Source organism: Paraburkholderia sp. 32 (assembly GCF_050435345.1).
GTDB classification, from domain to species: domain Bacteria; phylum Pseudomonadota; class Gammaproteobacteria; order Burkholderiales; family Burkholderiaceae; genus Paraburkholderia; species Paraburkholderia tuberum.
On sequence record NZ_JBNDKD010000003.1, the window covers coordinates 3,373,024 to 3,429,952 of the forward strand.

Sequence of the window (56,929 nt, forward strand, 5' to 3'; positions counted from 1 at the left end):
TCGACAAGGGCGTGTCGCGCTTCACGGTGGTCGAAGCGTACGAACGGCTCGTCGCGCAGGGTTTTCTGGAGTCGCGGCGCGGCTCCGGCTTCTATGTGCGCGAGCGCCAGGGCGGCGCGGCGACGGTCTCCGAGCTGCACCCGCGCGCCGAGACGCTGCCCGCGCCGGCCAATATCGACGTCGTCTGGCTGCTGCGCAACATGCTGCACACCGGCGCGCGGCCCGAGCGCAGCCCGGGCCTCGGCTATCTGCCGGCCCGCTGGCTCGACGGCGACCTGATCACCAACGCGCTGCGCACGCTCGGCCGGCAAAGCGGCATGCAGATGCTCGGCATCGGCACCGCGCAAGGTTTCCTGCCGCTGCGTCAGCAGTTGCAGACGCGGCTCGAGGAGTTGGAGATCGGCGCGTCGCCCGAGCAGATCGTGATGGTGTCGGGCGTCACCCAGGCGATCGACCTCATTTCGCGCATCTACGTGAAGCCGGGTGATGCGGTGATCGTCGGCGATCCGGCGTGGTTCCAGATGTTCGGCTGCTTCGCGTCGCAGGGCGCGCGGCTCGTCGGCATGCCGTACACGCCGGACGGCCCCGATCTCGACGCGCTCGAAGCGCTGGTCCAGGAATGGCGCCCCAAAATGCTGGTGATCAACTCGGTGCTGCAGAACCCGACCGGCACCTCGCTGAGCGCCGCGCAGGCGTTCCGCATCCTGCGGCTTGCCGAGGCGTATGACTTCATCGTCGTCGAGGACGACATCTACGGCGACCTGTGCCCGCCCAGCTACGCGGGTACGCGGCTCGCGAGCCTCGATCAGCTAAAGCGCGTGATCTACCTCGGCAGTTTCTCGAAGACGCTTGCGCCGAATCTGCGCGTCGGTTTCATCGCATGCGCGGCAGAGGTCGCGATGGTGGTCGCCAATCAGAAGATGCTGGTCGGCATGACGAGCCCGGAGTTGAACGAGCGCGTGATCTACAAGATCCTGACCGAGGGCCACTACCGGCGGCACGTCGAGCGCATTCGCGCACGGCTCGACGGCGTGCGCGAGAAGGCCGTGCGGATGATCGAGAAGACCGGCATGAAGCTGTTTCTGACGCCGACGGCCGGGATGTTCCTGTGGGCCGACACCGGCGTCGACGCAGGCGCGCTTGCCGCGGCCGGGCACGAAGCCGGCTATCTGCTGACGCCGGGCGGGCTGTTTTCGCCGCAGCAGTCGCCGAGCACGTGGATGCGCTTCAACATCGCCAATTGCGGCGATCCTGAATTACCGGCGTTCCTAAGCCGTTATCTCGACGGCGTCGCGCGCCGGGCCTCTTGAAACCGCGCCGGAGCGTCCCCATTTGCGCGGACGATCCGGCGGTCCGGCGCTCCGGCACGGCGAGCCCGAACCGCGGTTGGAATCCGCTTCGGCCGCCGCTCATCCCCCAATTCGCAACAGAGAGGAAGTCCGACCATGGCACAAGAAACCATGAGCTTTCAGGCAGAAGTGAAGCAACTTCTGCAACTGATGATCCATTCGCTGTACAGCAACAAGGAAATCTTTCTGCGCGAGCTGATTTCGAACGCGTCCGACGCGGCCGACAAGCTGCGCTTCGAGGCGATCGAAAACAGCGCGCTGTACGAGAACGATCCGAACCTGCGGATTCGGGTGTCGTTCGACAAGGCCGCGCGCACCATCACGATCGACGACAACGGCATCGGCATGAGCCGCGACGAGACGATCGCGCACCTCGGCACGATCGCGCGTTCGGGCACCAGGGAATTCTTCGGCAAGCTGTCGGGCGACCAGCAGAAGGACGCGGCGCTGATCGGCCAGTTTGGCGTGGGCTTCTACTCGGGCTTCATCGTCGCGGACAAGATCACCGTCGAGACGCGCCGCGCCGGTTTGCCGGCCTCGGAAGGCGTGCGCTGGGAAAGCGCGGGCGAAGGCGATTTCGCGGTCGAGACGATCGAGCGCGCCGCGCGCGGCACGACCATCACGCTGCATCTGCGTGCTGATGAGGACGAACTGCTGTCGTCGTATCGGCTGAAGTCGATCATCCAGAAGTACTCGGACCACGTCGCGCTGCCGATCCTGATGAAGAAAGAAGAGTGGGACGCGGAAAAGAGCGAGATGGTCACGAAGGACGAGGACGAGACCGTCAACCAGGCGAGCGCGCTGTGGACCCGTTCGAAGAACGACATCACCGACGAGCAATACAAGCAGTTCTACCAGCACATCTCGCACGATCATCAAGATCCGCTGACGTGGACGCATAACCGCGTCGAAGGCCGCAGCGAGTACACGCAACTGCTGTACGTGCCGGCGCACGCGCCGTTCGATCTGTGGAACCGCGAGCAGCGCGGCGGCCTGAAGCTGTACGTGAAGCGCGTGTTCATCATGGACGACGCCGAGCAACTGCTGCCCACGTACCTGCGCTTCGTGAAGGGTGTGGTCGATTCGGCCGATCTGCCGCTCAACGTGTCGCGCGAAATCCTGCAGGAAAGCCGCGACGTGAAGGCGATCCGCGAAGGCGTGACCAAGCGCGCGCTGTCGATGCTGGAAGAACTGGCCAACGCGGACAACGACGCCGAGAAGGAAAAGTACGCGGGCTTCTGGAAGGAATTCGGCCAGGTGCTGAAGGAAGGCATCGGCGAGGACTTCGCCAATCGCGAGCGCGTCGCGAAGCTCGTGCGCTTTGCGACGACGCATACGGGCACGGCCGAGCAGACCGTGTCGCTGGCCGACTACGTCGCTCGCATGAAGCCCGAGCAGACGAAGATCTACTACGTGACCGCCGACACGTGGCAGGCCGCGTCGAACAGCCCGCATCTCGAAGTGTTCCGCAAGAAGGGCGTCGAAGTGCTGTTGCTGACCGATCGCGTCGATGAATGGATGCTGTCGTTCCTCAACGAATTCGACGGCAAGCCGCTGCAAAGCGTCGCGCGCGGCGACCTCGATCTCGGCGCGCTGAACGACGAGGAAAAAGAGGCGCAGGAGAAGATCGGCGAAGCGTTCAAGCCGCTCGTCGAGAAGATGAAGGAAGCGTTGAAGGACAAGGCGAAGGACGTGCGTCTGACGTTCCGCCTGACCGACTCGCCGTCGTGCCTCGTTGCCGACGACGGCGAAATGAGCGGCTACCTGCAGCGCATGCTGAAGGCCGCGGGCCAGCAGGCGCCTGAGTTCCATCCAATTCTCGAAGTGAATCCGGAGCACGCCCTCGTGAAGGGTCTGCATGCCGATAGCGCGAATTTCGACGACTGGTGCCATCTGCTGTTCGATCAGGCACTGCTCGCCGAAGGCGGCGCGCTGGAAGATCCGGCGAGCTTCGTGAAGCGGACCAATGCGTTGCTGCTGTCGCGCGCGGGTTGAGCGTGAGCCGAAAGCGTTGATGTCGTTGCTGGATTGACGCCCGGTAGTTGAGAAATGCGCTGCTTCGGCAGCGCATTTTTTTTGCCTTCTGGTTTGCGTCGGCTCCCCTGGCTGAAGGAGCGCGCACGATCGCCGCGGTCGTTGCCGCGAAAAATTACCGTCGGAGCACGTCGCTATAATCCGACACCATGCCTATCCGTTTCGATCCTGCCGACGCCCACTGGCGCGTCGCGCCTTTGGCCACTTTCAGCGCCGCCCAGAAAGACTGGCTGACCCGCGGCGGTTCACTGACCGCGCACCTGCGCGCGCTCGGCGCGGTCGCGGTGCGCGTGAGTCGCGAAGACGTCGCGCTGCCGTGGCCCGACGAAGCCGCCGCGCTCGGACTCGCGCCGCGCGCGCCGGTGTGGGTGCGCGAAGTGGTGCTGTCGGTCGATGGCGTGCCGTTCGTCGCCGCGCATAGCGTGACGCCGCGTGCCGCGAGCGTCGGCGTCTGGCAGGCGACGCGTCGCCTGCGCACCCGGCCGCTCGCGGAGTTGCTGTATAGCGATAGCAGTGTCGCGCGTTCGTCGCTGGTGAGCCGCAGGGTGGGGCAGCGGCATCCGTTGTATCGGTTGGCCGCGCATGAAATCGACGGCGGCGATCGGCATGCGCCGCATGCGCTGGTGGCGCGACGCTCGGTGTTCGAGCGGCATGGCGCGCCTTTGATGGTGACCGAATGCATGTTGCCGGCACTGTGGGAGCATTTGCGTGCGTTGGACGCGGCCGCTCGCGCGCACGCTGCCGCGTCAGGCACCGGCGCGGCGCATATCGCGCACGCGCGGGTGCGCGAGCACGGTCGTCCGCTCGATCACACCGCGTCGCGCGCGCACAGCGTGCCGCGTAGCGCCGACGAGCGGAGCCGCTGATGTCGTTCAAGCGTTGCTTTGCGCCTGTCGTCGACGCCGATACGCGGGTCTTGATCCTCGGTAGCTTGCCGGGCGAGGTGTCGTTGGCTCACGGCCAATACTACGCACATCCGCAGAACAAATTCTGGTTACTGGTCGGTGAAGCGATAGAACGGGATCTGGTTGGTATGGACTATTCGACGCGTCTCGAGACGTTGCTCGAACACCATATCGGACTATGGGATGTCGTTGCCGAGGCTCGCCGAGCAGGAAGCCTGGATAGCCGGATTCGCGACCATGCCAGCAACGATCTGATCGGTCTGATCGATACGCTGCCGAAACTGGCTACCATCGCCTTCAACGGGGGGACGGCGGCCAAAATCGGGATGAAAGCGTTGGGCGAGCGGGGAGTGCAATATCGGCTTGTCCGTTTGCCATCGAGCAGTCCCGCCCATGCCTCGGTTTCATACGCTCAAAAGCTGGACATATGGCGACGGCTAACCTGGGTCTGATCGACCGACAGGATGCCATTCGCGCTCATAGATCGAGCGCAAGAAACCGTGTGCCTTCGACTGGATTCTCGTAGTAGGGCGCGGTTTCGACGAACCCTAACCGCTCGTAGATGCGCTGTGCAAAACCGGTTTGCGGAACCGTGTCGAGAACCAGCGTCGAGAATCCCAATGTCTTCGCTTTCCCGATCACCGATGTGACCAGCGTTTCGCCAAGCGACAACCCTCTGAATGCTTCACGAACATAGAGCCGTTTGATTTCCGCAGTCTCCGCCGTATGGCGCAGCAGCCCCGCGCAACCGGCGAGCTCGCCGCCGGCGTCGGCGACGAAGAACATGCCGGATGGCAGCGTATAAACGTGTTCGAACGCGTCCATTTCTGCATCGAATCCGCGGTACGACAGATCCATATCCAGCCAGTGGACATACTCGCGGATCACGGCGACGAGGTTGTGGGTGTCGGCGGGGAAAACGGCTTCGCGAACGATCGGCCGCGGCGTTTGCATGGCGGCTCTCAGATCCATACGTCGTTTTCGGCCGTTCTTTCGGTGGTCGTATCGCCGGTATTGACGACGCCGCGCGGTTCGATGAGCAGCAGCTTCACCTCGGACTCGGCATACGGCTTGTGCTCGACTCCCTTTGGTACCACCGCCATTTCTCCGGGAAACAGTTCGATCGAGCGGTCGCGGAAGTCGATGCGCAACCGGCCTGCGAGGACGATGAACGTCTCGTCGGTATCGGCATGCCGATGCCAGACGAAATCGCCGGCTATCTTTACGACCTTGAACTGATAGTCATTCATTTCAGCCACGACGCGCGGCTGCCAGTGGTCGTCGATCTGACTGATCTTGTCGAGCAGGTTGATGGTCTTGTATTGGCCGCGTTGCTCGGGTGTCGGCTGGGAATCGCTGTGCATGGTGGCTCCATTCGGGTGATACCTGGAACAGAGCATAGTCCCGCCGCCGGCGAGCGTCTTGAACGATCGTGCAAGCTTGCGTTAGCCGGCGCGCCGATCGCTCGTCATCGCGAGCCAACGTGCGGGCGGGATCCCGTATGCGTGGCGAAAATGTCGGGTCATGTGGCTCTGGTCGGCGAAGCCGGCCGCCGCCGCCGCGTCCACGAGGGAAACGCCGCGCAGCATCATCGCGCGCGCGGCTTCGAGCCGGCGCATGACCAGGTAGTGATAGGGGCTGGTGCCGTAAAAAGTTCGGAAATCGCGCGACAGGCTCCAGCGGTCCTGCCCGCTGACGACGGCAAGTTCATCGAGCGTGACGGTGTGCGAGCACGATGCGTGCAGATATTCGCGTGCTCGCTGCGCTGCCGCGAAATCCGCGGACTTGCGCGTCTGCCGCGCGCCCGAGGCGTTATCCAGCGCGAGCGCGAGACCGGCGAGCGCGTCGTCACGTTCGAGCGGCTCCGCGTCGCCACGCATCTGGCGCAGCGCTGTCTGCGTGGCTTCGAACAGGCGCGGATCGGTCGTGACGCCGCCTTCGACGAACGGCAGGGGGCGGCCGCCGAGGACTTCCTGGATTGCAGCGGGCTGCACGTAAATCATCTGATAACGAAATCCCTCGTTCGTGCCGGCCTGACCGTCGTGCACTTCGTCGGGATGCAGGACCATGGTCTGTCCGGGTAGGCTGGTGCGCAAACCGCGCCTGTAGTGGAAGCATTGGACGCCGGCGAGGGTCAGGCCGATCGCGTAGGTGTCATGCCGATGCATGGAGTACGCGTTGCCGTGGAAAAACGCTTCGATGCGTTCGACTCCGTGGGTGGATTCCGAACGGGAAATCCAGTCGGATTGGGCTTTGCTGGTATCGCCGTCCATCACACGCTCCGGCTTGGTTTGGCAGATCTGCGGGAACAACGATATCGGAGGATTGTACCGGTGCGAATGTTCGCACGCTTGGCATGCGTGATAGTGCGACTGACGTCAGTGTCTCGTCGCGGGTCCGGTCCTGAGCAGTTGCCTACTCACTCAGTAACCGTTTTACTTCATCAAGGAGGGAAGCCGTTGTGTAGCCCCACAAAACAGGATCGAACTGGCGGCCAAACCGCTCCTTGAACGCAGAGTCCAACGTCTCTGGATAGTCGGCTTTGAATGAATCTATCTCAGATATGAGCGCGTCAATGTCAGTCGTTGACATTTTGTCGGTATAGGAAGAAACGAGTTCTTCTACTCAGTTTCCGAAAAGGTCAAAATCTTCGTGGAAACGAGAGCGAATCAACCCCGTCAGATTGCCATATTCCTCACCGTCAACCATACGATAAGCCTTCACTCCCTGTCTGCGTGTTGAGGGGCGTGTGCGTGAAAATGCCCGCGACAATGGCGGGCCTTCTTTATAGTCTGTCCCGAGCAATTGCCTACTCATTCAGTAGCCGCTTCAATTCGTCAAGGAAGGAAGCAGTGGTGTAACCCCACAACTCCGGGCCGAACTGGGAGCCATACGCCTCTTCGAATGCATCGTCCAGATTGCTAAAGTTCTCTCTCTCGAAGTTTTCAATTTCAACAAGTATGTTCCTTAAACTCTCTTGTGAACTATCTCTTCTGTAGCAACCTATGATCACTTTGATGGTGTTACCCCAGTACGAAAAATCCTCGTTAAGGTACACACCAAAGAGCTGGTTTAGTTCGGGGTACAGCGGATTTTCATTCATAACTGCGTCTCATAAGTCGATGAACGCCGTCAGGACGTAATAGGGCATTCCATTGTATATCTCCCGCTTAAGTACCACCAAAACCTTGTTTCCTTTCGCAAATTGTCCTGTCTTCCTGACAACCCCGTAACCCACGTCCCCAGATATGTGCCTTGTTAAACGCAACGGAGCACTCGTCGTAGACTGAGACCAGGATCTGATGCGGGTAGTTTCGCCCATCATCACTTCCGAAATGGCTTTCTCGGCAGTCTTCTGGTCTTTAAATGATGTCGCCGCTTTTATCCGCGGCTCATCTTTCAGTCTTTGACGCAACCAGGCCTCATCCTTTCCCACATGCTTCAAAAGTGTATGCCCGCCAACCCCGCGAAGCGTCTTCGCTTCATGCATGTTCAGGTTGATCTCGCCCATCGTGATACGCGCAGCCCGCACCGCCTTGATTGACCCGGCAAAGCTGAACGGCACGACCATGTCAAGTGACAGGCCGATATTGTTGGCTATGTCAGGACTTGCCTTCATTGCCTCGGCCAGCTTCGTCGTGCCCTGCTGGGTCAATGTGGCCGTATCCTGGCCCGTCCAGACCTGACGCAAACCAGCCGCCGCCGTACCAGAACCATGTACGCCGAACACGACACACCCTGCCTTGGTGAGCATGGTCGGTTCCGGGATCACACACAACGCACTTGCGCCGACCATTTCCAGCACGCCACCGACGATTTGCAACCCGCCCCATAGCCGGTTGGAAAGCATTTCGGTCTGGGTGATTGACTGCCTTGCCAGTACCGCCGCCATTTGCGGCGCGCTGAGCACCACGCGCACGCCGTCCGCATCCTGTTGATACGACATTCCGAACTTCTCCGTAGCTGTCGGGACTGCCACGCTAGCAGGCGACAACAGGGAGAGGAATGGGCGACGGATGAAAATTCGGGTTCTGATTTATTCAGGCGTACTGCAGGACTGTCCGCATTGCAGGAAATGGATCGATCCGTGGCATTCGAACAGGCGATCGTCGGCGAAGCCGGCCTTCTGGAACTGGCCATCGACATTGCTGGTGAATACGAACCCGCCGCTTCTTTTCGCCGATGCCCAGCGGCGCAAGCTCTCGAAACCCGCGTGCGGGACGGCGCGCCGGTCCAGGTTGAGCCGATGGCCGTAGAAACCCCATGCGCGGACCGGATCACGCAGGAAGGCTGTTCCATTGGCAATATCATGGAAATTGATTCCGCCGGTCTTCAACGCCGGATAAGCCGCCCAGAATCCGTGATCGCCTCGAAAGTCGGGTAGTCCGGAATCGACGCCCATGCCTGCGCCTGCCGTGATCAGAATGCCGTCGGCTTCGCGTATCCAGTCAGCCGCGATCGTCATTTGCTCTGCCGTGTCCATGCGTGCTCCCGTTGTTCACATTCCGAATTCTCCTGGCAGCCCAAAAATGAGGCAGAATCCAACCGTGCGACCCGCTGCGCGACGCAGTCCGCCGTGTTCGCTTAATCGTTCCGCTTTGGCGTTCCAGGGCCCCGCGTCGCCATCCGCCACGCACAGCGTTTGTGTCCTAGCGTTGTCGTTTTCCTGATCGACGTTTGCGCATCCTGCCCGTATCACGTGCGAGATGCCTCTCAACCGCCCGCCCAGAGCCTAGCAATGACGACCCAGCAACCGACCATCATCTACACCCTCACCGACGAGGCGCCGCTGCTTGCGACGGCCGCGTTCCTGCCGATCATCCGGACCTTCACCAGGCCGGCCGGCATCGAGGTCGAGACCAGCGACATCTCGGTCGCGGGCCGCATCCTCGGTGAGTTTCCCGAGTTTCTGACCGAAGCGCAGCGGGTGCCCGACAACCTCGCGGAACTCGGTCGCCTGACCTCGTTACCCGACACCAACATCATCAAGCTGCCCAACATCAGCGCATCGGTGCCGCAACTGACGAGCGTGATCAGGGAACTGCAGGCGAAGGGCTACAAGGTGCCCGACTATCCGGAAGATCCGAAGACCGACGAACAGAAGGCGATCCGTCAGCGCTACTCGAAGTGTCTCGGCAGCGCGGTGAACCCGGTGCTGCGCGAGGGCAACTCGGACCGTCGCGCGCCGGCAGCGGTGAAGAACTACGCCCGCAAGCACCCGCACAGCATGGCCGAATGGAGCATGGCGTCGCGCACGCACGTCGCGCACATGCGGCACGGCGACTTCTATCACGGCGAAAAATCGATGACGCTCGATCGCGCGCGCGACGTGAAGATGGAACTCGTCACGAAGAACGGCAAGACGATCGTGCTGAAGCCGAAGGTCGCGCTGCAGGACGGCGAGATCATCGACAGCATGTTCATGAGCAGGAAGGCGCTGCTAGCGTTCTATGAAGACCAGATGGAAGATGCGCGCAAGACCGGCATGATGCTGTCGCTGCACGTGAAGGCGACGATGATGAAGATCTCGCACCCGATCGTCTTCGGCCACGCGGTGAAGGTGTTCTACAAGGACGCGTTCGCGAAGCACGGCAAGCTGTTCGAGGAACTTGGCGTGAACGTCAACAACGGCCTCGTCAATCTGTACGAGAAGCTCGAGACGCTGCCGGAATCGCAGCGCGAGGAGGTGATCCGCGACCTGCACGCATGCCACGAGCATCGTCCGGAACTGGCGATGGTCGATTCGGCGAAGGGCATCTCGAACCTGCACGCGCCGAACGACGTGATCGTCGATGCGTCGATGCCGGCGATGATTCGCCTCGGCGGCAAGATGTGGGGCGCCGACGGTCGTCCGAAAGACACCAAGGCGGTGATCCCGGAGAGCACGTTCGCGCGCATCTACCAGGAGATCATCAACTTCTGCAAGACCAACGGCGCGTTCGATCCGGTCACGATGGGCACCGTGCCCAACGTCGGCCTGATGGCGCAGAAGGCGGAAGAATACGGCTCGCACGACAAGACCTTCGAAGTGCCGGAAGACGGCGAGGCGCGCATCGTCGATCTGGCTAGCGGCGAGGTGCTGCTCACGCAGAACGTCGAGCAGGGCGACATCTGGCGCATGTGCGAGGTGAAGGACGCGGCGATCCGCGATTGGGTCAAGCTCGCGGTCACGCGCGTGCGCAATTCCGGCATGCCCGCGGTGTTCTGGCTCGACCCGTATCGCCCGCACGAAGCGGAGCTGATCAGGAAGGTCGAGGCCTACCTGAAGGATTACGACACCACGGGCCTCGACATCCAGATCATGTCGCAGGTGCGCGCGATGCGTTACACGCTCGAGCGCGTCGTGCGCGGGCTCGATACGATCTCGGTCACCGGCAACATCCTGCGCGATTATCTGACCGACCTGTTCCCGATCATGGAGCTGGGCACGAGCGCGAAGATGCTGTCGATCGTGCCGTTGATGGCGGGCGGCGGCATGTACGAGACCGGCGCGGGTGGTTCGGCGCCGAAGCATGTGAAGCAGCTCGTCGAAGAGAACCATCTGCGTTGGGACTCGCTCGGCGAGTTCCTCGCGCTCGCGGCGTCGCTCGAAGAACTGGGCATCAAGACCGGCAACAACCGGGCGAAGATCCTCGCGAAGACGCTCGACACCGCAACCGGCAAGCTGCTCGACAACAATCGCAGCCCGAGCCCGAAGACGGGCGAGCTCGACAATCGCGGCAGCCAGTTCTATCTGGCGATGTACTGGGCCCAGGAGCTGGCCGCGCAAACGGACGACGCCGCGCTCGCCGCGCAGTTCGCGCCGCTCGCGACGCAGCTGACCGCCAACGAGCAGGTGATCGTGGCGGAGCTCGCGTCGGTGCAGGGCGCGCCGGCGGACATCGGCGGCTATTACAAGCCGGACTTCAACAAGCTCGAAGAGGTGATGCGGCCGAGCCGCACGCTGAACGAGGCGCTTGGGGCGGTACGCGTCGAATGACGTGATGCGTGAAGTGAGGTGATGTGAAGACGAGCCGCCGGCGGGCGGCTCGTAGCAGGGAAGGGCGGCCGATGCTACCGGCGAACGCGTTCAATACTGCACGACGATCGCGACCCGCCGGTTGGCCGCTCTTGCCGCCGCGTCATTGCCGGCAACCAGCGGAAAATTGTCCGCCCGTCCGATCGCGGCCAGCCGATGCGGCTCGATCCCGCGCTCGACCAGATACCTGACCACTGCGCCCGCGCGAGCCGACGACAGCTCCCAGTTGGACACATACTTCGCGGTCGAAATCGGCGCACTGTCGGTATGCCCTTCGACGAGCACATTCCCCGTCGCATCCTTTTGCAGTCCCTGCGCGATCGGGTTGAGTACATCGAACGAATCGACGACCTTCATGTCGTCGCAGCGAGTGGAAAGTTCGACCTTGCCTTCCGTGATCAGAAAGACCACGGGCTCACCCGAGTAGCCCTCGGAATAGATGATCTCGCCGGGCGCTGCACCAGGAGGAAATGCGCTGCAAGCTGCGGCTGGTGACGGAAAACGGCGATAAAGCGCCACGTGAATCGTTTGCGCGTGGCGTAATGGCGCAGGTTGGTCGCGACCCAGCGGCCGCAAAAGTGAGTTCGTTGAAAGCAGTTTGTGAGCGGTTGATTTGAATGAGCGAACCGCAGCGAATGCTATGCTCTCGTTCGACCAAAAATATTGCGCCTGTCGCGCGACATCCCTACATGACGAATCTGATCAAGCGCGCTTCGGCCGAGGCGCGCGCTTTCCGTAACCGCGACGCCCAAGCCATCGGCGGTAAACAGAAAATGGCCCACAAAAAGGCGCCCAAATCCACGCGCAACGCGAGCGGCACCGTCGAGCACGACGCACACGACGCGCCGCAAATCGAAGCGCCGCGCAAGCCGCGCTTCGCACCGGTGACGTTCTCCGAAGAGGGCGGCGTGCGCTACCTGCATTTCGGCACGGAATGGGTGCAAGGCGCGATGCGTCTGCGCAAGCCCGATCACATCGAACTCGAATACGCGCAGCAGATGATGGCCTGGCTGCTATTCCTCGAAACGCCGAAGCGCATCGTGCAGCTCGGGCTCGGCGCCGCGTCGCTGACCAAGTTCGCGCACCGCTTCCTGAAGAGCGCGAAGGTCGAGGCCGTCGAACTGAATCCGGCGGTCGTCGTGGCCGCGCGCACGATGTTCGAACTGCCGCCCGACGACGCGCGTCTGAGCGTGCATGAAAGCGACGCGTGGGACTTCGTCAACGAGAGCGCGAACCACGGCACCATCGGCGCGCTGCAGATCGACGTCTACGACGCGACCGCGCGCGGCCCAGTACTCGACAGCGTCGGCTTTTACCGTGCGGCACGCGCGTGTCTGACCGACGCGGGCATCGTCACGGTGAATCTGTTCGGCGATCATCCGAGCTTCGTGCGCAACATGAAGCGTCTGAACGAAGCCTTCGACGGTCGCGTCGTCGCGCTGCCCGAAGTGCACGACGGCAACCGTATCGCGATCGCCTTCTCGGGCCCCGCGCTCGACGTGCCGTTCACCGCGCTAGAGGCGCGCGCGAAGCTGATCGAAGCCGAGCTCGGCTTGCCGGCGCGCAAATGGATCAAGGGCCTGCGCGAATCGACCGGGCAGACGGGCGCATCGTTTGCGATCTGATCAGCGCACGGAGAATGAAGCGGCCGTACCGGCGTATCGGTCGGCACGGCCGCTTTGCTTCCGGTATTTTTTTCACGTCTACGCCGCAACGTCATCCAGACTGCATCGTTGGCGCTTCGTCGCGTTGTTGGACGCCGACGCGCCTCGGGTCGTCCCTGCTTGACCGGGAGTTCGCCACTCCTATACTCTTTCGAAGCTTTCGGGGAGCCCGTGGCTGACTGCGGGACGACCGCCCGCTGAGTTCCACCTCCCGTCGACCGCGGGCAGATAAATTCTAAATAGGAAACAGGAGACGTCATGGCTCACGACGCCGACGTGAAGAAAGCCAGCAAGCACTGGCTCTGGCTATTGCTGCTACCGTGGATCGCGATGATCTGGGTGCCGTCCTACAACCGGATCGAGCCGCAGCTGTTCGATTTCCCGTTCTTCTACTGGTATCAGCTGCTGTGGGTGCTGATCAGCGCGGTCATCACCGCGTTCGTCTATTCGAAGACCAGGTCCCGCTATACGGGTCGCACGAACGGGGGCGCGCAACGATGAACCCCATTGCAACTTTCGTCTTCGTTCTGTTTTTCATCGGCGTCACGATTCTCGGCTTCGTCGCGGCCCACTGGCGGCGCGGCGATCTCGCGCATATCGAAGAGTGGGGTCTCGGCGGCCGGCGCTTCGGCACGATCGTCACGTGGTTCCTGCTCGGCGGCGACCTGTACACCGCCTACACGTTCATCGCGGTGCCGGCGCTCGTGTTCGGTGCGGGCGCAACGGGCTTCTTCGCGCTGCCGTACACGATCCTGATCTATCCGTTCGCGTTCGTCGTGTTCCCGAAGCTGTGGAGCGTCGCGAAGCGGCACGGCTACGTGACCTCGGCGGACTTCGTGTCGGCCCGCTACGGCAGCCGCATGCTCGCGCTCGCCGTCGCGGTGACCGGCATCGTCGCGACGATGCCGTACATCGCGCTGCAACTGGTCGGTATCGAAGTGGTGATCGGCGCGCTCGGTTTCGACACGACCGGCTTCGTCGGCGATCTGCCGCTGATCATCGCATTCGCGATCCTCGCGGCCTACACGTACACGTCGGGCCTGCGCGCGCCGGCCATGATCGCGGTCGTCAAGGACATCCTGATCTACGTGACGATCTTCGCCGCGATCATCGTGATTCCGCCGCAGCTGGGCGGCTTCGGCCATATCTTCGGCGCGGTCCCGCCGGCCAAGCTGCTGCTGAAGTCGCCGGACGTGTCGAGCCTGAACGGCTATAGCGCGTACGCGACGCTCGCGGTGGGTTCGGCGCTGGCGCTGTTCCTGTATCCGCACTCGATCACCGCGGTGCTGTCGTCGAAGTCGGGCAACACGATCCGCCGCAACATGGCGTTGCTGCCGGCGTATTCGCTGGTGCTCGGCCTGCTCGCGCTGCTCGGCTTCATGGCGCTCGCGGCCGGCGTGAAGGACATGCCGGAGTTCGCGCCGTACTTCAAGGCCTTCGGCCCGAACTTCGCAGTGCCGGCGCTGTTCCTGCACTTCTTCCCGTCGTGGTTCGTCGGCGTCGCGTTCGCGGCGATCGGTATCGGCGCGCTGGTGCCGGCGGCGATCATGTCGATCGCGGCGGCGAACCTGTACACGCGCAACGTGCACAAGGAGTTCGTCAACCGCAACATGACGCACGAGCAGGAGACCAACGTCGCGAAGCTGGTGTCGCTGATCGTCAAGGTCGGCGCGGTGGCGTTCATTCTCGGTCTGCCGCTCACGTACGCGATCCAGTTGCAACTGCTCGGCGGGATCTGGATCATCCAGACGCTGCCGGCGATCGTGCTGGGTCTCTACACGCGCGTGCTCGACTACCGGGGTCTGTTGCTCGGCTGGGCGACAGGTATCGCGACCGGCACGTGGATGGCGATTTCGTTGAACCTCGCGAGCTCGATCTTCACGATCCATCTGTTCGGCATGGCGATTCCGGGCTATGCGGCCGTGTGGTCGCTGGTCGTGAACCTCGTGGTGTCGGTCGTCGTGAGCCTGGTCGTGCGCGCGGTGGGCATGCAGCGCGCCGAGGACCGTACGCGTCCGGAGGACTACCTGGACATCGTCGAAGGCTGATTCCAGCTGCAAATCACGTTCTGAAACACGCAACGCCCGCCGACGGAAGTTGGCGGGCGTTTGTGTTTGCGGGGCACTCCAGGGCAGGATAGCGGAACCGTCCTTTCACGCGTTCGCCGCGCGCCGCCATGGCTGCTGCCGATACTCCCACTTTGATTTCCCGCCGCGCGGCGCTCAGCCGGATGGTGCGCGCGGTCACGTCGCCGTACTACCGCTACCGGCACGCCAAGGTGCTGCATAGCCTGCGCGTCGGCCTCGCGATGCTGGTGTCGATTCTCGCGACGACCGGCATCGATATTCCGCACGGCATCTGGTCGTCGGTGACACTGCTGGTCGTGATCGGCGGCTTGCAGCATCACGGCAATATCCGCAAGAAAGCGGCCGAACGCGCGGCCGGCACGCTGCTCGGCGCATCGATCGGGCTCCTGCTGATCGTGCAACAGCACTTCATCGGTTCGCTGCCGCTCACCTATGTGCTGGAGGCGATCATCGCGTCGATCTGCGCGTGGTTCGCGATTGGCTCGTCCGGCTATATCGGGCTCCTGACCGCCATCACGATGTGCATCGTCGCGGGCCACGGGGACAATCTGATCGACGTCGGCCTGTGGCGCACGCTGAACGTGCTGATCGGTATCGTCATCGCGCTGGCGTTTTCGTTCGCGTTTCCGCTGCACGCGACGTATTCGTGGCGCTACGGCCTCGCCGCCAATCTGCGCGAATGCGCGGGCATCTACGCGCGGCTGCTCGACGGCGAAACGATCACCGAGGAGGAGCAGATCAAGCGTTTCCTGCGGATCAACAAGCGGCTCGTGCAACTGCGCTCGCTGATGCCATCGGTCGCGAAGGAAATCGACGTGCCGCAGTCGAGGCTCGAGGAAATCCAGCGGCTGCATCGTTCGGTGCTCAGCTCGTTGGAACTGCTTGCCACGGGGCCGCTGATGAACGCCGATGCCGCCGCGCGCACCGCCTATGCAGCGCATTGCGGCGCCGAGGTGCGCGCCGTGCGGGCGATCCTGTTGTCCACCGCGCGCGGGCTGCGTTTCGGCCGTCCGTCGCGCTTTGGCATTCCGGCCGCGGCGCCGCTCGCGAAGGGGCACGGCGACGTGGCCACCGCGTTGCCGCCCGACTGGCAAGGGCCGTACTGGCTCGGTCAGCGGCTCGCGGAACAGGTAGACCGGTTGCGCGCGCTATTGCTGGAGACCGAGCCGAACTGGAACATCGAGCGGCACGAGCGGGCGACGCGTGGTAGGTAGGTGCTAGCGCTGGCCTGCCCCTAAGCCTCAAACCTGCGGCGGCAGCGTGACCATCCACATCATGCCGAAGCGGTCCACTACCATTCCGAAGCCCTTGCTCCAGAACGTTTGCTGGAACGGCATCACGACCTGGCCGCCATCGGCGAGCGCGTTGAAGCATTTTTCCGCCGACGCGCCGTCATCGATGGTCAGCGACAGACTGAAGCCATTGAACGGGCCGGCCGCCGGATCGCAGTTGCCGTCGGAAGCCATCCACGTGCTCGAGCCCAGCTGCACGCTCGCGTGCATGATCTTGTCGGCGAGTTCGGGGCGTGGCGGATTGTGCGCGTCCGGCGGCGCTTCCTTGAACAGCATCTTGAAGGTCACCTGGGCGCCGAGCTTGTCGGTGTAGTAATCGAGCGCTTCCTGGCAACGGCCGTTGAAGAACACATAGGGCTGAACGTACATGATCGTCTCCATGGTCAGGCGTTGGGCGGGCGCCGTCGTTCCTCGCCAGCGGCGGCGGGAGGGGCGTGGAGTCGATTGTAGTCGGTGGCGGCGCGTCGCTTGTGACGCTATGTCGCCGGTGGCGACGCAGCGTAAACGAAAAGCGGCGCTGAACCGTGAGGTCCAGCGCCGCCTTTCCAGCCAGCCACGCCCGCGGCCTCCGGCGCCTCAGCGCAGCGTGTCGATCAGCTTTTCCAGCTTCACCGCGTCCGCGGCGAACGTGCGGATGCCTTCGGAGAGCTTCTCGGTCGCCATCGCTTCGTCGTTGAGGAGGAAGCGGAACGACTTCTCGTCGACCGGCACGCGCTCGATGTCCGCGTCGTGCGATGTCTCCGGCGACAGCTTGCGTTCGACCTTGTCGGTGCTCTCGTGCAGTTTCTGCAGCAGGTCGGGGCTGATCGTCAGCAGATCGCAGCCGGCCAGTTCCAGAATCTGCGAGGTCGTGCGAAAGCTCGCGCCCATCACCTCGGTCTTGTAGCCGAACTTCTTGTAGTACGCGTAGATGCGGCGCACCGACTTGACGCCCGGATCGTTGGCGCCGCCGTCTTTCGCTTCGTCCCACGCGCTGCCGGCGTTCTTCTTGTACCAGTCGTAGATGCGGCCGACGAACGGCGAGACCAACTGCGCGCCAGCTTCCGCGGCGGCGGCGGCCTGCACGAGCGAAAACAGCAGCGTCATGTTGCAGTGGATGCCTTCCTTCTGCAGCGCCTCGGCCGCGCGCACGCCTTCCCACGTCGACGCGAGCTTGATCAGCACGCGGTCGCGCTCGATGCCGTGTTCCTTGTACAGCGCGGTCAGCTCGCGGCCTTTCGCGATCGAGCCTTCGACGTCGAACGACAGGCGCGCGTCGACTTCGGTCGACACCCGCCCCGGGATGATCTTCAGGATTTCGGTGCCGAAGGCGATCAGCAACTGGTCGATGATCGCGCCGGCCGGCTTCGACGCATGCGCCTTCACGGTCTTTTCGAGCAGCGGCCGGTAGTCGTCTTTCTGCACGGCCTTCAGAATCAGCGACGGATTGGTGGTCGCATCACGCGGCTTGTACTGCGCGAGCTGCTGGAAGTCGCCGGTGTCGGCCACCACGGTGGTGTATTGCTTGAGTTGGTCGAGTGCGGTTGTCATGTTCGGGCCTTCAGGGCGCGTGTGCGCCATGGTTCAGGAGAAGTGAGGACGCCGCCGCGCCGGCAGGAGGAATCAGCCGGCGCCGGCGGCCGCGGGTCAAGCCGCAGCGCGTCCCACGATGGCTTGGGAAACGCTGCCGGATACGTCTATTCTATGGCGGATCGCCGAGGACGGTATGAACACCGCGTATGGACAGCCGGGCGTGGCGATCCGTTCACACGCGGCGCGCGTTCAGCACGACTTGCGTCACCACGCCCGCGACGAGCCCCCAGAACGCCGAGCCGATCGACAGCAGCGTGAGTCCCGAGGCGGTCACCATGAACGTGACGAGCGCCGCCTCGCGCTGCCTCGTATCCTGCATCGCGTTGGCGAGCCCGCTCATGATCGAGCCGAACAGCGCGAGCGCCGCGACCGAGACGACCAACTCCTTCGGGAACGCCGCGAACAGCGCGGCGATCGTCGCGCCGAACACGCCCGCGAGCAGATAGAAAATGCCGCCCCATACGGCCGCTGTGTAGCGCCTGGCGGAGTTTTCGTGCGCTTCAGGGCCGGTGCAGATCGCCGCCGTGATCGCGGCAAGATTGATGCCGTGAGAACCGAACGGCGCGAGTAGCAGCGACGCGACGCCGGTCGTCGCGATCAGCGGCGCGGACGGGGTCGTATAGCCGTCGGCGCGCAGCACCGCGATGCCCGGCACGTTCTGCGAGGCCATCGCGACCACGAACAGCGGAATGCCGATGCTCACGCAAGCCGCCACCGAAAACGACGGCATCGTCAGCACCGGGTGCGCGAGCGCGACGTGAAAGTGGCTGAAGTCGAGCAGCCCGAGGGCGCCGGCGGCTGCGGTGCCTGCCACGAGCGTGGTCGGAATCGCATAACGCGGCACGAACCGTTTGACGATCAGGTAGGTAAAGAACATCGTCAGCACGAGCGCGGTCTGGTACTGCGCGGCACGGAAAATCTCGATGCCGATCTCGAACAGGATGCCCGCGAGCAGCGCTGCCGCAAGGCCGGACGGAATCCGCTTCATCAGCGCGTCGAACCAGCCGGTGACGCCGACCAGCGTCAGCAGCGCCGCGCAGAAGATGAATGCGCCGATCGCCTGCGCATACTCGACATGCGGCAGCGACGACACGAGCAGCGCCGCGCCCGGCGTCGACCACGCGATCACGATCGGCGCGCGAAAGCGCAGCGACAGGCCGATCGTGCACAGGCCCATGCCGATCGACAGCGCCCAGATCCACGACGAAATCTGCGCGTCGCTCAGATGCGCGGCCTGGCCCGCCTGAAACATCAGCACGAGCGAGCTCGTGTAGCCGGTCATCGCCGCGACGAAGCCCGCGACGATCGTCGACAGCGACGTATCGGCGAGCGGATTGAAGCGCCTCTGCGGTGTGGCGGCGGGGGACAGCAGGGGCGACGGGGACGAACTCATGCGAAGGCTTTCTTGTTGTGGAAGTTGAAGCGTCGGGACGTGGATTCTGGAACGGCGGGCGTTACTTGCTCAGCACCCGCATGGCCGTCTCGAGGCCCGCGAGCGTCAGCGGATACATGCGGTGGCCCAGCACTTCGCGGATCGCGCTGACCGACTGCCGGTACGGCCACAGCGCTTCCGGCTCCGGGTTCAGCCACGCGAAGTGCGGGAAGTGATCGGCGAGCCGGCGCAACCACACCGCGCCGGCCTCGGCGTTGTTGTACTCGACCGAGCCGCCGGGCTGCAACACTTCGTACGGGCTCATCGTCGCGTCGCCGACGAAGATCAGCTTGTAGTCGGGCGTGAACTTGTGCAGCACGTCCCACGTCGGTGTGCGCTCGGCGTGGCGGCGGCGGTTGTGCTTCCACAGGAAGTCGTACACGCAGTTGTGGAAGTAGTAGAACTCGAGGTGCTTGAACTCGGCCTTCGCGGCAGAGAACAGCTCCTCGGTGCGCTTCACGTGATCGTCCATCGAGCCGCCGACATCGAGCAGCATCAGCACCTTCACGTTGTTGTGCCGCTCGGGCACCATCTTCAGATCGAGCCAGCCGGCGTTCGCGGCGGTGCTGCGGATCGTGTCGGGCAGGTCGAGTTCTTCCGCCGCGCCTTCGCGGGCGAAACGGCGCAACCGTCGCAGCGCGACCTTGATGTTGCGCGTGCCGATTTCGACCTGGTCGTCGTAGTCGCGATACGCGCGCGCTTCCCATACCTTGACGGCCGTGCGATTGCCGGGCGCGTCGTCGCCGATGCGCACGCCTTCGGGGTTATAGCCGCCGTGACCGAACGGCGACGTGCCGCCCGTCCCGATCCACTTGTTGCCGCCCTCGTGGCGCTCTTTCTGCTCGTCGAACAGTTCCTTCAGGCGCTCCATCAGCTTGTCGATGCCGCCCATCGCCTCGATCTGCGCCTTTTCCTCGGGCGACAGATCGCGTTGCAGCTTCTTCTTCAGCCAGTCGGGCGGAATCTCGAACGCGAGCTCCGAGGTCGCCGCGACACCGTTGAAAAAGGCGCCGAACGCCTGGTCGAACTTGTCGAAGTACTGCTCGTCCTTCACGAGTGTGATGCGCGAGAGGTAGTAGAACTCGTCGAGCGACGGCGCGATCACGTTGGCCTTCAGCGCTTCGAGCAGCGTCAGGTATTCCTTCACCGAGACCGGCAAGCGGGCGGCGCGCAGCGAGTAGAAAAAGTCGATCAGCATGCTGGATGTCCTGCGGCGCGGCGCCCGCTCAACGGTTGTTGCGGTTCATGAACAGCAGCCGCTCGAACAGGCTCACGTCCTGTTCGTTCTTCAGCAGCGCGCCGTGCAGGGGCGGCACGATCTGCTTCTGATCGGCCGAGCGCAGTGCTTCGGGCGGAATGTCTTCGGCGAGCAGCAACTTGAGCCAGTCGAGCAGTTCGGAGGTGGACGGCTTCTTCTTCAGCCCCGCGACGTTGCGCAGCTCGAAGAAGCTCTGCAGCGCCGCGGCGAGCAGATCCTTCTTGATGCCGGGGTAATGCACGTCGACGATCTGCTGCATCGTCGTCGCATCCGGAAACCTGATGTAGTGGAAGAAGCAGCGGCGCAGGAACGCGTCGGGCAATTCCTTCTCGTTGTTCGACGTGATGATCACGAGCGGGCGATGTCTGGCGCGCACCAGCTCGCGCGTCTCGTACACGTAGAACTCCATGCGGTCGAGTTCGCGCAGCAGGTCGTTCGGGAATTCGATGTCGGCCTTGTCGATCTCGTCGATCAGCAGCACGCTCTGCTCGTCCGATTCGAACGCCTGCCACAGCACGCCCTTGACGATGTAGTTGCGGATGTCCTTCACGCGCTCGTCGCCGAGCTGCGAATCGCGCAGACGCGACACCGCGTCGTATTCGTACAACCCCTGCTGTGCCTTGGTGGTCGACTTGATGTGCCATTGCAAGAGCGGCATGCCGAGCGCGGCGGCGACTTCCTCGGCGAGCATGGTCTTGCCGGTGCCGGGTTCGCCCTTGATCAGCAGCGGACGCTTGAGCGTCATCGCGGCGTTGACCGCGAGCTTGAGGTCGTCGGTGGCGACGTACTGCGATGAGCCTTCGAAACGCATGACGAGATGCTCTTGTGCGGGAAAAAACCCAGTATAAGTCAGAAGGCCTGTTGGCCTGAAACCGGCTCACGTATGGTGTCAGCCGCGCAGTGACGCGGCGGCGGTGCCGCTGTGGCGTCGTTGCGAAGCCGCCGCGGTCATGGCGTGGCGCCCGTCCCAGCGGGCGTTGCGCGGCCCCCTTGTCTGGTGGACGTTCGGCGCGGCGGCGCGGTACAATGAGCCCGATTTTTTTGGCCTGCGCGGCTACCCTACAAGAAGAACGGCGCGGACCGCTGCCTTTGTGGGCACCCGTTTCCCCTCAAGCCAGGTTACATCTATGAATAAATTCGTCGGCAAACACGTCGTGATCGTAGCGCTGTCGGTGCTCTCGGGGTATGCGGCCAATGCGCAGGCAGCGGATGTCGTAGGCAATGCCAAGGCGGGCCAGGACAAGGTCGCGATGTGTATCGGCTGCCACGGCATCCCCGAATACCGCACGGCTTATCCAGAGGTTTTCCGCGTGCCGAAGCTTGGTGGCCAGAATCAGGCGTACCTCGAAAACGCGCTGCGCGCCTACAAGAAGGGCGACCGCCATTTCGCCACGATGCATGCGATCGCGGTGACGCTGTCGGATCAGGACATTGCCGATGTCGCCGCGTACTACGCAGCGCAAACTGCCGCTTCGAAAAACAATCCCGACAAGTGATCGGCGTCGGTCACCAGCACATCCAATTCGCGGGATAGGAGATTTCATGATCAAGCCCCAACAGGCACTCCACACGGTATTCAAGGCGGTCGGCGCGGCGGCGGTCATTGGTCTGGCCGCAGCGAACGCAGCACACGCGGCCGACGCCGGCAACGGTAAGGTGCTCGCCGACAGCCACAACTGCGCGGCCTGCCACGGTCCCAACCTGAACAAGCCGGTGAGCCCGGAGTATCCGAAGCTGGCCGGTCAGTACGCCGACTATGTCTTCTGGGCGCTGCGTCAGTACCAGATGGGTACTGCCAATCCACACCTCGGCCGCAACAACGCGATCATGCAGGCACAGGTGCAGAGCCTGTCGCTAAGTGACATGAAGGACATCGCCGCTTACATCGAATCGCTAAAAGGCGACCTCGTGCAGAAAAAGTAAGCGTCGGGCGCCGGTTTCGCGCCGAAGCTTCAAAAGCAAAACACCCCGCCTTGGCGGGGTGTTTTGCTTTGAGGGCGTCGTACCTCGGCGTGCTGGCGTCGTGCCGCGCCGGCGTTTCCAGTCGCCTCAGTCGCGCGTCGCGCGCCGTTCGATGCGCTGCAGATACGCGTCCGTGTCCGGCGGCGTGCCGGTGCGCTGCGCTTCCCAGATGGTTTCGCCGAGGCAGTCCATGATCGCGTGCTGGGCCTCGTGCGTCGAGCCGAGGCGCGCGGCGAGCCGCTCATGCGCGGCTCGAATGCCGGGCGGCTGATCGATCGACAACTGCTCGGAGATCGCCAGGTGCATCGACAGGTGCAGGAACGGATTGGTCTGGCCGCGCTCCGGCGAATAGTCCTGCGCCTGGGCGGCGGGACCATCGGCGAGATCGGCGTGATATTCGGGATGCTCGACGATCCAGTCGGCGGCGATCGCCTCGAGCGGCGTCAAAATCTCGCCCCGGCGCTGTTTGCGCCAGGTGTCGGTGAAAAAGAGGCGAACTTCGTCGCGGCTGGGATTGAACATCGTGGAACCGGTGCGTGGGAGTGGAGGCGCGGAGCGCGACGGTGCGGGTCCGCAGTGCGCGCTGCGCGTAAGGCACTATTTTACGCGGCGGCCGCGTGGGCCGCAGGCGCGCTGCACTGCCTCGGGTCTCGAACTGGGCCGGCCTTATAGATCGGGTGGCGGGGTCTTCGGCCGGAACTCGCACAGCGGCTCGATCGCGCAATGCCAGCATTCGGGGCGGCGCGCCTTGCACACGTAGCGTCCATGCAGGATCAGCCAGTGGTGCGCATCCTGCCTGAATTCGGCGGGCGTGAATTTTTCGAGTGCCGCTTCGACCGCGCGCACGTCCTTGCCGGGCGCGAGGCCGGTGCGGTTGGCGACGCGGAAAATGTGCGTGTCGACCGCGATGGTTGGATGGCCGAATGCGGTGTTCAGGATCACGTTGGCCGTTTTGCGGCCGACACCGGGCAGCCCTTCGAGTGCCTCGCGATCCTCCGGCACCTCGCCGCCATACTGGTCGAGCAGAATGCGGCAGGTCGCGATCACGTTCTTCGCCTTCGTGCGATACAGACCGATCGTCTTGATATAGCTCGCGACGCCTTCCTCGCCGAGGTCGAACACCTTCTGCGGCGTGTTCGCGAGCGGAAACATCCTGCGCATCGCCTTGTTGACCGACACGTCGGTCGCCTGCGCAGACAACAGCACCGCGATCAGCAGTTCGAACGGCGACGTGTACTCGAGTTCGGTGGTCGGATGCGGATTGAGGCTCTGAAGCGTTTCGTAGATCGCGCGGCGTTTGTTCGCGTTCATGCGGAGCGGGTCCGTGTGAGTGGGCCGGGTTGCGTCGGCGTGGTCAGCGCGCGGTTGGCGGCGAGTTGGACGGTGGATTGGACTCGTTTGACTCATTTGACTCGTCGGACTGCTGCTCCGAGCCGGGCGTGTCGCCACCGCTGGCAAGACCGAGACGGCGGCGGCGCGCTTCGGCGGCGTCGATCTGTGCCTGCACGTCGGCGCTGACGTTCTCGGTGTTCAGCGGTCCCTCGCCTTTCGCGGCCAAGTCTTCCTTCTTCTTGCGCGCGCGTTCGAGCGCGGCCTGGATGATCGCGCGTTTCTTCGCTTCCGCGTCGTCCGCAATCGGGGCGGCGGGAGCCTCGGACGGCACTGTCGCGGCGTTTGCCGCAACCGCGTCCGGCGCAGCCGGCAGCGCGCTTGCGGCTCGCCGCGCCGCAGCGCGCGCTTCGGCGGCGTCGCGCTCGCGCGCGAGACGGGTCTCGTGGCGGTTATGACGCGCCCGCGCCGCGTCCGCGTGGCTTTGGCTCCATGCATCCCAGCCGGTGGCCTCGCCGGTCACGGGGAGCATCGTGATGCAGTCGACCGGGCAGGGCGGCACGCACAGGTCGCAGCCGGTGCATAGCTCGGCGACCACGGTGTGCATCTGTTTCGGTGCGCCAACTATCGCGTCGACCGGACAGGCCTGCATGCACAGCGTGCAGCCGATGCACACCTGCTCGTCGATAACCGCCAACGGACGCGGACGTTCGACGCCATTGGCCGAATTGAGCGGAATCACCGGTTTGCCGAGCAGCGCGGCGAGGCGCGCGATGCCCTCGGCGCCGCCGGGCGGGCACTGGTTATAGTTCGCCTCGCCATTGGCGACGGCTTCGGCATACGGACGGCATGCGGGATAACCGCACTTCGTGCATTGCGTTTGGGGCAGCAGATCTTCGATGCGATCCGCGAGTGTTTTGACGTCTGTCACGGTTGCGGCGCGGGGGTTTGCCGTGCGATCGCACGACCTGAACTAAATAGCACATTATCGCCGATTTCCCGGATTGCCATTCGCAATCCATGTGCCATAATCGAAGCGCTTCATTCGAAAGACCGCAGAAAAGGGTGTGTTTCCCAACCATGACGCGCCCGCTAAACGCCGCCACAAAAAGGCTCGAGGAGAGGCCGGCGGCGCGATCCGGAGAACGCGGCTCACGAAGACGATGCCACCATGAATCAGCCGAAAATCAAAAGAGATCCTGAAGGCACGAGGCGCCGCATCTTGCTCGCGGCGGCGGAAGAGTTTGCAAATGGAGGGCTGTTCGGCGCGCGGGTCGATCAGATCGCTCGCCGCGCGGAAACCAATGAACGAATGCTCTATTACTACTTCGGTAGCAAGGAGCAGCTATTCACCGCGGTACTCGAGCACGCGTTCAGCGCGCTCAACGAAGCGGAACGCACGCTCGAACTCAACGGAATCGCGCCGGTCGAGGCGGTTACGCGTCTCGCGCATTTCGTGTGGGACTACTACCGCGATCATCCCGAGTTGTTGAGGCTCATCAACAACGAGAATCTGCATGAAGCACGCTATATGCAGAAGTCCACGCGCATACGCGAAATGATTTCGCCGATCGTCGCCACGCTCGGCGGCATTCTCGAACGTGGGCAGCGCGCGGGGCTGTTTCGCACGAACATCGACCCGCTGCGCTTTTACGTGACGCTCTCGGGCATGGGCTACTACATCGTGTCGAACCGTTTCACGCTCGAGGCGACGCTCGGCCGCGATTTCAGCAGCGCCGCCGAACGCAGCGAGGTGATTCAGATGAATACCGAACTGCTGCTCGCGTATTTGTTGAGAAAGTAACGGGCAGTGCCGCGGTGATCATGGCCGTGGCAAAAAATCAGTATCACGAACAAAGCGCGATAAAAAAGCCAACGGCCTCGAACGGGACCGTTGGCTTTTTATATGCTAGTGCAAGTTTGATGCTCAGGCTTCGACTTTTTCTTTCGCCGTTTTTGCTGCCTTGTTGTGCTCGAGAATGAAGTCGCGCAATTGCGGGTAAATGATCGTGCGCCAGCGGCGGCCCGAGAAAATGCCGTAGTGGCCGCATTTCTCCGCAGTGAAGTGACGCTTGTTCTTCGTCGGAATGCCGCTGCACAAGTCGTGCGCCGCGTAAGTCTGGCCGTCGCCGGAAATGTCGTCGAGTTCACCTTCGATCGTAAACAGCGCGGTCGTCGTGATGTCCTGCGGCCGCACCGGTTCGCCGTTGACGACCCACGTGCCCTCGGCAAGACGGAACTCCTGGAACACGACGCGGATCGTGTCGAGGTAATAATCGGCATCCATGTCGAGCACCGCGTTGTACTCGTCGTAGAAGCGGCGGTGCGCTTCGGCGTCGTCCTCGTCGCCGCGCAGCAGGCTCTGGTAGAAATCCCAGTGCGACGCCGCGTGACGCTCCGGATTCATCGCGACGAAACCGGTGTGCTGCAGGAAGCCGGGATAGACCTTGCGGCCCACACCGGGATAGTTCGGCGGCACCGTGAAGATCACGTTGTTCTCGAACCACTCGTACGAGTGCTGCGTGGCCAGCGAATTGACCGAGGTCGGGCTCTTTCGTGCGTCGATCGGGCCGCCCATCATCGTCATCGTGCGCGGCGTGTCCTCGCCGCGGCTCGCCATCAGCGAAATGGCGGCGAGCACCGGCACGGTCGGCTGGCACACCGAGATCACGTGCAGATTCTTCGCGCCGATATGGCGAATGAATTCCTGGATATACGCGATGTAGTCGTTCAGACCGAACCAGCCGGCTTCTAGCGGCACCATGCGCGCGTCGAGCCAGTCGGTGATGTAGACCTTGTGGTCTTGCAGCAACGTGCGCACGGTATCGCGTAGCAGTGTGGCGTGGTGTCCTGACAACGGTGCGCAGACGAGCACGACCGGTTCGTCTTTCAATTGGCTGACAGCTTCGCTATCGTCCGCGAAGCGCTTGAAGCGCATCAGACGGCAGAACGGCTTTTCGATGAACGTCTGCTCGACGATCGGAATGTTATGGCCGTCTTTGACAATCTGGTGAATATTGAACTCGGGCTTTTCGTAGTCCTTGCCGAGCCGGTAAAGCAGTTCGTAGCCGGCGGAAAGGCGCGTGGCGCCCGGAACATAGGCTAGCGGACTGGCCGGATTCGCAAATGATTTCGATGCGGCCTGAGCCCAGGCGGTGAGGGGGCTCAACATCGCCCGCTGGAATTCATGAAATTGATAGAGCATGTTTGCTCCGTTTTAAGCGGTTCGCATGGGGCTTCGCAAACACGCGTGAGGCGTTGCGGCGGGCCATTGTGGTTGTAGGCACATTATTGTCGGCCGACAGTCAGATCGATAATATCGAATAAGGCAAATTTGTGCAATGCAACAATATTCGCATTCAGTGTACGCAAATTGTCACTGCGTCATGCTAATGGCGATGCTGCTCCGCCGCTATCAGGGCTTGCCTGAACCTCAAGCTCGATCGCGCGCGCCGGATGGCCGGTCGCCTGCGCCATCTCCTGCTCGTGCTTCATCAGGTTCAGTCCGGTGTGCACGAGCGCCACGTGGGAGAACGCCTGCGGAAAATTGCCGACGAGACGTTTATCGACCGGGTCGTACTCCTCGGACAGCAGGCCGACGTCGTTGCACAGCGCGAGCAGCCGCTCGTACATCTCGATTGCTTCCTGCACGCGTCCCTGCAGCGCAAGGTTATCCACCATCCAGAACGAACACGCAAGAAAGGTGCCTTCCCCCGGTGGCAAGCCGTCGTCGTATTCCGTGGTGCGGTAGCGCAGCACGAAGCCGCCGTGCATCAGGTCCCGCTCGATCGCCTCGACCGTGCCCTTGATGCGCGGATCGTGCGGCGGCAGGAAGGCGACCAGCGGCATCAGCAGCACGCTCGCGTCGAGCTGATCGCTGCCGTAGTACTGCGAGAACGCGTTGAGCTGCGGATTCCACGCCTTCTCGCAGACCTCGGCGTGGATCGTGTCGCGCGTCGCGCGCCATTCGTCGAGGGGGCCGTCGAGCTTGAACATTTCGGCCGAGCGGATCGCGCGGTCGAACGCGACCCACGCCATCACCTTCGAGAACGTGAAATGCTCGGGGCCGCCGCGCGTCTCCCAGATGCCTTCGTCGGGTTCGCGCCAGATCTTGGTCAGGTGCTCTAGCATCGCGCGCTGCACGCTCCACGCGGTGACGTCCGCCTGCAGGCCGCCGACGCGCGCGAGATGCAGCGCGTTCATCACCTCGCCGTAGACGTCGAGCTGACGCTGCCCGACCGCGTTGTTGCCGATGCGCACCGGTTTCGCGCCCTCATAGCCGGGCAGCCAGTCGATTTCGGATTCGGGCAGGCGCCGCTCGCCGCCGATGCCGTACATGATCTGCAACTGGTCCGGCGCGCCCGCCATCACGCGGCCGAGCCAGCTGCGCCAGGCGCGCGCTTCGTCGTAGTAGCCGCCGCGCATCATCGCGAGCAGCGTGATGGTCGCGTCGCGCAGCCAGCAGTAGCGGTAGTCCCAGTTGCGCGTGCCGCCGAGCCGCTCGGGCAGCGACGTGGTGGGCGCCGCGACGATGCCGCCGGTCGGCTCGTAGGCGAGCGCGCGCAGCGTGATCAGCGAGCGGCGGATCGGCCCGGCCCAGCGTCCTTCGACGGTGCCGCGCGCCGCCCATTCGAGCCAGTGGTTCTCGGTGCGCGCGAGCGACGTGTGCGGATCGCGCGCGGGCGGAATGCGCAGATGCGACGCCGCGTACGCGAGCGAGAACGGCACGCGCTCGCCCTCGGTTACCGTGAATTCCGCGATGGTCTTCATGTCTTCGCCGTGCAGTTCGACCGGCGTGCGCAGCACCGCGTTGTCGGGGCCGACGATCGCCTTGATGCCGCTGTCGTGCTTGAGCTTGTCGACCCACGGAATCGAGAAGCCGTAGTCGAAGCGCAGCACGAGTTCCATCTTCATGCGCACGGTGCCGCGCTTGCCGACGACGATGCGGATCAGCTCCGACCAGCCGTTGCCGGGCGGCATGAAATCGATCAGCGTGACGGCGCCGTCGGGCGTTTCGAAGTCGGTTTCGAGGATCAGCGTTTCGCCGCGATAGCGCCGCGTGATGGTCGGCGCGCCGTGCTCGCCCTCGGTGGCGGGGGCGATTAGCCAACGGCCGTTGTCGGGCGAGCCGAGCAGCGCGGCGAAGCAGGCGCCCGAGTCGAAGCGCGGCCAGCAGAGCCAGTCGACGGAACCCTCGCGGGAGATGAGCGCGGCGGTATGGCCATCGCCGATGAGTGCGTAGTCTTCGATGTGTGCAGGCATGGAAAGCGTGTCGGAAAACGAGTCGTTATTACGGACGGCAACAGCAGCCGCGCTTCGAGTGGGCGTTATTACCGGACCACGATCGGCAGTGTTTGGTTCACCGCACAGTGCGGCAAAACGCGGATTGGAAAATTGTCAAATCCATGCATACAATCAAATTTCATGCCGATGTCCGGCGACCTGCCGGACTGCGAATCGGCCTTGCTCATGGCGGTTGCAGACGCCGTTTCCGAGGACGAAAGCCATGCTGAACCCTTCGAAATCCGATTGCATCACGATTCTCTCGGCCGCCAGCCAGCTTGCCGGCGACTCCATGCTGCCGCTCGATCATGGCCGGCTCGGCCTGAGCCGCAACGGCATGCTGGCTGCCGCCTCCTTCCTGGTCGAGCGGGCCTGCTTCCGGCGCTATCAGCAGGATGCCGATCATTATGCGGTCGGCGGGCTGTCGTTGCAGGGGCGCCTGCGGCTCGAACAGCTGGCGAACGGTTGAGCGGTAGGGCCGAGCGTTCGTAGCGCAGGTTCCTGGCGTATCCGCGCCGGCCATTCGCCGCATCCCTTCGTACCGCGCCTTCGCATTTCCTATCCGTATCTTCACGCCGCGTCGCGTCAGGTCGATCGTTCGCGTGGCGCGGGCGGTCGCGCGCGTCCATCTTGCGCGCGATGCCCGCTTCCCGCATATGTCATGGCGTGACATTTACCGCGCTCTCACACGGGCGAGTGGCGCTGGCACCCAGCGAACCTTCCCTTCGTGCAAAACCACCTCGATACCGGACGCAAATCTCGCGCCCGGCGTCGCGGCGCCTGTCGCTCACAGATGCGACGAGCCCACGCCGAAGATCCCGATGATGCCGATGATGATCAGGTAGAGCGCGACGATGTAGTTCAACAGGCGCGGCATGATCAGGATCAGGATGCCGGCGATCAGCGAAACGAGCGGGCCCAGGCTGAGAGTGACGTTCATGGAGACTCCGTGGTTGAGACGCGTGATGCGCGATTGAGAAAACGATTGAAAAACGTCCCGCCGCGCGGGACCCAAGCCGCTGGCGCAGACCGTGCCGCAGCGATGGATTCACTGCATGATCCGACCTGACGCTCTTATACTGACTTCGACAACAACAACGTGGAACGACGCTCGATTCGCGGCGCGGCAGACCAGACTCCGTTACAACCGCTCGTACCCCGGCTCATACGCGAGCCCGTACCAGACAACCGATGTCGAGGAGGTCTCATGCTTCACAGTCGCCGTGCCGTCGGGCGTATTGCCGTGTGCCCAGTTCCGACTTCCGTTTTTACTTCTGTTCTTGCCAGTGTTGCCTTTCAGGGTTCCCGTCCGCGTGGCGCTGACCGCGCCGCTCCATCCGCCGTGGATTGCACGGCGGAAAGCACCGCCCGGCGCGCAACGCGGCCAGCGCCGTTGCGGGCCGCCCGTTCGATAATAAGAGGTTTCGCGCTCATGGTTTCGATTGTTGCTTCGCACGCGTATGCGCAAGATTCTGGCCCGGTCCCCGCGGACGGCGTCTATACGATGCTGGTCGGTACTTACACCAGCGGCAAGAGCGAGGGCATCTACGTCTTTCGCTTCGATACGAAGACGGGCGCGGCGACCCAGGTGTCGGTCGCGCAGACGGTCAATCCGTCGTTTCTGGTCGTGAGCCGCGACCGCCGCTTCGTCTATTCGGTCAACGAACTGCCCGGTGACAACGGCCCGGCCACGCAGCGCGGCGGGATCAGCGCGTTCGGCTTCGATGCCGCGCGCGGGCAGCTGACGTTTCTGAACAAGGTGTCGTCGGACGGCAATGATCCGTGCTATCTGAGCATCTCGGCGGACGGCAAGTATCTGCTGGGCGCGAACTATTCGGTCGCGCCCGATCCGGGCGGCAGTTTCGCGGTGTTTCCGCTGCAGGCGAACGGCCAGGTCGGCACCTCGGTGCAGACCGTGCATCACGAGGGCGGCGGTCCGGTGAAAGGGCGGCAGGACAACTCGCACGTGCATTCGACCGTGTTCTCGCCTGACGGCCGCTATCTGTTCGCGCAGGACCTCGGCGCCGACAAGCTGTACTCGTACCGCTACGCGCCGCAGAGCAGCGCCGGCGCGGGCCCATTCATCGCGACGGACTGGGGCTACACGCAGCAGAAGGCCGGCACGGGTCCGCGCCATCTGATCTTTGGCGCGGACGGCAAGCACGCGTATCTGACGAGCGAACTCGCGGCGACCGTCAGCACGTTCGACTACCACGACGGCAGGCTGAAGCTCGTGCAGACGCTGCCATTGAGCGAGCCTGACTTCAAGGGGAAGGTGGGCGCGGCGGCGATCCATATGTCGCCGGACGGACGCTTCGTGTATGCGTCCAATCGCGGCGACGCGAACGAGATCGTGATCTTCTCGGTCGATCCCGCCACTGGACACCTGAAGCAGATCGGCCGGCAGTCGAGCCTCGGCAAATCACCGCGCGAGTTCACCATCGATCCGACCGGCAACTGGCTGATCGTCGGCAATCAGCTGAGCGACACGGTCTATGTGTTCAAGCGCGATCCGCAGACGGGGCTGCTCGATCCAAATGCGAAGCAGCATTTCGACCTCGGCTCGCCGGTCGACTTCAAGCTGGTATCACCGTCGTGATGCGCGGCACGCGCGGGTAAATGAAAAACGGACAGCTCACATCCTGAGGCTGTCCGTTTTTTCTTCCGGATCATCGCCGACCCGGTTAGCGATTCACCGGGCGCTCATTCCGCCGGCCCCGGCGCCAGCACTTCGCGGCTGCCGTTGATGCTCATCGCCGACACGAGGCCGGCCGTCTCCATCTGCTCGACGAGCCGCGCCGCGCGGTTATAGCCGATGCGCAACTGCCGCTGCACCGACGAGATCGACGCGCGCCGCGTGCGTACGACGAACGCGACCGCTTCGTCGTACAGCGGATCGGCTTCCGCATCCGGCGCTTCGCCGAACAGGTCCTGGGCCGCGCCGCCATCGGCGGCCGGGCCGTCGAGAATGCCTTCCTCGTATTGTGGCTCGCCGAACTGCTTCAGATATTCGACGATCGCATGCACTTCCTCGTCGGCGACGAACGCGCCGTGCACACGCTGCGGGTAGCCGGTGCCCGGCGGCAGAAACAGCATGTCGCCCTGGCCGAGCAGCGACTCGGCGCCCATCTGGTCGAGAATCGTGCGCGAGTCGATCTTCGACGACACCTGGAACGCGACGCGCGTCGGAATGTTCGCCTTGATGAGACCGGTGATGACGTCGACGGACGGCCGCTGCGTCGCGAGGATCAGGTGGATGCCGGCCGCGCGCGCCTTCTGCGCGAGCCGCGCGATCAGCTCCTCGATCTTCTTGCCGGCGACCATCATCAGGTCGGCGAGCTCGTCGATGACGACGACGATCAGCGGCAGCGGCGCCAGCGGCTCGGGCGCATCGGGCGTCAGCGAGAACGGGTTGCCGAGCTTCTTGCCCTTCGCCTCGGTGTCGCGGATCTTCTGGTTGAAGCCGGCGAGATTGCGCACGCCGACGGCCGACATCAGCCGGTAGCGCTTTTCCATTTCGCCGACGCACCAGTTCAGCGCGTTGGCCGCGAGCTTCATGTCGGTGACGACCGGCGCGAGCAGATGCGGAATCCCTTCGTAAACCGAAAGTTCGAGCATCTTCGGGTCGATCATGATCAGGCGCACTTCCTCAGGCGTCGCCTTGAACAGCAGCGAGCAGATCATCGCGTTGATCGCGACCGATTTGCCCGAGCCGGTCGTGCCGGCCACCAGCATGTGCGGCGCCTTCGCGAGATCGGCGACGACGGGATGGCCGGTGATGTCCTTGCCCATCGCAAGCGTGAGTCGCGAGTGCGAGTTCTGGTAGACGCTCGCCTCGAGAATTTCCGAGAGGCGGATCGTTTGGCGCTTCGCGTTCGGCAGTTCGAGGCCCATGCAGGTCTTGCCCGGAATCGTTTCGACCACGCGGATCGACGTGAGACCGAGACCGCGCGACAGGTCCTTCATCAGACCGACGATCTGGCTGCCGCGCACGCCGAGCGCCGGTTCGACTTCGAAGCGTGTGATGACCGGACCCGCCGATGCGCCGACCACCGTCACCGGCACCTTGAATTCCTGCAGGCGCTGCTCGATCAGCAGGCCGGTTTCGCGGAGCTTTTCATCCGGGATCGGTTCGATGTCGGCATCGGCGGGGGCGAGCAGATCGAGCGTCGGCAGTTCGACCATCGATGCGGCCGGCGCATGGAACTCGAAGCCGTTGACCGGCGCGTGGCCGGGCAGCGGCGGGCGGGCGGCGGGCTCGGCAGTGGGTTGGTCGGCGGATTGAACCTGCGGTTGCGGTGTTAGCGCGGGCGAAGACGACGGAGCGGACGACGGAGCGGGCGACGGTTCGGCGGCCGGCGTGTTCGCGACAGGCGTTGCGCTTGCGCCGACCGAAGGCTCGATGCTGGTCGCCGGCGCGGCGAAGCCCGGGAAACGGACTACGTTCGAGACGACGGCCGGTGCGGTTGCCGGCATAGCGAGGTTCGCCGCACTCGTCGAAGTCGACGACGGCGAGTCGTTTGCGGGGGTGTTCGCGGGCTCGTTCGCGGGCTCGTTCACAGCGGGCAGGGCAGGGGCGTGCGACGTCGCGGGCTCGCCTGACTGCGCACTTTCGCTGGCGAGTTCCGAGACCGTCGCGCCGGACCCCGGCGGCACGCTTGCGCTCGACGGCGCGGCGGCCTCCGTCTGCGGCGAGTCCGCCGACGCGGCCGCGCGTTGAGCCGCGGCGGGGCCGAGCTTGCTCTCCCAAGGCACGAGCGTCTTGTCGATGACGATTTCGGCTGCCGGAGCCAGCGCTTGCGGAGGCGTCGCGGTGTCGGCGCTGGCCGGTTCGACGGTTCGCGCGGATTCCTCCCTCTGCGATGCCGGGACGCTGGTGTTTGTTGCTGTCTGCGTCGAATCGTTTTGGACCGCCGGTGCGTCTTCTTGCGAAGCATCGTCCCGTAGGCGGGCTGCGAAGCGCTCGAATGGCGTCGCCGTCGGCGACTCATGTTGCGGCGCGCTTGCGGCGGGTTCGGTGGCGGCAGGTTCAGCCACAGCGGATGCCGATGGCTCGACAACCGCGGATTCGACAGCCGCAGCAGCCACGTCGGCCACCGACTCGATTGCAGTCGTCGTCTGCGGCGCAGCCGTAAGCGGCGCATGAATGACGGGCGGTTCGGTCGGCCATTGCGCAACCGCTTCGTTGCCGCCCTCGACCGACCTCTCGGACTCGGCCACCGCACGCTCAGCCGGCAACTCGACCGATGCGGTCTCTTGCTGCGACTGCGCCGGCGACACCATCCGCGCCGAACTCTCCACGCTCTGCGCCTGCGGCGCCGCAACCGTCTCGCCGTTTTCGACAGGTAGCACGTCCCGCTGCGCCGGAGGCACATCGAACGTCGTCGACGCACGCTCTGCATCGCCAATCTTCGCGCTATCGGCGCCACGGCTGCGCGCCAGGCTCACGCCGGCCATGTCGGTCCAGCGCGCGGCGTTTTCCGCGATGCTGCGCAGCGTTTCCTCGACGCTCGCGGGCGGCGCGACCGTCGACGCGTTCGTCATCGTTCCAGTGAAGTTCGGTGTAGGCCGGCGCACGGTCGACGGCGAGGTCACGCTGTTGGCGCGCGAAGCGGCCGGGAATGGTTGACGCGGGGTCGCGCCGCGATTGAGCGGCGCGCTGCCGTCGGCCGGACGTGGCAGCGACGACGGGCGGCTTGCGCGGCCCGCAGCATTCATCGATCCCGCTGTGATGCCGACACCGGCGCCCGACGCGGCGGCGCGGCCCGCCATTGCCTGTGCCGCTCGCGCCGACACGCCGGCCGCGTTGGCGGCCGTCGCCGCCAACGCGGCACTGGAGCCGAACGACGCGGCCGCACGCTGATCTCCGACCGAACGCCGCCCGATCTGCGCAGCGCCATCACGAGCCGACATGCCCGATGCGGCCGATGCACCCGCCGCACCCAGCGATGCCGCCGCCGTCGCCGCGCGCGGCTCCGTGGTGCGCAGCCAGCCGGCCGGCGCGACCGGCTCGGTCGGCACGAATGGTGCAGCGGATCTGTCCGCAGCCTTGTCCGCATGCAGCGCCTGCGTTGCCGTCGACGTTGCCGGGCGCGGCGACGCGCCCGACCCCGTGCGTAGCACCGGCTCGGTCTGCTTGACCGGCCCGCGCGCCGCGTCAGCGGCCGCATCGGCTCGCCAGCTTGCGCCGGCGCCGCGGGTGGAAGCGTCCTTGCTAACCGCGATGCCAGCCGCCGCGGTGCCGGCAGCAGCGGCGGAGCCCGCGCCGCGCCCGCTCGCGGGCGGACGCCACACCGTCGGCCGCGCGTAGCGACCCTTGTTATTGCGTGGCGCCATCGTGTTGGTAGCAGGCGACACATGCGACGGCGCGCCGTCGTCGACGCTGCGGTGGCGGCGCGCATCCTCGTCGCGCTTCGCGAGTCCCCGCGACAGACCGAGGCCGAACGCGCCGTCGGCCCAAACGGCGACGTCGCTCCAGCGGAAGTCGACGAGCCACGGCAGGCTGATCACGAGCAGCGCGAGCGCCGCGAGCGGCGTGCCGACATGGCCGAGCAGATGTCCAAGCCCCGCGGCGAGCGCATGACCGAAACCATTGATGCCGGCGATGCCGATCAGCGAGCCCTCGAGCGTGCAACTCGCGATCAGCACGCAGACGAAGCCGAGCCACAGCCGGATCGTGCCGGGGCCGCGCAGACCCGCGCCGCCCGGCAGCATCGACTTCACGAGGCGCCACAAAAGAGGAATGAACCAGACGGCCGACCCGCCGAACCAGCCGAAAACTACCGTGTGCATACCAGACATCTACGAATGACGGAGCGCGCGAGAAGCGCAATCCGTCGAGTTTAAACGGCGCAGCGCGCGGCTTCGAAGGCCGGCGCGAATCACGAACGCGGCGCAAACTCGCATCACTTGTCGCTGCGATCGAACATCAGGGTGTCGCCGTTGTCGAGGATCAGCTGCATCTGCTGCGGCGCTCGCATCTGCACGCCGGTGCGATCGATGCGCTCGAGCGCGTCGAGGAACGGCTTCTCGATGTCGCCGCCCGGCGAGACGCACGCCATGCGTGTGCCGGCGAGGGAACCGAAGCTCAGCTTGCCGTCCTTCAGCATGTACGAACCCATGAAGCGGTTGCAACCGGAAAAGCCGCTCGCGTGACGCCGGCCGCCTTCGGTCGACAACGTCAGCGTGAGCGGCTTCTGATCTTTCGACGGCACCGCGCGCGCCGTGCCGTCGGCGTTCTTCCACGAGCTCAGCACCCAGCTGGTGTCGTCGAGCAGTTGCGCGGCGGCGGGATTGAACGGATCAGGCGGCGGCGCCGACGAGTCCGGATGCTTCGGGATCGCGCACGCACCGAGCAGCGCGGCGATGCTCAACGCGGCGACGGCCGTGCGCAGGCACGGAATGATGCGCGCAAGAGGTCGCGGGCGGGAGCGGATGAGCATGGCGTCGTTCCTGTTCAAACTGGCGAAGGCGTAAGGGTAACGTACTAGGGTCTGTTTACATATGGAACGCACGTGCGTTGCCGCGAGAAGGGCCGCTCGCAAGGATTGCGACGCCGCGAATACTCGACGTATTCGCAAGGAGCATGACGCAGCGAGCGGCCCTTCTCGCGGCAACCCCAGTTCTGAATTTCATTCCAGGGGAATGCCCGCTATCGGCCGTCCCCTTGGGGGACGGCCGATAGCGGGCATTCGCACGTGCGTTCCATATGTAAACAGACCCTAAGCTTGTCGTGCGCGAGCGATGCTCGCGGTGACGTGATCGCGGCTGCGAACGTCGACGCGGCGGCACGGTTCCGCTCGACCGCCACGGCCTCGCGAGCGCACCCAAAGCGCACCCTGAGCGCCGCGCGGCAAGGGGCCCGCATGTTAACATCGCGGTCTATCCAATCCCACCCTCATCCCGACTTTTATCTGGAGTTCCCATGCAGATCGGCCAACGGATCGGCACGCCCCTTTCTGAATCCGCGACGCGCGTGATGCTGCTCGGCGCCGGCGAACTCGGCAAGGAAGTGATCATCGCGCTGCAACGGCTGGGCGTCGAAGTGATCGCCGTCGACCGTTACCCGAACGCGCCGGGCCATCAGGTCGCGCATCGCGCGCATGTGATCGACATGACCGACCGCGCCGCGCTGCGCGCGCTGGTCGAGCAGGAGCGCCCGCATCTGATCGTCCCCGAAATCGAGGCGATCGCCACCGACGAACTCGCCGCGATCGAAACCGAGGCGCTTGCCGAGGTGATCCCGACCGCGCGTGCCACCCAACTGACGATGAACCGCGAAGGCATCCGCCGCCTCGCTGCGGAGGAGCTTGGCCTCGCGACCTCGCCGTACGCATTCGCCGATTCGCTCGACGAGCTGCGCGCGGGCATCGCGAAGGTCGGCTATCCGTGCGTCGTGAAACCGGTGATGTCGTCGTCGGGCAAGGGGCAGTCGGTGCTGCGCGGCGACGCCGACGTCGAACCCGCCTGGCAGTACGCGATGGCGGGCGGCCGCGTGAATTTCGGGCGCGTGATCGTCGAGGGTTTCATCGACTTCGAATACGAAATCACGCAGCTCACCGTGCGCGCGATCGACCCGGCGAGCGGCGCGATCGGCACGTATTTCTGCGATCCGATCGGCCACGTGCAGGTCGCGGGCGACTATGTCGAATCGTGGCAGCCGCAGCCGATGAGCCCGCTCGCGCTCGAGCGTTCGCGCGAGATCGCGCACAAGGTGACGGCGGCGCTCGGCGGCCGCGGCCTGTTTGGCGTGGAACTTTTCGTGCGCGGCGACGACGTATGGTTTTCGGAAGTCAGCCCGCGTCCGCACGACACGGGGCTCGTCACGCTGTGCTCGCAGCGCTTCTCGGAGTTCGAACTGCATGCGCGCGCGATCCTCGGCCTGCCGGTCGATACGTCGTTGCGGGCGGCGGGCGCGTCGGCGGTGATCTACGGTGGTCGCGACGAGGCCGGCATCGCGTTCGAAGGCGTCGCGGCCGCACTTGCGGTGCCCAATGCGGATCTGCGCCTGTTCGGAAAGCCGGAAAGCTTCGTCAAACGGCGCATGGGCGTCGCGCTCGCGACCGGCGGGAACATCGGGGAAGCGCGCTCGCGTGCCAGGCAGGCGGCGGCCGCGGTGCGGCCGGTGTCGGCGAAGTAACGGGCAGGCGGCGAGGCGCGGCGCAAAAGTGTGCGGGACGCCCACGAAAGAGCCCACCGCATTCGTTTCTGGCTTATCGAAGCAAAGAGATCGGAGTAGAGGATCGTATGGCGCTTGAATCTCGCAGCAATCCATGGTGCGGCGCGCTTCGCCGGGTCGGCGCACTCGGCGTGGCGTTCGCGCTGTGCGCCGGCATCAGCGGCTGCGGGCTCGCGGCCGCGCCGTGCCGGATCGCTTCAGCGGGACTGAAGATCGTGCCGGTGGTCGGCCACGTCGCCGCTGCGCCGACCGATGCGTGTGCCGGCGTGATCGATCCTTGAAGCGTCGTTGAGCTGTCCGTGAATCGCCCATGAGCTCTGCCTGTGACTCGGCCGTGGCTCGGCTGTGACTCGGCTGTGACTCGGCTGTGACCGGCGTCGCGGCCGGTGTTGTGCTCCCTGCCTGACCCCCGCAACAATCGAGGTGTTCGATGAAGAGATGGCGTGTTGCAATCCTCACGACAGCAGCATGGACGGTGGCCTGGCTGGCGGCATCTTCCGGCGGCGCGTCGGCCGCGCCGTTGCAGTTCAAGCACATCGAGGGCAAGAACCACCAGACGCGCAAATACACCTGCGCGACCGGCAAGATCCTGCAAGTCACCTACTGGAACGCGCAGAACGGCCAGAGCTTCGCCGTGCTGCCGGTGAAAGGCGCGTCGATGCTGTTCGTCAACACGATCTCGGCGTCCGGTGCGAAGTACCAGGCCGGCAGCTACACCTGGTGGACCAAGGGTCCGCGCGCCAATCTATATGACCTGACGAGCGGCGAGAACGCGCCGCCGATTCTCTCCGACTGCGTGACCGTGATTCGCTGATTTGCTGATCGGCGGACACATGCACCGCATGCGGCGGCTTCATTCCCTACCGCCGCCTCTTCTTCTCGCGCCTGGCTTCCTGTCCCGCGCCGCCTCGTGCGCTCGCGCGCATCGTTTCCGTTCGAGTAGTAAGCTGTCCGGCATGGCGTTCGCCATGCCGTTTGCCATGCCGCGCGCGCGGAGCGGTGTTTCGCGCGCGGCCGTCGTTGTCGTCTTCGATTGTCCGTTCCCCGAGTCATCAAGCGAGCCCCTCAATGAAAGCATCGGACCTGTTCGTCAAATCGCTGGAAGCCGAAGGTGTCGAGTATGTGTTTGGCATCCCCGGTGAAGAAAATCTCGATCTGCTGGAGTCGCTGCGCCGCTCGAAAATCCGTCTGATCCTCACGCGCCACGAGCAGGCGGCCGGCTTCATGGCCGCCACCTACGGGCGGCTCACCGGCCGCACGGGAGTATGTCTGGCGACGCTCGGCCCCGGCGCGACCAACTTCGTGACCGCGGCCGCCTACGCGCAGCTGGGCGGCATGCCGATGCTGATGGTCACGGGCCAGAAGCCGATCAAGTCGAGCAAGCAGGGGCACTTCCAGATCGTCGACGTGGTGCGGATGATGGAGCCGCTCACCAAGTACACACGGCAGATCGTGTCGATCGGCAACATTCCGGCGACGGTGCGCGAGGCGGTGCGCCGCGCCGAGGAGGAACGCCCGGGCGCCACGCACCTCGAATTGCCCGAGGACGTCGCGCACGAAGAGGGCGACGGCAAGCCGATTCCGAAGAGCTACAGCCGCCGTCCGGTCGCCGAGGAAAGGGCGGTCGCGCGCGCGGTCGAGGCGATCACCGCCGCGAAGCATCCGCTGCTGATGATCGGCGCGGGCGGCAACCGCAAAACCACCACGAAGATGCTGCGCGAGTTCGTCGACCAGATCGGCATTCCGTTTTTCACCACGCAGATGGGCAAGGGCGTGATCGACGAATCGCATCCGATGTGGCTCGGCAACGCGACGCTGTCCGACGGCGACTTCGTGCACCGCGCGATCGAGCTCGCGGACTGCATCATCAACGTCGGTCACGACGTGATCGAAAAGCCGCCGTTTTTCATGCGCAGCGGCGAGGCGGGCGAGAAGACCGTGATCCACGTGAACTTCCTCGGCGCCGAAGTCGATCCGGTGTATTTCCCGCAGATCGAAGTGGTCGGCGATATCGCCAACGCGGTGTGGCAGCTCAAGGAGAGCCTGAAGACACGTCAGGAGCATTGGGACTTCACGCGCTTCAAGGAGATCAAGGAGCACTTCGAGGCGCATCTGGTGAAGGGCCAGCACGACGACCGCTTCCCGATGTACCCGGTGCGGATCGTCAACGACGTGTACGAGGCCACGCCGGTCGACGGCATCGTGTGTCTGGATAACGGCATGTACAAGATCTGGTTCGCGCGCTACTACCGCGCGCACGAGCCGAATTCGCTGCTGCTCGACAACGCGCTGGCGTCGATGGGCGCGGGGCTGCCGTCGGCGATCGCGAGCAAGATCGTGCATCCGGAGCGCAAGGTGATCGCCGTGTGCGGCGACGGCGGCTTCATGATGAACTCGCAGGAGCTCGAAACGGCGGTGCGGCTGAAGCTCGATCTGGTGATCCTGATTCTGCGCGACGACGCGTTCGGCATGATCCGCTGGAAGCAGGAGAACATGAACTTCCCGGACTACGGCATGACGCTTGCGAACCCGGATTTCGTCGCCTATGCGCAGAGTTATGGCGCGCAGGGGCATAGGATCGAGGCGGCCGAGCAGTTCGCGCCGCTGTTGCGCGAGTGCTTCGCGACGCCCGGCGTGCACGTGATCGACGTGCCGATCGACTATTCGGACAACGAGCGCGTGCTCAATCGCGAGATCAAGCGGCTGTCCGCGCGGCTTTGAGCAGCCGTGCATCGAATCAAGGAGAGTGCGACATGTTGCAGAGAACCTATCCGTACTACCTGGCCAACGAGCCGGTGGCCGCCAACACCGACCTCGAAGTCACCGACAAATTCAGCGGCGAAGTCGCCACGCGCGTCGCAATGGCCGACGCGGCCGCGATCGACAAGGCGATCGGCCTGGCGGTCGATGCGATGCCCGCCATGCGCGCCTACCCGCCGTTCAAGCGCCAGGCGGTGCTCGAACATTGCGTCAAGCGCTTTCGCGAGCGCTACGATGAACTCGCGCTCGCGCTGTGCATCGAGGCGGGCAAGCCGATCAACGATTCGAAGGGCGAAGTCACGCGCCTGATCGATACGTTCAAGGTCGCCGCGGAGGAGAGCGTGCGGATCGACGGCGAGATCGTCAATCTGCAGATTTCGCCGCGCGCGAACGGGTATCACGGCTATGTGAAGCGCGTGCCGATCGGGCCGTGCTCGTTCATCTCGCCGTTCAATTTTCCGTTGAACCTGACCGCCCACAAGGTCGCGCCGGCGATCGCGGCCGGCGTGCCGTTCGTGCTGAAACCGGCGAGCCGCACACCGGTCGGTGCGCTGATCATGGGCGAAATTCTCGCGGAAACCGATCTGCCGAAGGGCGCGTTCTCGATTTTGCCCGCGCATCGCGACGGCGCCGACCTGTTCACGACCGACGAGCGCTTCAAGCTGCTGTCGTTCACCGGGTCGCCCGCGGTCGGCTGGGAGTTGAAGCGCAAAGCCGGCAAGAAGAAGGTGATTCTGGAGCTGGGCGGCAACGCGGCGGCGATCGTCGACGCTGACCAGGGCGGCAAGCTCGACTACGTGGTCGACCGGCTCGCGTTCGGCGCGTTCTATCAGTCGGGGCAGAGCTGCATCGGCGTGCAGCGGATTCTCGCGCACACGAGCGTCTACGACGCGCTGCGCGAGAAGCTCATCGCGAAGACGAACTCGCTCGTGATGGGCGATCCGAAGAACGAAAAGACCTTCGTCGGGCCGATGATCTCCGAATCGGAAGCGAAGCGGCTCGCTGGCTGGATGGAGGGGGCGGTGCAGGCGGGCGCGCAGATCGTCGCGGGCGGCAAGGTCGACGGCGCGATGTTCGAGGCGACGCTGCTGGAAGGCGTGAAGCGCGACACCGATCTGTATCGCAAGGAGGCGTTCGGGCCGGTTGCGATACTCGAGCGCTTCGATGATTTCGAGGCGGCGCTCGCGCAGGTCAACGACAGCGACTTCGGCCTGCAGGCCGGCGTGTTCACCGATTCGCTCGCGCATGCGCATCGCGCGTGGGATGCGCTCGAAGTGGGCGGCGTCGTGATCAACGATGTGCCGTCGTTCCGCGTCGACAACATGCCGTATGGCGGCGTCAAGGATTCGGGGCTCGGGCGCGAGGGCGTGCGCTACGCGATCGAGGACATGACCGAGATGCGGCTGATGGTGATGCGCGAGACGTGGTGAGGGGCGATCTGACGTGAGCGGGGGCGGGCGACCGTTCGCAATGGGGCCAGTGCGGGCGCCGGGACGGCTGACGAACGCCGCGCGCCGCCCGCCGAAGGGCCCGGCTGTCACGCCACTGTCGTCTGTGCGCACTACGCTGCGACCGAAGCAACGGCCGCGAGCCGCCGGCCGGCCAGCCGTCACGAGCGTTTTTGCTGAAGTGCTACAATACTCGGCTTTCGGCGGATGCTTCCGCCAGCCGGAGCCGGCCGCATTATCCGAACTCAGACGGGTCTCGCGCGGAACGACGTGGCTCCGCCTTCATCCTGATGCCCTCAGCGGTCCCGACCGCTGCCGCGCGCATCGCGCCACGCGCCTTTTTAGCGAAAGCCACCATGTCCGACACAGCCGTCACGCCCAGTACCGAGACTTTTGATCAATTCGGCCTCGCGCCCGACATCCTGAAGGCCATCAAGGAATCGGGCTACACGTCGCCCACGCCGATCCAGGCGCAGGCGATCCCGGTCGTGCTGGCGGGCCGTGACGTGATGGGCGCCGCGCAGACCGGCACCGGCAAGACCGCGAGCTTCTCGCTGCCGATCATCCAGCGCCTGCTGCCGCAGGCCAGTACGAGCGCGTCGCCGGCGCGCCATCCGGTCCGCGCGCTGATCCTCACGCCGACCCGCGAACTGGCCGACCAGGTCGCCGCGAACGTGCAGGCCTACGCGAAGCACACGGCGCTGCGCAGCGCGGTCGTGTTCGGTGGCGTCGACATGAATCCGCAGTCGGACCAGTTGCGCCGCGGCGTTGAAATCCTGATCGCGACGCCAGGTCGTCTGCTCGATCACGTGCAGCAGAAAACCGCGAACCTGGGCCAGGTGCAGATGCTCGTGCTCGACGAAGCCGACCGCATGCTCGACATGGGCTTCCTGCCCGACCTGCAGCGCATCCTGAACCTGCTGCCGAAAGAGCGCCAGACGCTGCTTTTTTCCGCGACGTTCTCGGGCGAAATCAAGAAGCTCGCCGCGACGTATCTGCGCAACCCGCAGACCATCGAAGTGGCGCGCAGCAACTCGACCGCGACCAATGTCACCCAGATCGTCTACGAAGTCGCCGAGGGCGACAAGACCGGCGCGGTCGTGCAGCTGATCCGCGAGCGCGGCCTGAAGCAGGTGCTCGTGTTCTGCAACAGCAAGATCGGCGCGAGCCGGCTCGCGCGCAGTCTCGAACGCGACGGCGTGGTCGCGACCGCGATTCACGGCGACCGCACGCAGAGCGAGCGCATGCAGGCGCTCGATGCGTTCAAGCGCGGCGAAGTCGAGGCGCTCGTCGCGACGGACGTCGCCGCGCGCGGTCTCGACATCGTCGAACTGCCGACCGTGATCAACTTCGACCTGCCGTTCAACGCCGAAGACTACGTGCACCGGATCGGCCGCACGGGCCGCGCGGGTGCATCGGGCGACGCGCTGTCGCTGTGCAGCCCGAACGAGCGCAAGCAACTGGCCGACATCGAGAAGCTGATCAAGCGTCCGCTCGACTTGCAGCGCCTGACCGTCGATGTGCCGGTGCGCCATCATCACGAGGACCGTCCGCCGCGCCGCGAGCGCAGCGAATCGCGCGACGAGCGCAGCCGCCGTCGCACGGGCGGGGCGTCGGGTTCGTATGACCGTGCGCATCATCATCGCGCGCAACCGGTCGACGATTTCTTCCTGAAGCCGTACGAGCCGTCGCCGGCATCGGTGCTCAAGATCGAGGAGACGGCCGCGTCGAACTCCGCGCCGCAAAAGACGGCGCCGAAGCGGCCACTGGCCGCGTTGCTCGGTGGCTTCGGAATGCCGAGGAAGACGCCTTCGTCGTCGTAAGACGGGCTGTCGGGTTCAGAGCTCGGGGTGCAACGCCTCGAGCGTAAAAACGGTGGGGCCGCGCGGTTCGATGTCTCGGAAAACGCAGCAGGCTTCACGCGTGCGCATCATCGGGATGCGCGAATGTTCATCCGTTTTGCCCAGGCCGCGGTCGCGGCGCTGTAGAACTGCTCCAGCGTCGTGGGCGGCTCGCTTCCCAACTTCAGCCCCAGATGCCGTGCCGCCGCGCCTAGTGCTTCGAGCGGCTTGTCGCTATCGAGCGCGGTCGCGCCGTTCTGCTTGCTCAGTTTCTCGCCGTGCTCGTTGGTGACGACCGGCACATGCAGATACTCGGGCGTTGTCACACCCAGACAACGCTGCAGATAAATCTGCCGCGCCGTCGAATCCATCAGATCCGCGCCGCGCACGATGTGCGTGATGCCCGCGTCCGCATCGTCCACCACCACCGCCAGCTGATATGCCCACTGATCGTCCGCACGGCGCAGCACGAAATCGCCGACCTCGGTCGCGAGATTTTGCGTCTGCGGACCCTGCCAGCGGTCGTCGAACGTGATCACGGCGGGCTCGCCGTCGGGTACGCGCAGGCGCCACGCGCGCGCCGGCTTGCCATGCAGACCCGTGCGGCAGGTGCCGGGGTAGGCGAGTGTAGTGTTGCGCGCGTGCGCGTGCAGCAGCGAATCGGCGATTTCCTTGCGCGTGCAGCCGCACGGATAGACGAGACCGGTCGATTTCAACTGCTCCAGCGCGTGCTGATAGCGCGCCATGCGCTGGCTTTGCCAGACCGGCGTTTCGTCCGCGCGCATGCCGAAGCGTTCGAGGGTCGCGAGGATGTCCTCGGCGGCACCCGGCACCGTGCGCGGTCCGTCGATATCTTCGACGCGCACGAGCCACGCGCCGCGCTGCGCGCGCGCGTCGAGCCAGCTCGCGAGCGCGCTGACCAGCGAGCCGAAATGCAGCGGGCCGGTCGGCGACGGCGCGAAGCGTCCGCGATAGGTCATGGTTTGGGGACGACAGGTGAGGCGCCCGCGTCACGGAGCCCCCCAGCTGTCATTACGCGGCGCACCCGGCCTTGCTGTCCGGGTGGCACGCCGGACAGGTCTTGCCCGCGACGTACATCGGCGATTGCTGTTGCTCGGGCGTGACCACCGCGCGGCAGCCGAAGCATTGCGCGGTCGCGGTCGGTTCGAGTTGCGGATTCAGCGCGGTGCGGTAGTCGAACACGAAGCAGTCGCCGTGATAATGCGCGCCGCCCACTTCCTCGAAGTATTTGAGGATGCCGCCTTCGAGCTGGTACACGTTCTCGATGCCGACCTCCTTCATATGGATCGCGGCCTTCTCGCAGCGGATGCCGCCCGTGCAGAACGACACCACCGTCTTGTCCTGGAGATCGGCACGGTTGTTCTCGATTACCTCGGGGAATTCGCTGAACTTCGTGATCCGATAGTCGAGCGCGTTCTCGAACGTGCCGACGTCGACTTCGAACGCGTTGCGCGTGTCGAGCATCACGACCGGACGGCCTTCGTCGTCGTGACCGCGGTCGAGCCAGGTCTTCAGCGTCGGCGCGTCGACGAACGGTGCGCGGCCGAGCTCGGGGCGGATCGCCGGCTTTTTCATCGTGATGATTTCGCGCTTGAGCTTGACCAGCATGCGCGTGAAGGGCTGCTTGTCCGACAGGCTTTCCTTGAACTGCAGATTCGCGAACTTGCCTTCGAACAGCGCGTCGTGGCGAATGTAGTCGATGAATGCGTCGGTGTTCTCGCGCGTGCCGGCGATGAACAGGTTGATGCCTTCCGGCGCGAGCAGGATGGTGCCGCGCAGGCCGAGCGCATTGCAGCGTTCGGTGACGAACGGGCGCCAGGCGGCGGTGTCTTCGATGGTCGCGAATTGATACGCGGCGAGATTGACGATACTCATGTGTGTTCTGCGGTAAAGATGGCCGGCGTGGCGAGGGGCGGCGGGATGTGCCGCCGCTGTTGCGCCCCGTATGAGACCCGGGGTTTGACGCGCGGGTTCGCGCGCGTTTGCCGTGCGTTTGCCGTGCGTTTGCCGGTTAAATGGCCACGTCGAGAGAGGCGAAACCCCTATTATCCCTCAACCCGGCATTTTCCCCGACCTGGCCGAATGGCCAACGAGTTGCGCTAGCGCAAACAGCGCTCGCTCCGACCTCGTCCTGGCCGGATGGCCAACGCGCCGTTTTGACCTGAAATCCGCGGAAGGGTGGAGTTACAATGTCGCCCATGTCAGATCCCCGCTTCGTTCATCTCCGCGTTCACTCCGAATTCTCGATTGCCGACGGCATCGTGCGTCTCGACGACATCGTCGCGGCGGCGGCCAAAGACGGTCAGGGCGCGCTCGCGCTTACCGACCTCGGCAACGCGTTCGGCCTCGTCCGTTTCTACCAGGAAGCGCGTGGCAAAGGGATCAAACCCATTGCCGGCTGCGACGTCTGGATCACCAATCCTGACGACCGCGACAAGCCTTCCCGCCTGCTGCTGCTGGTCAAGGACCGCCGCGGTTACCTGAACCTCTGCGAATTGCTCAGCAAGGCCTCGCTGACGAACCAGTATCGCGGCCGCGCGGAAATCGAAGCCGGCTGGCTCGAATCCGGTCTGGGCGAAGGGCTGCTCGCGCTGTCGGGCGCGCAGCAGGGTGACATCGGTCTCGCGCTGGCGGCCGGCAACGAAGAGGCGGCGAAGCGCCACGCGCAGCATTGGGCGAAGGTGTTCCCAGGCGGCTTCTATATCGAGCTGCAGCGCTACGGCCAGCCTGGCGGCGAGCAGTACGTGCAGCAGGTGGTCGCGCTCGCGGCATCGCTGAAACTGCCGGTCGTCGCGACGCACCCGATGCAGTTCATGACGCCGGACGACTTCACCGCGCACGAAGCGCGCGTGTGTATTTCCGAAGGCGACATTCTCGCGAATCCGCGTCGCCAGAAGCGCTTCACGGCCGAGCAGTATTTCCGCACGCAACAGGAAATGGCCACGCTGTTCGCGGACATTCCTTCGGCGCTGGCGAACACGGTGCAGATCGCCAAGCGCTGCAATCTGACGCTCGAACTCGGCAAGCCGAAGCTGCCGCTCTTTCCGACGCCCGACGGCATGTCGCTCGACGACTACCTGGTGCAGCTGTCGAAAGAGGGCCTGGAAAAGCGGCTCGAACAGTTGTATCCGGACGAGGCCGAGCGCGACTCGCAACGCCCGACGTACTACCAGCGCCTCGAATTCGAGTGCGGCACGATCATCAAGATGGGCTTTCCGGGCTACTTCCTGATCGTCGCGGACTTCATCAACTGGGCCAAGAACAACGGCGTGCCGGTCGGGCCGGGCCGGGGTTCGGGCGCGGGTTCGCTGGTCGCCTATGCGCTCGGCGTGACCGATCTCGATCCCCTGCGCTACAACCTGCTGTTCGAGCGTTTCCTGAATCCGGAGCGGGTGTCGATGCCCGACTTCGATATCGACTTCTGCCAGCACGGCCGCGATCGCGTGATCCAGTACGTGAAGGAGAAATACGGCGCGAACGCGGTGTCGCAGATCGCGACGTTCGGCACGATGGCGGCGAAGGCGGCGGTGCGCGACATCGGCCGCGTGCTCGATCTCGGCTACATGTTCACGGACGGCATCGCGAAGTTGATCCCGTTCAAGCCGGGCAAGCACGTGACGATCGCCGACGCGATGAAGGAAGAGCCGCTGTTGCAGGAGCGCTTCGACAACGAAGACGAAGTGCACCAGCTGCTCGAACTCGCGCAGCGCGTCGAAGGCTTGACGCGTAACGTCGGCATGCACGCGGGCGGCGTGCTGATCGCGCCGGGCAAGCTGACCGATTTCTGCCCCTTGTACACGCAGGGCGACGAAAGCGGCGTCGTCAGCCAGTACGACAAGGACGACGTCGAAGCAGTCGGCCTCGTGAAGTTCGACTTTCTGGGCCTGACCACGCTGACCATTCTGGATTGGGCCGAGCGCTACATCCGCCGCCTCGATCCGTCGAAGCAGGACTGGTCGCTCGCCCAGGTGCCGCTCGACGACCCGGCGTCGTTCTCGATCCTGAAGAAAGCGAATACGGTCGCCGTGTTCCAGCTGGAAAGCCGCGGCATGCAGGGCATGCTGAAGGACGCGCAGCCGCGACCGCTTCGAAGACATCATCGCGCTCGTCGCGTTGTACCGCCCGGGTCCGATGGACCTGATCCCGAGCTTCTGTGCGCGTAAGCACGGCCGCGAGGTGGTGGAATATCCGGACCCGCGCGTCGAACCTGTTCTGAAAGAGACCTACGGCATCATGGTCTACCAGGAGCAGGTGATGCAGATGGCGCAGATCATCGGCGGCTACTCGCTGGGCGGCGCCGACCTGCTGCGTCGCGCGATGGGTAAGAAAAAGCCCGAGGAAATGGCCAAGCACCGCGAAATTTTCGCGGAAGGCGCGGCCACCAACGGCCTCACGCGCGAGAAGTCCGACGAAATCTTCGACCTGATGGAGAAGTTCGCGGGCTACGGCTTCAACAAGTCGCACGCGGCCGCCTACGCGCTGCTTGCGTACTACACCGCGTGGCTGAAGGCGCACCATCCGGCCGAATTCATGGCGGCCAACATGTCGCTCGCGATGGACGACACGGACAAGGTCAAGATCCTGTTCGAAGACTGCCTCGCGAACAAGATGGCCGTGCTGCCGCCGGACGTGAACCTGTCCGCGTATCGCTTCGAGCCGGTCGCCGAAGCCGACGGCAAGCGCTCGCGCACGATCCGCTACGGTCTCGGCGCGATCAAGGGCAGCGGCCAGAACGCGATCGAAGAAATCCTGCGCGCACGCGAGGAAGGCCGCTTCATCGATATCTTCGATTTCTGCAACCGCGTCGATCGGCGCATCGTCAATCGTCGCACGATCGAGGCGCTGATTCGCGCCGGCGCGTTCGACACGCTGCATCTGAACCGCGCGCAGCTGATCGCGTCGGTGTCGCTCGCGATGGAAGCGGCCGAGCAGGCGGCGGCCAATGCGCTGCAGGCCGGCCTGTTCGACATGGGCGACGCGCCGTCGCAAGGCCACGAACTCGTCGACGAACCGGAGTGGCCGGAAAAGCGCAAGCTGCAGGAAGAGAAGGCCGCGCTCGGTTTCTACCTGTCGGGCCATCTGTTCGATGCATACAAGGACGAAGTGCGTCGCTTCGTGCGCCAGAAGATCGGCGAGCTGAAGGAGGGGCGCGACAAGCTGGTCGCGGGCGTGATCGTGTCGCTGCGCACGCAGATGACCCAGCGCGGCAAGATGCTGATCGCGCTGCTCGACGACGGCACCGGCCAGTGCGAAGTGACGGTGTTCAACGAGGTCTTCGAAGAGCACAAGCAGTTGTTCAAGGAAGACGAGCTGCTGGTCGTGCAGGGCCAGGCGCGCAACGACGCGTTCACGGGCGGCATCCGCTTCACGGTCGAAACGGTGATGGATCTCGGCCGCGCGCGCTGCCGTTACGCGGATTCGCTGAAGGTGCAGATGAACGGCAACGCGGACGCGCAGGCATTGCGCCGGGTGCTCGAAGCGCACACCGCCGGCAAGGACGAGCCGTCCGCCACAGCCGCGCCGGCGGCCGCGCCGCGCGGCAATGGCGGTGGGCGTGGCGGCTTCGGCGGCGACGGCGGCCGTCAGCGTCAAGCGGTGCAGATTCCGAACGGGCTCGCGGTGCAGGTCGTTTATCGCAGCGAGCATGCGCAAGGCGAAATGCGTCTGGGCGACGCGTGGCGCGTGAAGCCGACCGATGAACTGCTCGCCGCGCTGCGCGGCGAGTTTGCGGGAAGCTCGATCGAAATCGTGTATTGAGCGAGGTCCGCGGTATGGATGGGCCAGTGCCGCGTGTACCGGCTAGCCTTACCGCCCGCCCGTTTTTTCCAGGCGCGCCAGCTTCAGAAACCGGTAGTACACGGTCTCCGCATTGAACAGCGCGATCATCAGCCCGGTGCGGCCATCCAGAAAACCGCGCCGCAGCAGATAAGTCCGCACGAACGCCCACAGGCCGCGCCCGAGCGCGAGGCGAATGCTGCCTTTCTGCCCGGCCTCGTAACGCTGCCGCGCGCCGGCCGTCGAATACGCGTCGAGCTTGCGCAGCACACCCTCGTAGTCCTCGTACGAGTAGTGCATCAGCTTGCCGGTCAGGCGTTGCGCGGGCGTGTCGAACACGAGGCGCTCGTGCACGAGGTCGTCGGAGAAGCGCGCGGTGCCGCGTTTGAAGAGGCGCGGAATCCAGTCCGGATACCAGCCGCTGTGATGGACCCAGTGGCCGCAGAAACTCGACAGACGGTCCACCGCATAGACGTCGGCGGCGGGCGCGGCGAGCGTCGCGCGAATCGATGCGGCAAGTTCCGGCGTGACGATTTCGTCGGCGTCGAGCGACAGGATCCAACTGGTGGTCAGTGCATCGACCGCGCGGTTCTTTTGCGGGCCGAAGCCCGGCCAGTCCGTCTGTTCGATGACGCGAGCGCCGTGCGCGCGGGCGATGTCGGCGGTGCCGTCGGTGCTGCCGCCGTCGATCACGACGATCTGGTCGGCAAAGGCCACGGCTTGCAGGCATTCGGCCAGCCGCGCCGCCGCGTTCCGGGTGATGATGGCAACGCCAAGAGTGGTTTCTTGCATACCTGAGTTGCGTGGAGGACGAAGTGACGGAGCGGGTCGCGACCCGGCAATCGAGCAGCGAGTATACACATCTCATCCGTCCCCACACCACGGCGCCGATCCGCCAGGCGTTGCGCGCATGCCGTCGCGCGCCGAGCGCCGGCCGTCATCTGCAACCGATTACAATGCTCTTTTTTGATATTTCACGTGGCCGCCCGATCATGCGCCGCGTGCTCGCCGTTCCGCATTTCCAGAGGATTCCTTGAGCGCGAAGCCAACGTTAAGCAAACCCATGGGGGCAGGCGATGCGTCGTCGCCGGCCGTCGTCCTGCGGCGCCTGTGGCCCTTCATCAAGCCGCTGCTGTGGGTCGGGGTCGGCGCGATCATCGCGATGGCGGTGAGCGCCGGCACCGACGCCGCCATTCCCGCGCTGCTCAAGCCGCTGCTCGACAAGGGCTTCGGCTCGCACGCAGTCGACAAGACCAAGTGGCTCGTGCCGATCGCGGTGATCGGCCTCGCGCTGATTCGCGGCGTGTCACAGTACGCGTCCGGCTATCTGCTCGCGTACGTGTCGAACAAGATCCTGCTCGAGCTGCGTCTGAAGATGTTCGACCGCATGATCCACACGAGCGTCGCGTTCTTCCAGCGCGAAACCGCGAGCACGGTGATCAACGCGATCGTCTTCGAGGTCAACCAGATCCTGAACGTGCTGCTGAGCGTGATGGTCACGCTCGTGCGCGACTCGCTGACGGTGATCTTCCTGCTCGGCTATCTGTTCTATCTGAACTGGCGCCTGACGTTGATCGTCGCGGTGCTGCTGCCAGGCATCGGCTGGCTGGTCGGCAAGATCAATCGCCGGCTGCGGCGACTGAACCGCGAGCATCAGCTGCTCACCAACGAGCTGTCGTATATCGTCGAAGAAACGGTGGGCGGCTACAAGGTCGTCAAGGTGCATAACGGCGAGCAATACGAGACGGACCGCTTCACCGCGATGAGCCGGCGCCTGCGCGGCTACGCGATGCGCATGACGGTCTCCGGTGGCCTCGCGCAGCCGTTGACGCAGTTCCTGGCGTCGATCGCGCTCGCGGTCGTGATCACGATCGCGGTGGTGCAGTCGTCGTCGGATCAGACGACGGTCGGCGGCTTCGTCGCGTTCGTCACGTCGATGCTCCTGGTCATCTCGCCGCTCAAGCATCTGATGGACGTGAACCAGCCGTTGCAGCGCGGCATGACCGCGGCCGAGCTGATCTTCGGCCTGATCGACGAGCCGGCCGAGCCGGAAGGCGGCGGCAAGCCGCTCGCTCACGCGCGCGGCGAGGTCGAGTTCCGCGACGTGTCGTTCATCTACGGCACGAACTCCACGCACAACCGCCATACGCTCGACCAGGTGTCGTTCAAGATCGCGCCGGGCGAGATGGTCGCGCTCGCGGGGCCGTCGGGCAGCGGCAAGACCACGCTCGTGAACTTGTTGCCGCGCTTCTTCGATCCGACCGGCGGCGCGATTCTGGTCGACGGCGTCGCGCTGCCCGAATACGACCTGCATGCGCTGCGCAGCCAGATCGCGATGGTGAGCCAGGACGTCGTGCTGTTCAACGACACCATCGCGCACAACGTCGCGTACGGTCAGGAAGTCGATGCGGAGAAGGTCAAGGCAGCGTTGCGCGCGGCTAACCTGTGGGACACCGTGCAGGCGATGCCGCAGGGCATCGAGACGCTCGTCGGCGACAACGGCATGATGCTGTCGGGCGGCCAACGCCAGCGTCTCGCGATCGCGCGCGCGATCTACAAGAACGCGCCGATCCTGATTCTCGACGAAGCGACGTCGGCGCTCGATTCCGAGTCCGAGCGCCACGTGCAGGCGGCGCTCGAAACGCTGATGAAAGGCCGCACCACGCTCGTGATCGCGCACCGCCTGTCGACGATCGAGCGCGCCGACCGCATCCTCGTGATGGAGGCGGGGCGGATCGTCGAGCGCGGCAGCCATCGCGAGCTGCTCGAGCACGACGGCTTGTACGCCCATCTGCATCGCATCCAGTTCCAGCAAAGCCCGGTTTGATCCGGCACATTGCGAACGGGAGCGCTGGCCGGTGTTGCGTTTAAGTCTCAATTTATTGCGCTTTTTCGGCGCTAATCGCATGCTGGCGGGCAATCACGGTCCGCCTCGCGGAAATCGACTGCCATGTCTCACGACGATCCGAGCAAGCCGCTCGTCTCCATCGCGCTCGCGACGTACAACGGCCGCACTTATCTGCCCGAGCTGCTGGCTTCGCTCGAAGCGCAGAGCTGGCCCCATCTCGAAGTCGTGGTATCCGACGACGCCTCCTGCGACGGCACCCGCGAACTGCTCGCGTCCCATACGGGACGCGTGCCGGTGCGGCTCGTCGGCGATGGCACGCGGGCCGGCATCGTCGGCAATTTCGAGCGCGCGCTCGCCGGCTGCCGCGGCGACTACATCGCGCTCGCCGACCAGGACGACGTCTGGGCGCCCGAGAAGGTCACCGATCTGATGCGCGAGCTGCGGCGCGTGGAAAGCGCGGGCGACGCCGCCGCGACGCCGGCGCTCGCGTTCTGCGACATCGAGCTCGTCGACTCGACGCTGTGCTGTATGTCACGCTCGCTGTTCGATATCACCGCGAAGTCGCGCTGCGCGACGCGACTGCGCGATTTTCTGCTGAGCAACCATGTGCCCGGCTGCGCGATGCTCGTCAATCGCGCGACGCTCGAACGCGCGCTGCCGTTCCCGCCCGGCATCGTGATGCACGACTGGTGGCTCGCGATGGTGGTCGCGTCGTTCGGCGAGATTCGCCACGTCGCGGCGCCGCATCTGAAGTATCGGCAGCATGACGGCAATGCGGTCGGCGCGAGCGCGACCAACGAGCGCGGCGCGGCGCGCGACGAATGCGGCGCCGAGGCGGCACGACGGCGCGGCGCGAGCCGGCAGCGGCAGATCGAAGCCATCGCGGATCAGGTGCGGGTGTTCGCGCGACGCTTCGGCGCCGAGCTGCCCGTCGATGCGTGTCACGACATGTATGCGTTTTCGCGCGGTGTCGCGAGCTGGCGCGGCGCATTCGAGTTCGTGATGATGAGCCACACCGGCGAGACCTTCGTGCGCTCGGTGAAGATGCTGCGGCGCTTGCGCGCGAGCGTGCCGAGCTTCGGCGTCGAGGTGCGAAGGCCGAGTCTCGCGCGACGCTTGCGGCAGCGGCGGGGCGCGTCGCGCGGACTTTCGTGACCGATGTGGCGTCGCCAGGCACCGCGAGACCCTATCGTCGTCTTCAGGCCTTTCTGCCCCGCACGACCCGCTTGATCCAGATGCCCGGCGCGTAGACCATCGGGCAACTCGCATACAGGAACATCCGAATCCGCAGCCCGAGCTTCACGCCGGCGCTGCGCGTCACCAGCCCGAGGCGTTCGCCGAGGCTGCCCGCTTCGAACATCGCATGGATGAACTGCTCGCGCGCGAGCTTCGGCGCCATCGCCGCGCGCATGCGTTCGCCCACACCGGCGATCTGAGCGTCGCGCTGCAGTTGCGCGAGCTCCGCGAGTCCGTAGCGATTGCTTTGCCGCATCCGCGCGATCAGCTCGTCGACCGACCGGTAGCGACGCTTGCGCGAAAGTCCGCCGCGCCGATAGCGCACCAGCGGCTCGCGCAGACTGATCGCGCCGCCCGACAGGATCGCGCGCAGCACCATGATCTGATCCTCGGCCGCGGCGCCCGGCAGCATCGGCCCGAAGCGCTCGATCAGGCGTCGCGACCACGTATGTGCCGCGCCGATCAGCCATGGACGCTCGACGAGCCAGTCGTCGAAGCTGCGATAGCGATCGAGCTCGGTCGGGCTCACGCGCTCGTGCACGTGACCCGCTTCGTCCATGTCGGCGAGATCGGTGGCGATCAGGTCGGGGCGGCGCCCATGCGCGAGCCAGCAGTCGACGACGCGCTCGCAGCGCTCGGGCGTCGACATGTCGTCGCCGGCGGCGACGAACAGCAGTTCGCCGTGCGCGAGCTGCGCGAGTTGCGACAGGTGCGCGCTGATGCCCTGGTTCACGGTATTGCGCCGTGCGATCACGCGATGCGGGCCCGCGTAGCCGGCGAGCGCCGCTTCGATCGCGGCGTAGGTGGCGTCGCTGGACGCGTCGTCGGAGACGATGATTTCGAGCGGCTCGTAGGTTTGCGCGAGCGCGCTGCGCACGGCGTCGCCGATCTGCTCTGCCTGGTTGTAGGCGATCAGCAGCATCGAGACGAGCGGGCGGGCGGTGTCGGCGGTTGCGGCGGACGGCGGGCTATCGGTCATGGAGTCGGGACGAAGGCGATTGGCCTAGATTCTAGCCGCTGACGGCCGCGCCGCGCGACGCACGCGGCAAACCCGGGCCCCCCGAGCTGAGCCCGACGAAACCCATCCTTTACAATTGCCGCTGCCCCGAAACTGCGCACCCACGGCCTCGCCCGCGCGTGCGCCTCACCGAGACCCATCCTTGTCAGAGCCAACCCGCGACGCAGCCCTCGACCCGAACCGCCGCCCCCTCACCGACATCGCGCTGACCGCCCAGGCGCTGAAGAACAGCGGCGGCGCCGAGCGTTACACCCGCGACGTGATCGCCGGCCTGCATCGCATGGGTTTGCGCCCGACGCTGTTCGCGCGCGAGATCGACCGCGCGCTGCCCGAGGCCGCGTGGATCGATGCGCAGCCGCTCGACGTACGCTGGGCGCCGCGCAAGCTGCGCAACCTCGCGTTCGACTGGCGTCTGAAGCAGCGGTTGAAGCGGCATCGTCCGGCGTGCGTGTTCTCGATCAATCACTCGACGCATGCCGACGTCGCGTTGTGCGGCGGCACGCATCCGGGTTCGCTCGAAGCTGCGGGCCGCGCGCCGCGCCGCAGCGACGAATGGCAGATCGAGCTCGAGCGGCGCGTCTACACGCGGGCGCGCTCGATCGTCGCGCATTCGCAATTGATGAGCCGCGAGTTGCAGCGTTTTTATGACGTGCCGGCCGCGCGGATCGACGTGCTCTATCCGCCCGTCGATACCGCACGCTTCAGGCCGCTCGACGCCGCCGCGCGCGCGGCCGTGCGCCGCCAGCTCGGCGTGCCCGACGATCGCGTGATGTTCGTGTTCTCGTCGACGAGTCACGAGCGCAAGGGCTATCCGCTGCTCGAAGCGTTTTTCTCGCGCACGACGCTGCCGGTCTGCCTCGTCGTCGCGGGACGCCCGGTGCCGAAAACCGGCGACACAATTCGTTACGCGGGTTACAGCAAGGAGATCGAGAAATTGTTCGCGGCCGCCGATTTCACGGTCGTCGCGTCGGCGTACGAGCCGTTCGGGCTCGTCGGCGTGGAGTCGGTGATGTGCGGCACGCCGCTCGTGATCGCCGACAACGTCGGCTCGGCGGAGACGGTGACCGGTGCCGCGAAGATCGAGTTCTCGCGGCAGACCGCGGGCAGTTTCGAGCGCGCGATCGAGCAGGCGGTCGAGCGCGTGAAGAGCGGCGCCGCGCGCATCGCGACGCCGCGCGACAGCCTCGTCTACGACCCGAGCGTCGACGCGCACGTCGCGGCGCTTTACGAGGTGTTCACGCGGGGATGAGGGCGGCGCTCCGCGCTCGGGTTGCCGCTTCTCGTCAAATCAAAATCAATCGCGCGGCTGCGTCTCGCGCACGACCGCGGCTGGCGCCGGCGTGGTCCGCGCTTCGCTTCGCAACTCGCGCTTGCGCGCATCGATCACCGCCAGCAGCGTCGCCACCAGCGAGGCGAGCAGCACCGCCACCATCATCGGCACCAGCACGTCGATAGTGAGCCCGAAGATCACCGTGCTCGCCGCGACCGCGAGACCCGCGTACGACGCGGCGCGAATCGCCGGATCGGTCGCATGCCGGTGTTGCCAGAAATACACCGTGATCCCGTAGTAGAACAGCAACAGGCAGATCACGCCGACCGCGCCCATCTCGGCGAGCGTC

At 64.9% G+C, this 56,929-nt stretch carries 47 protein-coding genes and 4 pseudogenes (2 of these 51 running past the window's edge); 25 read left to right on the plus strand and 26 right to left on the minus strand.

Annotation, left to right across the window (positions count from 1 at the left end):
* The 4 genes from OKW26_RS38380 to OKW26_RS38395 form a co-directional block, all read left to right on the plus strand.
* A protein-coding gene (locus OKW26_RS38380; protein ID WP_429356817.1) for a PLP-dependent aminotransferase family protein crosses the window boundary here: on the plus strand, window positions 1-1,310 show its 3' portion. It extends 148 nt beyond the left edge of the window; the window shows 1,310 of its 1,458 coding nt (coding positions 149-1,458); the start codon falls outside the window, past its left edge; its stop codon occupies window positions 1,308-1,310.
* Window positions 1,311-1,445: 135 nt separating this feature from the next.
* Window positions 1,446-3,344, plus strand: a complete 1,899-nt coding sequence (gene htpG, locus OKW26_RS38385) for a molecular chaperone HtpG (RefSeq protein WP_429356818.1) — start codon at window positions 1,446-1,448, stop codon at window positions 3,342-3,344.
* A gap of 188 nt (window positions 3,345-3,532) precedes the next feature.
* Window positions 3,533-4,249 (plus strand): chorismate--pyruvate lyase family protein, encoded by a 717-nt coding sequence (locus tag OKW26_RS38390; protein WP_429356819.1) that lies wholly within the window; start codon window positions 3,533-3,535, stop codon window positions 4,247-4,249.
* On the plus strand, window positions 4,249-4,740 hold the full coding sequence (locus OKW26_RS38395) for a DNA-deoxyinosine glycosylase (protein ID WP_429356820.1): 492 nt from the start codon (window positions 4,249-4,251) through the stop codon (window positions 4,738-4,740). The genes OKW26_RS38390 and OKW26_RS38395 overlap by 1 nt, the downstream gene beginning before the upstream one ends.
* 25 nt (window positions 4,741-4,765) lie before the next feature.
* Here OKW26_RS38395 and OKW26_RS38400 read toward each other — a convergent pair whose 3' ends face one another.
* The 7 genes and pseudogenes from OKW26_RS38400 to OKW26_RS38430 all read right to left on the minus strand — a co-directional run.
* Window positions 4,766-5,260 carry a GNAT family N-acetyltransferase gene (locus tag OKW26_RS38400; RefSeq protein WP_429356821.1) on the minus strand — a complete coding sequence of 165 codons (495 nt, stop codon included), beginning with the start codon at window positions 5,258-5,260 and terminating at the stop codon, window positions 4,766-4,768.
* A complete protein-coding gene (locus tag OKW26_RS38405; RefSeq protein ID WP_090803614.1) occupies window positions 5,251-5,652 on the minus strand; it encodes a cupin domain-containing protein in 402 nt (133 codons plus the stop codon). Before OKW26_RS38405 ends, OKW26_RS38400 begins: the two co-directional genes overlap by 10 nt.
* An 81-nt stretch (window positions 5,653-5,733) precedes the next feature.
* On the minus strand, window positions 5,734-6,561 hold the full coding sequence (locus OKW26_RS38410) for an AraC family transcriptional regulator (RefSeq protein WP_429356822.1): 828 nt from the start codon (window positions 6,559-6,561) through the stop codon (window positions 5,734-5,736).
* A gap of 142 nt (window positions 6,562-6,703) precedes the next feature.
* A pseudogene (locus OKW26_RS38415) lies at window positions 6,704-6,898 on the minus strand (contact-dependent growth inhibition system immunity protein); the annotation flags it as partial.
* Between the two features lie 199 nt (window positions 6,899-7,097).
* Window positions 7,098-7,391, minus strand: a complete 294-nt coding sequence (locus tag OKW26_RS38420) for a contact-dependent growth inhibition system immunity protein (RefSeq protein WP_429356823.1) — start codon at window positions 7,389-7,391, stop codon at window positions 7,098-7,100.
* Window positions 7,392-7,400: 9 nt separating this feature from the next.
* Window positions 7,401-8,234, minus strand: a complete 834-nt coding sequence (locus OKW26_RS38425; protein ID WP_429356824.1) for an RNase A-like domain-containing protein — start codon at window positions 8,232-8,234, stop codon at window positions 7,401-7,403.
* A gap of 105 nt (window positions 8,235-8,339) precedes the next feature.
* Window positions 8,340-8,771 (minus strand): annotated as a pseudogene (locus OKW26_RS38430) (SIR2 family NAD-dependent protein deacylase); the annotation flags it as partial.
* A gap of 255 nt (window positions 8,772-9,026) precedes the next feature.
* On the opposite strand from OKW26_RS38430, the gene OKW26_RS38435 reads away from it, so the two are divergent.
* Window positions 9,027-11,267, plus strand: a complete 2,241-nt coding sequence (locus OKW26_RS38435) for an NADP-dependent isocitrate dehydrogenase (protein WP_090803620.1) — start codon at window positions 9,027-9,029, stop codon at window positions 11,265-11,267.
* 90 nt (window positions 11,268-11,357) lie between these two features.
* Here OKW26_RS38435 and OKW26_RS38440 read toward each other — a convergent pair.
* Window positions 11,358-11,651: pseudogene (locus tag OKW26_RS38440) on the minus strand (OmpA/MotB family protein); the annotation flags it as partial.
* Window positions 11,652-11,776: 125 nt separating this feature from the next.
* Between OKW26_RS38440 and OKW26_RS38445 the strand changes: the two are divergent.
* The 5 genes from OKW26_RS38445 to OKW26_RS38465 all read left to right on the plus strand — a co-directional run bounded on the left by OKW26_RS38445 (window position 11,777) and on the right by OKW26_RS38465 (window position 16,271).
* Entirely contained in the window at window positions 11,777-11,923 is a 147-nt protein-coding gene (locus OKW26_RS38445; protein ID WP_429335984.1) for a hypothetical protein, read from the plus strand.
* 72 nt (window positions 11,924-11,995) lie between these two features.
* A complete protein-coding gene (locus OKW26_RS38450) occupies window positions 11,996-12,931 on the plus strand; it encodes a spermidine synthase (protein WP_187618161.1) in 936 nt (311 codons plus the stop codon).
* Window positions 12,932-13,228: 297 nt separating this feature from the next.
* Window positions 13,229-13,471, plus strand: coding sequence for a DUF3311 domain-containing protein (locus tag OKW26_RS38455; protein WP_184059463.1), 243 nt, complete (start codon window positions 13,229-13,231; stop codon window positions 13,469-13,471).
* The gene (gene mctP / locus OKW26_RS38460) at window positions 13,468-15,018 is read left to right on the plus strand and encodes a monocarboxylate uptake permease MctP (protein ID WP_429356825.1); all 1,551 of its coding nucleotides are present in this window, start codon (window positions 13,468-13,470) and stop codon (window positions 15,016-15,018) included. The genes OKW26_RS38455 and mctP overlap by 4 nt, the downstream gene beginning before the upstream one ends.
* 128 nt (window positions 15,019-15,146) lie before the next feature.
* Window positions 15,147-16,271 carry an FUSC family protein gene (locus tag OKW26_RS38465; RefSeq protein WP_184059459.1) on the plus strand — a complete coding sequence of 375 codons (1,125 nt, stop codon included), beginning with the start codon at window positions 15,147-15,149 and terminating at the stop codon, window positions 16,269-16,271.
* A gap of 27 nt (window positions 16,272-16,298) precedes the next feature.
* Here OKW26_RS38465 and OKW26_RS38470 read toward each other — a convergent pair whose 3' ends face one another.
* The 5 genes from OKW26_RS38470 to OKW26_RS38490 form a co-directional block, all read right to left on the minus strand.
* Window positions 16,299-16,718 (minus strand): VOC family protein, encoded by a 420-nt coding sequence (locus OKW26_RS38470; protein WP_429356826.1) that lies wholly within the window; start codon window positions 16,716-16,718, stop codon window positions 16,299-16,301.
* A gap of 207 nt (window positions 16,719-16,925) precedes the next feature.
* The gene (gene tal, locus OKW26_RS38475) at window positions 16,926-17,879 is read right to left on the minus strand and encodes a transaldolase (protein WP_429356827.1); all 954 of its coding nucleotides are present in this window, start codon (window positions 17,877-17,879) and stop codon (window positions 16,926-16,928) included.
* A 214-nt stretch (window positions 17,880-18,093) separates the two neighbouring features.
* Entirely contained in the window at window positions 18,094-19,314 is a 1,221-nt protein-coding gene (locus OKW26_RS38480) for a benzoate/H(+) symporter BenE family transporter (RefSeq protein ID WP_429356828.1), read from the minus strand.
* 61 nt (window positions 19,315-19,375) lie between these two features.
* Window positions 19,376-20,551, minus strand: a complete 1,176-nt coding sequence (locus OKW26_RS38485; protein ID WP_429356829.1) for a vWA domain-containing protein — start codon at window positions 20,549-20,551, stop codon at window positions 19,376-19,378.
* Window positions 20,552-20,579: 28 nt separating this feature from the next.
* Complete coding sequence (locus tag OKW26_RS38490; RefSeq protein WP_090803635.1) at window positions 20,580-21,422, minus strand: AAA family ATPase; 843 nt, start codon at window positions 21,420-21,422, stop codon at window positions 20,580-20,582.
* Window positions 21,423-21,738: 316 nt separating this feature from the next.
* On the opposite strand from OKW26_RS38490, the gene OKW26_RS38495 reads away from it, so the two are divergent.
* Window positions 21,739-22,107 (plus strand): c-type cytochrome, encoded by a 369-nt coding sequence (locus OKW26_RS38495; protein ID WP_429357169.1) that lies wholly within the window; start codon window positions 21,739-21,741, stop codon window positions 22,105-22,107.
* 46 nt (window positions 22,108-22,153) lie between these two features.
* A complete protein-coding gene (locus tag OKW26_RS38500) occupies window positions 22,154-22,534 on the plus strand; it encodes a c-type cytochrome (protein WP_429356830.1) in 381 nt (126 codons plus the stop codon).
* Between the two features lie 126 nt (window positions 22,535-22,660).
* On the opposite strand, the gene OKW26_RS38505 is transcribed toward OKW26_RS38500, so the two are convergent.
* The 3 genes from OKW26_RS38505 to rsxB all read right to left on the minus strand — a co-directional run bounded on the left by OKW26_RS38505 (window position 22,661) and on the right by rsxB (window position 24,833).
* Window positions 22,661-23,095: a DUF1841 family protein gene (locus OKW26_RS38505; protein ID WP_429356831.1), complete on the minus strand. Its 435-nt coding sequence runs from the start codon at window positions 23,093-23,095 to the stop codon at window positions 22,661-22,663.
* 144 nt (window positions 23,096-23,239) lie between these two features.
* Complete coding sequence (gene nth, locus OKW26_RS38510; protein ID WP_429356832.1) at window positions 23,240-23,884, minus strand: endonuclease III; 645 nt, start codon at window positions 23,882-23,884, stop codon at window positions 23,240-23,242.
* A 43-nt stretch (window positions 23,885-23,927) separates the two neighbouring features.
* Complete coding sequence (gene rsxB / locus OKW26_RS38515; RefSeq protein WP_429356833.1) at window positions 23,928-24,833, minus strand: electron transport complex subunit RsxB; 906 nt, start codon at window positions 24,831-24,833, stop codon at window positions 23,928-23,930.
* A 240-nt stretch (window positions 24,834-25,073) separates the two neighbouring features.
* On the opposite strand from rsxB, the gene OKW26_RS38520 reads away from it, so the two are divergent.
* The gene (locus OKW26_RS38520; protein WP_013088849.1) at window positions 25,074-25,706 is read left to right on the plus strand and encodes a TetR family transcriptional regulator; all 633 of its coding nucleotides are present in this window, start codon (window positions 25,074-25,076) and stop codon (window positions 25,704-25,706) included.
* Window positions 25,707-25,829: 123 nt separating this feature from the next.
* Here OKW26_RS38520 and OKW26_RS38525 read toward each other — a convergent pair whose 3' ends face one another.
* Both OKW26_RS38525 and OKW26_RS38530 read right to left on the minus strand, forming a co-directional pair.
* Window positions 25,830-27,107, minus strand: a complete 1,278-nt coding sequence (locus OKW26_RS38525; RefSeq protein ID WP_429356834.1) for a polyhydroxyalkanoate depolymerase — start codon at window positions 27,105-27,107, stop codon at window positions 25,830-25,832.
* Between the two features lie 179 nt (window positions 27,108-27,286).
* Window positions 27,287-29,164, minus strand: coding sequence for a glycoside hydrolase family 15 protein (locus tag OKW26_RS38530; RefSeq protein ID WP_429356835.1), 1,878 nt, complete (start codon window positions 29,162-29,164; stop codon window positions 27,287-27,289).
* Window positions 29,165-29,408: 244 nt separating this feature from the next.
* Here OKW26_RS38530 and OKW26_RS38535 point away from each other — a divergent pair, with 244 nt between their 5' ends.
* Entirely contained in the window at window positions 29,409-29,654 is a 246-nt protein-coding gene (locus OKW26_RS38535) for a hypothetical protein (protein ID WP_429356836.1), read from the plus strand.
* A gap of 318 nt (window positions 29,655-29,972) precedes the next feature.
* Here OKW26_RS38535 and OKW26_RS38540 read toward each other — a convergent pair whose 3' ends face one another.
* Window positions 29,973-30,125, minus strand: coding sequence for a DUF3096 domain-containing protein (locus tag OKW26_RS38540; RefSeq protein WP_013088853.1), 153 nt, complete (start codon window positions 30,123-30,125; stop codon window positions 29,973-29,975).
* A 267-nt stretch (window positions 30,126-30,392) separates the two neighbouring features.
* On the opposite strand from OKW26_RS38540, the gene OKW26_RS38545 reads away from it, so the two are divergent.
* Window positions 30,393-31,784 (plus strand): lactonase family protein, encoded by a 1,392-nt coding sequence (locus tag OKW26_RS38545; RefSeq protein ID WP_429356837.1) that lies wholly within the window; start codon window positions 30,393-30,395, stop codon window positions 31,782-31,784.
* Window positions 31,785-31,888: 104 nt separating this feature from the next.
* Here the strand turns inward: OKW26_RS38545 and OKW26_RS38550 are convergent, their stop codons facing one another.
* Both OKW26_RS38550 and OKW26_RS38555 read right to left on the minus strand, forming a co-directional pair.
* Window positions 31,889-35,977: a DNA translocase FtsK gene (locus OKW26_RS38550; protein WP_429356838.1), complete on the minus strand. Its 4,089-nt coding sequence runs from the start codon at window positions 35,975-35,977 to the stop codon at window positions 31,889-31,891.
* A gap of 113 nt (window positions 35,978-36,090) precedes the next feature.
* Entirely contained in the window at window positions 36,091-36,627 is a 537-nt protein-coding gene (locus tag OKW26_RS38555) for an META domain-containing protein (RefSeq protein ID WP_184021557.1), read from the minus strand.
* Window positions 36,628-37,109: 482 nt separating this feature from the next.
* Between OKW26_RS38555 and purT the strand changes: the two genes are divergently transcribed.
* The 6 genes from purT (at window position 37,110) to OKW26_RS38585 (ending at window position 44,394) form a co-directional block, all read left to right on the plus strand.
* Window positions 37,110-38,324 carry a formate-dependent phosphoribosylglycinamide formyltransferase gene (purT, locus tag OKW26_RS38560; protein ID WP_429356839.1) on the plus strand — a complete coding sequence of 405 codons (1,215 nt, stop codon included), beginning with the start codon at window positions 37,110-37,112 and terminating at the stop codon, window positions 38,322-38,324.
* Window positions 38,325-38,431: 107 nt separating this feature from the next.
* Window positions 38,432-38,644 (plus strand): DUF6726 family protein, encoded by a 213-nt coding sequence (locus OKW26_RS38565; RefSeq protein WP_429356840.1) that lies wholly within the window; start codon window positions 38,432-38,434, stop codon window positions 38,642-38,644.
* A 149-nt stretch (window positions 38,645-38,793) separates the two neighbouring features.
* Complete coding sequence (locus tag OKW26_RS38570; RefSeq protein WP_429356841.1) at window positions 38,794-39,177, plus strand: MliC family protein; 384 nt, start codon at window positions 38,794-38,796, stop codon at window positions 39,175-39,177.
* Window positions 39,178-39,431: 254 nt separating this feature from the next.
* On the plus strand, window positions 39,432-41,084 hold the full coding sequence (locus OKW26_RS38575; protein WP_429356842.1) for an acetolactate synthase large subunit: 1,653 nt from the start codon (window positions 39,432-39,434) through the stop codon (window positions 41,082-41,084).
* A gap of 32 nt (window positions 41,085-41,116) precedes the next feature.
* A complete protein-coding gene (locus tag OKW26_RS38580) occupies window positions 41,117-42,553 on the plus strand; it encodes an aldehyde dehydrogenase family protein (RefSeq protein WP_429356843.1) in 1,437 nt (478 codons plus the stop codon).
* A gap of 374 nt (window positions 42,554-42,927) precedes the next feature.
* Entirely contained in the window at window positions 42,928-44,394 is a 1,467-nt protein-coding gene (locus OKW26_RS38585) for a DEAD/DEAH box helicase (RefSeq protein ID WP_429356844.1), read from the plus strand.
* A 107-nt stretch (window positions 44,395-44,501) separates the two neighbouring features.
* Here OKW26_RS38585 and gluQRS read toward each other — a convergent pair whose 3' ends face one another.
* Both gluQRS and OKW26_RS38595 read right to left on the minus strand, forming a co-directional pair.
* Window positions 44,502-45,392 carry a tRNA glutamyl-Q(34) synthetase GluQRS gene (gene gluQRS, locus OKW26_RS38590; RefSeq protein WP_429356845.1) on the minus strand — a complete coding sequence of 297 codons (891 nt, stop codon included), beginning with the start codon at window positions 45,390-45,392 and terminating at the stop codon, window positions 44,502-44,504.
* 52 nt (window positions 45,393-45,444) lie between these two features.
* Window positions 45,445-46,308, minus strand: a complete 864-nt coding sequence (locus OKW26_RS38595; RefSeq protein WP_429356846.1) for a sulfurtransferase — start codon at window positions 46,306-46,308, stop codon at window positions 45,445-45,447.
* Between the two features lie 314 nt (window positions 46,309-46,622).
* On the opposite strand from OKW26_RS38595, the pseudogene dnaE reads away from it, so the two are divergent.
* Window positions 46,623-50,190 (plus strand): annotated as a pseudogene (gene dnaE / locus OKW26_RS38600) (DNA polymerase III subunit alpha).
* Window positions 50,191-50,238: 48 nt separating this feature from the next.
* On the opposite strand, the gene OKW26_RS38605 reads toward dnaE, so the two are convergent.
* Window positions 50,239-51,000 (minus strand): glycosyltransferase family 2 protein, encoded by a 762-nt coding sequence (locus tag OKW26_RS38605; protein ID WP_090803668.1) that lies wholly within the window; start codon window positions 50,998-51,000, stop codon window positions 50,239-50,241.
* A 241-nt stretch (window positions 51,001-51,241) separates the two neighbouring features.
* Here OKW26_RS38605 and msbA point away from each other — a divergent pair, with 241 nt between their 5' ends.
* Together msbA and OKW26_RS38615 are read left to right on the plus strand one after the other, a co-directional pair.
* Window positions 51,242-53,035, plus strand: a complete 1,794-nt coding sequence (gene msbA, locus OKW26_RS38610) for a lipid A export permease/ATP-binding protein MsbA (RefSeq protein WP_429356847.1) — start codon at window positions 51,242-51,244, stop codon at window positions 53,033-53,035.
* Window positions 53,036-53,158: 123 nt separating this feature from the next.
* Window positions 53,159-54,211: a glycosyltransferase family 2 protein gene (locus OKW26_RS38615; RefSeq protein WP_429356848.1), complete on the plus strand. Its 1,053-nt coding sequence runs from the start codon at window positions 53,159-53,161 to the stop codon at window positions 54,209-54,211.
* 43 nt (window positions 54,212-54,254) lie between these two features.
* Here OKW26_RS38615 and OKW26_RS38620 read toward each other — a convergent pair whose 3' ends face one another.
* The gene (locus OKW26_RS38620) at window positions 54,255-55,271 is read right to left on the minus strand and encodes a glycosyltransferase family 2 protein (protein WP_429356849.1); all 1,017 of its coding nucleotides are present in this window, start codon (window positions 55,269-55,271) and stop codon (window positions 54,255-54,257) included.
* A 181-nt stretch (window positions 55,272-55,452) separates the two neighbouring features.
* On the opposite strand from OKW26_RS38620, the gene OKW26_RS38625 reads away from it, so the two are divergent.
* Window positions 55,453-56,559 (plus strand): glycosyltransferase family 4 protein, encoded by a 1,107-nt coding sequence (locus tag OKW26_RS38625; protein ID WP_429356850.1) that lies wholly within the window; start codon window positions 55,453-55,455, stop codon window positions 56,557-56,559.
* A gap of 45 nt (window positions 56,560-56,604) precedes the next feature.
* Here the strand turns inward: OKW26_RS38625 and OKW26_RS38630 are convergent, their stop codons facing one another.
* Window positions 56,605-56,929: the final stretch of an O-antigen ligase family protein gene (locus OKW26_RS38630; RefSeq protein ID WP_429356851.1), read on the minus strand. 977 nt of this gene lie beyond the right edge of the window; the window shows 325 of its 1,302 coding nt (coding positions 978-1,302); its start codon lies beyond the right edge, outside the window; it ends in the stop codon at window positions 56,605-56,607.

What these genes read in the sequence shown, in the direction of transcription:
- htpG (WP_429356818.1), top strand. Translation starts at nt 1,446, where the DNA reads ATGGCACAAGAAACCATGAGCTTTCAGGCAGAAGTGAAGCAACTTCTG.
- OKW26_RS38390 (WP_429356819.1), top strand. Translation starts at nt 3,533, where the DNA reads ATGCCTATCCGTTTCGATCCTGCCGACGCCCACTGGCGCGTCGCGCCT.
- OKW26_RS38395 (WP_429356820.1), top strand. Translation starts at nt 4,249, where the DNA reads ATGTCGTTCAAGCGTTGCTTTGCGCCTGTCGTCGACGCCGATACGCGG.
- OKW26_RS38400 (WP_429356821.1), bottom strand. Translation starts at nt 5,260, where the DNA reads ATGGATCTGAGAGCCGCCATGCAAACGCCGCGGCCGATCGTTCGCGAA.
- OKW26_RS38405 (WP_090803614.1), bottom strand. Translation starts at nt 5,652, where the DNA reads ATGCACAGCGATTCCCAGCCGACACCCGAGCAACGCGGCCAATACAAG.
- OKW26_RS38410 (WP_429356822.1), bottom strand. Translation starts at nt 6,561, where the DNA reads ATGGACGGCGATACCAGCAAAGCCCAATCCGACTGGATTTCCCGTTCG.
- OKW26_RS38420 (WP_429356823.1), bottom strand. Translation starts at nt 7,391, where the DNA reads ATGAATGAAAATCCGCTGTACCCCGAACTAAACCAGCTCTTTGGTGTG.
- OKW26_RS38425 (WP_429356824.1), bottom strand. Translation starts at nt 8,234, where the DNA reads ATGTCGTATCAACAGGATGCGGACGGCGTGCGCGTGGTGCTCAGCGCG.
- OKW26_RS38435 (WP_090803620.1), top strand. Translation starts at nt 9,027, where the DNA reads ATGACGACCCAGCAACCGACCATCATCTACACCCTCACCGACGAGGCG.
- OKW26_RS38445 (WP_429335984.1), top strand. Translation starts at nt 11,777, where the DNA reads ATGCGCTGCAAGCTGCGGCTGGTGACGGAAAACGGCGATAAAGCGCCA.
- OKW26_RS38450 (WP_187618161.1), top strand. Translation starts at nt 11,996, where the DNA reads ATGACGAATCTGATCAAGCGCGCTTCGGCCGAGGCGCGCGCTTTCCGT.
- OKW26_RS38455 (WP_184059463.1), top strand. Translation starts at nt 13,229, where the DNA reads ATGGCTCACGACGCCGACGTGAAGAAAGCCAGCAAGCACTGGCTCTGG.
- mctP (WP_429356825.1), top strand. Translation starts at nt 13,468, where the DNA reads ATGAACCCCATTGCAACTTTCGTCTTCGTTCTGTTTTTCATCGGCGTC.
- OKW26_RS38465 (WP_184059459.1), top strand. Translation starts at nt 15,147, where the DNA reads ATGGCTGCTGCCGATACTCCCACTTTGATTTCCCGCCGCGCGGCGCTC.
- OKW26_RS38470 (WP_429356826.1), bottom strand. Translation starts at nt 16,718, where the DNA reads ATGTACGTTCAGCCCTATGTGTTCTTCAACGGCCGTTGCCAGGAAGCG.
- tal (WP_429356827.1), bottom strand. Translation starts at nt 17,879, where the DNA reads ATGACAACCGCACTCGACCAACTCAAGCAATACACCACCGTGGTGGCC.
- OKW26_RS38480 (WP_429356828.1), bottom strand. Translation starts at nt 19,314, where the DNA reads ATGAGTTCGTCCCCGTCGCCCCTGCTGTCCCCCGCCGCCACACCGCAG.
- OKW26_RS38485 (WP_429356829.1), bottom strand. Translation starts at nt 20,551, where the DNA reads ATGCTGATCGACTTTTTCTACTCGCTGCGCGCCGCCCGCTTGCCGGTC.
- OKW26_RS38490 (WP_090803635.1), bottom strand. Translation starts at nt 21,422, where the DNA reads ATGCGTTTCGAAGGCTCATCGCAGTACGTCGCCACCGACGACCTCAAG.
- OKW26_RS38495 (WP_429357169.1), top strand. Translation starts at nt 21,739, where the DNA reads ATGAATAAATTCGTCGGCAAACACGTCGTGATCGTAGCGCTGTCGGTG.
- OKW26_RS38500 (WP_429356830.1), top strand. Translation starts at nt 22,154, where the DNA reads ATGATCAAGCCCCAACAGGCACTCCACACGGTATTCAAGGCGGTCGGC.
- OKW26_RS38505 (WP_429356831.1), bottom strand. Translation starts at nt 23,095, where the DNA reads ATGTTCAATCCCAGCCGCGACGAAGTTCGCCTCTTTTTCACCGACACC.
- nth (WP_429356832.1), bottom strand. Translation starts at nt 23,884, where the DNA reads ATGAACGCGAACAAACGCCGCGCGATCTACGAAACGCTTCAGAGCCTC.
- OKW26_RS38520 (WP_013088849.1), top strand. Translation starts at nt 25,074, where the DNA reads ATGAATCAGCCGAAAATCAAAAGAGATCCTGAAGGCACGAGGCGCCGC.
- OKW26_RS38525 (WP_429356834.1), bottom strand. Translation starts at nt 27,107, where the DNA reads ATGCTCTATCAATTTCATGAATTCCAGCGGGCGATGTTGAGCCCCCTC.
- OKW26_RS38530 (WP_429356835.1), bottom strand. Translation starts at nt 29,164, where the DNA reads ATGCCTGCACACATCGAAGACTACGCACTCATCGGCGATGGCCATACC.
- OKW26_RS38535 (WP_429356836.1), top strand. Translation starts at nt 29,409, where the DNA reads ATGCTGAACCCTTCGAAATCCGATTGCATCACGATTCTCTCGGCCGCC.
- OKW26_RS38540 (WP_013088853.1), bottom strand. Translation starts at nt 30,125, where the DNA reads ATGAACGTCACTCTCAGCCTGGGCCCGCTCGTTTCGCTGATCGCCGGC.
- OKW26_RS38545 (WP_429356837.1), top strand. Translation starts at nt 30,393, where the DNA reads ATGCTTCACAGTCGCCGTGCCGTCGGGCGTATTGCCGTGTGCCCAGTT.
- OKW26_RS38550 (WP_429356838.1), bottom strand. Translation starts at nt 35,977, where the DNA reads ATGCACACGGTAGTTTTCGGCTGGTTCGGCGGGTCGGCCGTCTGGTTC.
- OKW26_RS38555 (WP_184021557.1), bottom strand. Translation starts at nt 36,627, where the DNA reads ATGCTCATCCGCTCCCGCCCGCGACCTCTTGCGCGCATCATTCCGTGC.
- purT (WP_429356839.1), top strand. Translation starts at nt 37,110, where the DNA reads ATGCAGATCGGCCAACGGATCGGCACGCCCCTTTCTGAATCCGCGACG.
- OKW26_RS38565 (WP_429356840.1), top strand. Translation starts at nt 38,432, where the DNA reads ATGGCGCTTGAATCTCGCAGCAATCCATGGTGCGGCGCGCTTCGCCGG.
- OKW26_RS38570 (WP_429356841.1), top strand. Translation starts at nt 38,794, where the DNA reads ATGAAGAGATGGCGTGTTGCAATCCTCACGACAGCAGCATGGACGGTG.
- OKW26_RS38575 (WP_429356842.1), top strand. Translation starts at nt 39,432, where the DNA reads ATGAAAGCATCGGACCTGTTCGTCAAATCGCTGGAAGCCGAAGGTGTC.
- OKW26_RS38580 (WP_429356843.1), top strand. Translation starts at nt 41,117, where the DNA reads ATGTTGCAGAGAACCTATCCGTACTACCTGGCCAACGAGCCGGTGGCC.
- OKW26_RS38585 (WP_429356844.1), top strand. Translation starts at nt 42,928, where the DNA reads ATGTCCGACACAGCCGTCACGCCCAGTACCGAGACTTTTGATCAATTC.
- gluQRS (WP_429356845.1), bottom strand. Translation starts at nt 45,392, where the DNA reads ATGACCTATCGCGGACGCTTCGCGCCGTCGCCGACCGGCCCGCTGCAT.
- OKW26_RS38595 (WP_429356846.1), bottom strand. Translation starts at nt 46,308, where the DNA reads ATGAGTATCGTCAATCTCGCCGCGTATCAATTCGCGACCATCGAAGAC.
- OKW26_RS38605 (WP_090803668.1), bottom strand. Translation starts at nt 51,000, where the DNA reads ATGCAAGAAACCACTCTTGGCGTTGCCATCATCACCCGGAACGCGGCG.
- OKW26_RS38615 (WP_429356848.1), top strand. Translation starts at nt 53,159, where the DNA reads ATGTCTCACGACGATCCGAGCAAGCCGCTCGTCTCCATCGCGCTCGCG.
- OKW26_RS38620 (WP_429356849.1), bottom strand. Translation starts at nt 55,271, where the DNA reads ATGACCGATAGCCCGCCGTCCGCCGCAACCGCCGACACCGCCCGCCCG.